The organism is Bacteroides ilei (genome assembly GCF_900128495.1).
In the GTDB taxonomy this organism is placed as follows: Bacteria; Bacteroidota; Bacteroidia; order Bacteroidales; family Bacteroidaceae; genus Phocaeicola; species Phocaeicola ilei.
On the sequence record NZ_LT635801.1, the window covers coordinates 3,038,717 to 3,096,387 of the forward strand.

The 57,671-nt window shown below is 45.4% G+C and carries 58 protein-coding genes and 1 riboswitch (2 of these 59 running past the window's edge); of the genes, 31 read left to right on the top strand and 27 right to left on the bottom strand.

Annotated features, from left to right (window positions below; genetic code table 11):
* The 9 genes from BQ7489_RS12875 to miaB all read right to left on the bottom strand — a co-directional run.
* Positions 1-1,053 carry the 5' portion of a TonB-dependent receptor gene (locus BQ7489_RS12875; protein WP_072531329.1) on the bottom strand. The gene continues 987 nt to the left of window position 1, outside the view, so the window shows 1,053 of its 2,040 coding nt (coding positions 1-1,053); it begins with the start codon at positions 1,051-1,053; its stop codon lies beyond the left edge, outside the window.
* 17 nt (positions 1,054-1,070) lie between these two features.
* Positions 1,071-1,276, bottom strand: a riboswitch (cobalamin riboswitch).
* Between the two features lie 21 nt (positions 1,277-1,297).
* On the bottom strand, positions 1,298-1,771 hold the full coding sequence (gene folK, locus BQ7489_RS12880) for a 2-amino-4-hydroxy-6-hydroxymethyldihydropteridine diphosphokinase (protein ID WP_072531330.1): 474 nt from the start codon (positions 1,769-1,771) through the stop codon (positions 1,298-1,300).
* Positions 1,772-1,781: 10 nt separating this feature from the next.
* A complete protein-coding gene (gene queA / locus BQ7489_RS12885; RefSeq protein WP_072531331.1) occupies positions 1,782-2,837 on the bottom strand; it encodes a tRNA preQ1(34) S-adenosylmethionine ribosyltransferase-isomerase QueA in 1,056 nt (351 codons plus the stop codon).
* A 15-nt stretch (positions 2,838-2,852) separates the two neighbouring features.
* On the bottom strand, positions 2,853-3,581 hold the full coding sequence (gene truB / locus BQ7489_RS12890) for a tRNA pseudouridine(55) synthase TruB (RefSeq protein ID WP_072531332.1): 729 nt from the start codon (positions 3,579-3,581) through the stop codon (positions 2,853-2,855).
* Positions 3,582-3,593: 12 nt separating this feature from the next.
* Entirely contained in the window at positions 3,594-4,394 is an 801-nt protein-coding gene (locus tag BQ7489_RS12895; RefSeq protein WP_072531333.1) for an undecaprenyl-diphosphate phosphatase, read from the bottom strand.
* Positions 4,391-4,651, bottom strand: coding sequence for a DUF3098 domain-containing protein (locus BQ7489_RS12900; protein WP_072531334.1), 261 nt, complete (start codon positions 4,649-4,651; stop codon positions 4,391-4,393). The genes BQ7489_RS12895 and BQ7489_RS12900 overlap by 4 nt, the downstream gene beginning before the upstream one ends.
* Before the next feature lie 33 nt (positions 4,652-4,684).
* Complete coding sequence (locus BQ7489_RS12905; RefSeq protein ID WP_072531335.1) at positions 4,685-5,554, bottom strand: cell division protein FtsX; 870 nt, start codon at positions 5,552-5,554, stop codon at positions 4,685-4,687.
* Positions 5,555-5,560: 6 nt separating this feature from the next.
* Positions 5,561-6,457 (bottom strand): class I SAM-dependent methyltransferase, encoded by an 897-nt coding sequence (locus BQ7489_RS12910; protein ID WP_072532190.1) that lies wholly within the window; start codon positions 6,455-6,457, stop codon positions 5,561-5,563.
* A 157-nt stretch (positions 6,458-6,614) separates the two neighbouring features.
* Positions 6,615-7,988, bottom strand: a complete 1,374-nt coding sequence (gene miaB, locus BQ7489_RS12915) for a tRNA (N6-isopentenyl adenosine(37)-C2)-methylthiotransferase MiaB (protein WP_072531336.1) — start codon at positions 7,986-7,988, stop codon at positions 6,615-6,617.
* A 119-nt stretch (positions 7,989-8,107) separates the two neighbouring features.
* Between miaB and BQ7489_RS12920 the strand changes: the two genes are divergently transcribed.
* Both BQ7489_RS12920 and BQ7489_RS12925 read left to right on the top strand, forming a co-directional pair.
* Positions 8,108-8,473, top strand: coding sequence for a hypothetical protein (locus BQ7489_RS12920; RefSeq protein ID WP_072531337.1), 366 nt, complete (start codon positions 8,108-8,110; stop codon positions 8,471-8,473).
* A gap of 63 nt (positions 8,474-8,536) precedes the next feature.
* Positions 8,537-10,033: a butyryl-CoA:acetate CoA transferase gene (locus BQ7489_RS12925; RefSeq protein WP_072531338.1), complete on the top strand. Its 1,497-nt coding sequence runs from the start codon at positions 8,537-8,539 to the stop codon at positions 10,031-10,033.
* Positions 10,034-10,282: 249 nt separating this feature from the next.
* On the opposite strand, the gene BQ7489_RS12930 is transcribed toward BQ7489_RS12925, so the two are convergent.
* Entirely contained in the window at positions 10,283-11,446 is a 1,164-nt protein-coding gene (locus BQ7489_RS12930; protein ID WP_072529683.1) for an IS4 family transposase, read from the bottom strand.
* Between the two features lie 208 nt (positions 11,447-11,654).
* Here BQ7489_RS12930 and BQ7489_RS12935 point away from each other — a divergent pair, with 208 nt between their 5' ends.
* Complete coding sequence (locus BQ7489_RS12935) at positions 11,655-14,882, top strand: S41 family peptidase (RefSeq protein ID WP_072531339.1); 3,228 nt, start codon at positions 11,655-11,657, stop codon at positions 14,880-14,882.
* A gap of 96 nt (positions 14,883-14,978) precedes the next feature.
* Here BQ7489_RS12935 and BQ7489_RS12940 read toward each other — a convergent pair whose 3' ends face one another.
* From BQ7489_RS12940 to BQ7489_RS12970, 7 genes are all read right to left on the bottom strand, one after another.
* Positions 14,979-16,055: a glycoside hydrolase family 53 protein gene (locus BQ7489_RS12940; protein WP_072531340.1), complete on the bottom strand. Its 1,077-nt coding sequence runs from the start codon at positions 16,053-16,055 to the stop codon at positions 14,979-14,981.
* Positions 16,056-16,077: 22 nt separating this feature from the next.
* The gene (locus BQ7489_RS12945; RefSeq protein ID WP_072531341.1) at positions 16,078-18,519 is read right to left on the bottom strand and encodes a glycoside hydrolase family 2 TIM barrel-domain containing protein; all 2,442 of its coding nucleotides are present in this window, start codon (positions 18,517-18,519) and stop codon (positions 16,078-16,080) included.
* A gap of 39 nt (positions 18,520-18,558) precedes the next feature.
* The gene (locus BQ7489_RS12950) at positions 18,559-19,614 is read right to left on the bottom strand and encodes a glycoside hydrolase family 53 protein (protein WP_072531342.1); all 1,056 of its coding nucleotides are present in this window, start codon (positions 19,612-19,614) and stop codon (positions 18,559-18,561) included.
* Between the two features lie 346 nt (positions 19,615-19,960).
* Positions 19,961-22,234, bottom strand: a complete 2,274-nt coding sequence (locus BQ7489_RS12955) for a hypothetical protein (RefSeq protein WP_162617809.1) — start codon at positions 22,232-22,234, stop codon at positions 19,961-19,963.
* 30 nt (positions 22,235-22,264) lie between these two features.
* On the bottom strand, positions 22,265-23,146 hold the full coding sequence (locus BQ7489_RS12960; protein WP_072531344.1) for an Ig-like domain-containing protein: 882 nt from the start codon (positions 23,144-23,146) through the stop codon (positions 22,265-22,267).
* Between the two features lie 24 nt (positions 23,147-23,170).
* Positions 23,171-25,321, bottom strand: coding sequence for a hypothetical protein (locus BQ7489_RS12965; RefSeq protein ID WP_162617810.1), 2,151 nt, complete (start codon positions 25,319-25,321; stop codon positions 23,171-23,173).
* A gap of 104 nt (positions 25,322-25,425) precedes the next feature.
* Complete coding sequence (locus BQ7489_RS12970; RefSeq protein WP_072531346.1) at positions 25,426-27,276, bottom strand: hypothetical protein; 1,851 nt, start codon at positions 27,274-27,276, stop codon at positions 25,426-25,428.
* 466 nt (positions 27,277-27,742) lie between these two features.
* On the opposite strand from BQ7489_RS12970, the gene leuS reads away from it, so the two are divergent.
* The 3 genes from leuS to BQ7489_RS17825 all read left to right on the top strand — a co-directional run bounded on the left by leuS (position 27,743) and on the right by BQ7489_RS17825 (position 32,162).
* Positions 27,743-30,577 (top strand): leucine--tRNA ligase, encoded by a 2,835-nt coding sequence (leuS, locus tag BQ7489_RS12975; RefSeq protein ID WP_072531347.1) that lies wholly within the window; start codon positions 27,743-27,745, stop codon positions 30,575-30,577.
* A gap of 7 nt (positions 30,578-30,584) precedes the next feature.
* Complete coding sequence (locus tag BQ7489_RS12980) at positions 30,585-31,481, top strand: YitT family protein (protein ID WP_072531348.1); 897 nt, start codon at positions 30,585-30,587, stop codon at positions 31,479-31,481.
* 462 nt (positions 31,482-31,943) lie between these two features.
* Positions 31,944-32,162, top strand: a complete 219-nt coding sequence (locus BQ7489_RS17825) for a hypothetical protein (protein WP_072531349.1) — start codon at positions 31,944-31,946, stop codon at positions 32,160-32,162.
* A 356-nt stretch (positions 32,163-32,518) separates the two neighbouring features.
* On the opposite strand, the gene BQ7489_RS12990 is transcribed toward BQ7489_RS17825, so the two are convergent.
* On the bottom strand, positions 32,519-33,247 hold the full coding sequence (locus BQ7489_RS12990) for a S24 family peptidase (protein ID WP_072531350.1): 729 nt from the start codon (positions 33,245-33,247) through the stop codon (positions 32,519-32,521).
* 99 nt (positions 33,248-33,346) lie between these two features.
* Here BQ7489_RS12990 and BQ7489_RS12995 point away from each other — a divergent pair, with 99 nt between their 5' ends.
* Positions 33,347-33,556 (top strand): hypothetical protein, encoded by a 210-nt coding sequence (locus BQ7489_RS12995; protein ID WP_072531351.1) that lies wholly within the window; start codon positions 33,347-33,349, stop codon positions 33,554-33,556.
* Positions 33,557-33,569: 13 nt separating this feature from the next.
* A complete protein-coding gene (locus BQ7489_RS13000; protein WP_072531352.1) occupies positions 33,570-33,950 on the top strand; it encodes a hypothetical protein in 381 nt (126 codons plus the stop codon).
* On the opposite strand, the gene BQ7489_RS13005 is transcribed toward BQ7489_RS13000, so the two are convergent.
* Positions 33,928-34,194: a hypothetical protein gene (locus BQ7489_RS13005; RefSeq protein WP_162617811.1), complete on the bottom strand. Its 267-nt coding sequence runs from the start codon at positions 34,192-34,194 to the stop codon at positions 33,928-33,930. The genes BQ7489_RS13000 and BQ7489_RS13005 overlap by 23 nt on opposite strands.
* A 114-nt stretch (positions 34,195-34,308) precedes the next feature.
* On the opposite strand from BQ7489_RS13005, the gene BQ7489_RS13010 reads away from it, so the two are divergent.
* The 12 genes from BQ7489_RS13010 to BQ7489_RS13065 all read left to right on the top strand — a co-directional run bounded on the left by BQ7489_RS13010 (position 34,309) and on the right by BQ7489_RS13065 (position 42,116).
* Positions 34,309-34,695 carry a hypothetical protein gene (locus BQ7489_RS13010; RefSeq protein WP_072531354.1) on the top strand — a complete coding sequence of 129 codons (387 nt, stop codon included), beginning with the start codon at positions 34,309-34,311 and terminating at the stop codon, positions 34,693-34,695.
* A 262-nt stretch (positions 34,696-34,957) separates the two neighbouring features.
* Entirely contained in the window at positions 34,958-36,763 is a 1,806-nt protein-coding gene (locus tag BQ7489_RS13015; RefSeq protein ID WP_239496956.1) for a hypothetical protein, read from the top strand.
* Positions 36,764-36,796: 33 nt separating this feature from the next.
* Positions 36,797-37,684 (top strand): AAA family ATPase, encoded by an 888-nt coding sequence (locus tag BQ7489_RS13020; RefSeq protein WP_072531356.1) that lies wholly within the window; start codon positions 36,797-36,799, stop codon positions 37,682-37,684.
* A 201-nt stretch (positions 37,685-37,885) separates the two neighbouring features.
* Positions 37,886-38,503, top strand: a complete 618-nt coding sequence (locus BQ7489_RS13030) for an ATP-binding protein (RefSeq protein ID WP_072531358.1) — start codon at positions 37,886-37,888, stop codon at positions 38,501-38,503.
* Positions 38,504-38,519: 16 nt separating this feature from the next.
* The gene (locus tag BQ7489_RS17670) at positions 38,520-38,687 is read left to right on the top strand and encodes a hypothetical protein (RefSeq protein ID WP_195360929.1); all 168 of its coding nucleotides are present in this window, start codon (positions 38,520-38,522) and stop codon (positions 38,685-38,687) included.
* Positions 38,684-39,115: a hypothetical protein gene (locus BQ7489_RS13035; protein WP_072531359.1), complete on the top strand. Its 432-nt coding sequence runs from the start codon at positions 38,684-38,686 to the stop codon at positions 39,113-39,115. Before BQ7489_RS17670 ends, BQ7489_RS13035 begins: the two co-directional genes overlap by 4 nt.
* Positions 39,116-39,122: 7 nt before the next feature.
* Positions 39,123-39,785: a DUF3164 family protein gene (locus tag BQ7489_RS13040; RefSeq protein WP_072531360.1), complete on the top strand. Its 663-nt coding sequence runs from the start codon at positions 39,123-39,125 to the stop codon at positions 39,783-39,785.
* Positions 39,782-40,009, top strand: coding sequence for a hypothetical protein (locus tag BQ7489_RS13045; protein WP_072531361.1), 228 nt, complete (start codon positions 39,782-39,784; stop codon positions 40,007-40,009). Before BQ7489_RS13040 ends, BQ7489_RS13045 begins: the two co-directional genes overlap by 4 nt.
* Positions 40,010-40,023: 14 nt before the next feature.
* Positions 40,024-40,272, top strand: a complete 249-nt coding sequence (locus BQ7489_RS13050) for a hypothetical protein (RefSeq protein ID WP_072532191.1) — start codon at positions 40,024-40,026, stop codon at positions 40,270-40,272.
* A gap of 40 nt (positions 40,273-40,312) precedes the next feature.
* Positions 40,313-41,287, top strand: a complete 975-nt coding sequence (locus BQ7489_RS13055) for a hypothetical protein (protein ID WP_072531362.1) — start codon at positions 40,313-40,315, stop codon at positions 41,285-41,287.
* 179 nt (positions 41,288-41,466) lie between these two features.
* Complete coding sequence (locus BQ7489_RS13060) at positions 41,467-41,796, top strand: hypothetical protein (RefSeq protein ID WP_072531363.1); 330 nt, start codon at positions 41,467-41,469, stop codon at positions 41,794-41,796.
* A gap of 98 nt (positions 41,797-41,894) precedes the next feature.
* Positions 41,895-42,116 carry a hypothetical protein gene (locus tag BQ7489_RS13065; RefSeq protein WP_072531364.1) on the top strand — a complete coding sequence of 74 codons (222 nt, stop codon included), beginning with the start codon at positions 41,895-41,897 and terminating at the stop codon, positions 42,114-42,116.
* Here the strand turns inward: BQ7489_RS13065 and BQ7489_RS13070 are convergent.
* The 8 genes from BQ7489_RS13070 to BQ7489_RS13105 all read right to left on the bottom strand — a co-directional run bounded on the left by BQ7489_RS13070 (position 42,100) and on the right by BQ7489_RS13105 (position 48,530).
* Entirely contained in the window at positions 42,100-42,648 is a 549-nt protein-coding gene (locus tag BQ7489_RS13070; RefSeq protein WP_072531365.1) for a hypothetical protein, read from the bottom strand. The two genes, BQ7489_RS13065 and BQ7489_RS13070, sit on opposite strands and share 17 nt — an antisense overlap.
* Complete coding sequence (locus BQ7489_RS13075) at positions 42,645-43,202, bottom strand: phage virion morphogenesis family protein (protein ID WP_072531366.1); 558 nt, start codon at positions 43,200-43,202, stop codon at positions 42,645-42,647. The genes BQ7489_RS13070 and BQ7489_RS13075 overlap by 4 nt, the downstream gene beginning before the upstream one ends.
* A gap of 94 nt (positions 43,203-43,296) precedes the next feature.
* The gene (locus BQ7489_RS13080; protein WP_083580608.1) at positions 43,297-44,583 is read right to left on the bottom strand and encodes a phage head morphogenesis protein; all 1,287 of its coding nucleotides are present in this window, start codon (positions 44,581-44,583) and stop codon (positions 43,297-43,299) included.
* A gap of 38 nt (positions 44,584-44,621) precedes the next feature.
* A complete protein-coding gene (locus BQ7489_RS13085) occupies positions 44,622-45,863 on the bottom strand; it encodes a phage portal protein family protein (RefSeq protein WP_113745264.1) in 1,242 nt (413 codons plus the stop codon).
* 3 nt (positions 45,864-45,866) lie between these two features.
* Positions 45,867-46,286, bottom strand: coding sequence for a phage protein Gp36 family protein (locus tag BQ7489_RS13090; RefSeq protein WP_072531367.1), 420 nt, complete (start codon positions 46,284-46,286; stop codon positions 45,867-45,869).
* 4 nt (positions 46,287-46,290) lie between these two features.
* Entirely contained in the window at positions 46,291-46,521 is a 231-nt protein-coding gene (locus BQ7489_RS13095) for a hypothetical protein (RefSeq protein ID WP_072531368.1), read from the bottom strand.
* A 1-nt stretch (position 46,522) separates the two neighbouring features.
* A complete protein-coding gene (locus tag BQ7489_RS13100; protein ID WP_072532193.1) occupies positions 46,523-48,061 on the bottom strand; it encodes a hypothetical protein in 1,539 nt (512 codons plus the stop codon).
* A 13-nt stretch (positions 48,062-48,074) separates the two neighbouring features.
* Positions 48,075-48,530 (bottom strand): helix-turn-helix domain-containing protein, encoded by a 456-nt coding sequence (locus BQ7489_RS13105; RefSeq protein WP_072531369.1) that lies wholly within the window; start codon positions 48,528-48,530, stop codon positions 48,075-48,077.
* Positions 48,531-48,704: 174 nt separating this feature from the next.
* Between BQ7489_RS13105 and BQ7489_RS13110 the strand changes: the two genes are divergently transcribed.
* The 11 genes from BQ7489_RS13110 to BQ7489_RS13160 all read left to right on the top strand — a co-directional run.
* Positions 48,705-49,652, top strand: a complete 948-nt coding sequence (locus BQ7489_RS13110; protein WP_083580610.1) for a hypothetical protein — start codon at positions 48,705-48,707, stop codon at positions 49,650-49,652.
* 24 nt (positions 49,653-49,676) lie between these two features.
* Complete coding sequence (locus BQ7489_RS13115) at positions 49,677-50,738, top strand: phage major capsid protein (RefSeq protein WP_072531371.1); 1,062 nt, start codon at positions 49,677-49,679, stop codon at positions 50,736-50,738.
* Positions 50,738-51,154 carry a structural protein P5 gene (locus BQ7489_RS13120; protein WP_072530133.1) on the top strand — a complete coding sequence of 139 codons (417 nt, stop codon included), beginning with the start codon at positions 50,738-50,740 and terminating at the stop codon, positions 51,152-51,154. Before BQ7489_RS13115 ends, BQ7489_RS13120 begins: the two co-directional genes overlap by 1 nt.
* 22 nt (positions 51,155-51,176) lie before the next feature.
* Complete coding sequence (locus tag BQ7489_RS13125; protein ID WP_072530132.1) at positions 51,177-51,560, top strand: hypothetical protein; 384 nt, start codon at positions 51,177-51,179, stop codon at positions 51,558-51,560.
* Positions 51,523-51,936 (top strand): hypothetical protein, encoded by a 414-nt coding sequence (locus BQ7489_RS13130; RefSeq protein WP_162617775.1) that lies wholly within the window; start codon positions 51,523-51,525, stop codon positions 51,934-51,936. The genes BQ7489_RS13125 and BQ7489_RS13130 overlap by 38 nt, the downstream gene beginning before the upstream one ends.
* A gap of 1 nt (position 51,937) precedes the next feature.
* On the top strand, positions 51,938-53,131 hold the full coding sequence (locus BQ7489_RS13135) for a DUF2586 family protein (RefSeq protein ID WP_072530130.1): 1,194 nt from the start codon (positions 51,938-51,940) through the stop codon (positions 53,129-53,131).
* A complete protein-coding gene (locus tag BQ7489_RS13140; protein WP_072530129.1) occupies positions 53,131-53,556 on the top strand; it encodes a hypothetical protein in 426 nt (141 codons plus the stop codon). The genes BQ7489_RS13135 and BQ7489_RS13140 overlap by 1 nt, the downstream gene beginning before the upstream one ends.
* A 20-nt stretch (positions 53,557-53,576) precedes the next feature.
* Positions 53,577-53,888 carry a hypothetical protein gene (locus BQ7489_RS13145; protein WP_072532028.1) on the top strand — a complete coding sequence of 104 codons (312 nt, stop codon included), beginning with the start codon at positions 53,577-53,579 and terminating at the stop codon, positions 53,886-53,888.
* 166 nt (positions 53,889-54,054) lie between these two features.
* Entirely contained in the window at positions 54,055-56,694 is a 2,640-nt protein-coding gene (locus BQ7489_RS13150) for a phage tail tape measure protein (protein ID WP_072531372.1), read from the top strand.
* A gap of 3 nt (positions 56,695-56,697) precedes the next feature.
* Positions 56,698-57,342, top strand: a complete 645-nt coding sequence (locus tag BQ7489_RS13155) for a DUF6046 domain-containing protein (RefSeq protein ID WP_072530127.1) — start codon at positions 56,698-56,700, stop codon at positions 57,340-57,342.
* 1 nt (position 57,343) lies between these two features.
* Positions 57,344-57,671, top strand: partial view of a hypothetical protein gene (locus BQ7489_RS13160; RefSeq protein WP_072531373.1) — the start only. 635 nt of this gene lie beyond the right edge of the window; only the first 328 of its 963 coding nucleotides appear in the window; the start codon lies at positions 57,344-57,346; its stop codon lies off the right edge, out of view.

Sequence of the window (57,671 nt, forward strand, 5' to 3'; positions counted from 1 at the left end):
CACCGATACATACGCTTCATGCTGATAATAATGGTTGTTAGTATACATCATCGAAGCATCCTTGTTGGGATCAGCCAGGTAGTGCAGGTAATCGTAGGCATATTTGGCGTTCAGCAGCAGTGAATACCAGGATGTGAAATCCTTCTTGAATGAACCTTGTATAAAGAAGTTGCTGTCCCATTGCCGGTCTTCGTGTGAGAAACGGTTACGGACTACGGCTCCCGGGTATCCCCGTTCCGAATTATAGAAATAGGCCTTGGTTCTCCAGTATCCTTGGCCGATTTTCCCATACAGTCCTCCTTCAATCCGGAGAGCCTTTACATCGCCGTTCTTACGTACGGCAGTGGTATCGTATCCATCCTGTGTGCGGTAGGTAAAACGGTATTTCCCGGTAGTATACATATATTCGGCACTCAAGGATGTATTGATGCTGCTGTTCAGCTTATGTTCCCATAAGACAGACGGATTTACCAGGCCGAATGAGCCGGTCTTGAAGGTGGCTTTCAGGTGGTTCTGTTCGTTCCCTTCGAATTCGGGTGTCTTCGACTGGAGATAGATGACTCCGGCCGATCCGAAATCCTTGGCGGGTTGGAGCATGGAACTCTTTTGTCCGTTATAGAGGGTGACCGCTTCCATATTGTCGAGCGAGAAACGTCCCAGGTCGACTGTCCCGTTCTGGGCATTGCCTAATTCTATACCGTCGTAGAATACACCTACATGGTTGGTGCCCATGCTTCGGATGTTCACAGTCTTCAATCCCCCTATTCCTCCATAATCCTTAATCTGTACGCCCGAAAAGTACCGTAACGCATCGGCCACGCTGTGTGAGCTGAGACGTTGGAGCTGTGCACCCGAAAGCTGTTGTGCGGGTACAATGTCTTTCTGGTAAGGACGTGCGGTAACAATTACCTCGTCAAGGTGTTGCAGGCTGTCCAGACGGGTCTGGGCACCGGCTGGCAGGCAGCCGATGAAACAACAGAGCAGGAGCCATGCAGGCGGCAGTTTCTGTCTGTGTATGATAAATCGGATAATCAGAGAAATAAGTTTAACCATCCTGTCCTCGCTTCCGGTTAATAAGTTATGTGTTGGCAGGTCTTCTGACTTACTCCCTTTCCGGATCCTTCCCGGCAGAACTGTCTGCCAGTGGTATGAGCCTTTTCCTGAAAGTTGTATAATGGAGATTCACAGCAGCGGGACTGTCTGAGACTTTCACTCAGTTCCCTTTTCATCCTTCAAGCCGAAAAAGCTGTCGGGAACCAACGATCTGCACAAAGATACAATAATTCCCTGATATCTTTTATTTGTCTGCCGGAATTTCCGGTTTCAGTTCCTTCAACGGTTTGTGTAAGATGGGATGAATTATGTCGGGAGCTATTTCTACTAAGGGGTCCATGACAAAACTTCTTTTTGTCATCAGAGGATGAGGCAATATCAGTTCCGGTGTGTCAAGTACTACATCATCGTATAGAAGCAAGTCGATGTCAATCATACGGTCACTGTAAACGGCGTTATGCGATTTCTTCAGACGTCCCAGCTCACGTTCTATCTGTTGGGTGACAGCCAATACTTCTTGAGGTGAAAGGCTGGTTTCCACGCAGGCTGCTGCGTTCAGGAATGAATTCGGGGAATGGAATCCCCAAGGCTCGGTAGCATAAAAAGAAGATAGGGAAGTCACCTCCCCTATCCTGTCTTGTATAAGTTTGACGGCCTCATCCAGATTGGCCTTCTTGTCGCCAAGGTTGGTTCCCAGACCCAAATAAACTTTTGCCATGGCTTCAGTCTTATTTGTCCAGAATCAGCATGGCATCACCATATGTACCGAAGCGATAATCCTCTTTCAAGGCTACATTGTATGCTTCCATAACCAGTTCATAGCCTCCGTATGAACATACCAGCATCAGCATGGTTGAGAGCGGCATGTGGAAATTGCTTACCATTGCATTGGCCAGGGAGAATTCATATGGAGGGAAGATGAACTTATTGGTCCATCCTTCAAATTCCTTCAGATGTCCGTCGGTTCCGACAGCCGTTTCGATAGCCCGCATCACGCTTGTACCTACGGCACAGACCTTGTTTCCGCTGTCTTTCGCATCGTTGACAATTTTACATGCTTCGGCTTCTACGAACATCTGTTCGGAATCCATCTTATGTTTGGTCAAGTCTTCCACATCGATATCACGGAAACATCCAAGTCCGCAGTGCATGGTAATATAGGCAAAGTTTATACCTTTGATTTCCATGCGTTTCATCAGTTCGCGGCTGAAGTGCAGTCCTGCTGCCGGGACCGTAACAGCTCCTTCGTTTTTGGCGAAGATAGTCTGGAAACGTTCCGTATCTTCCGGTTCTGCGGCACGGTGGATGAACGGTGGCAACGGCGGTTCGCCCAATGCATACAGTGCTTTTTTGAATTCGTCGTGCGGACCGTCATACAGGAAACGCAGGGTACGACCGCGTGACGTGGTATTGTCGATCACTTCGGCTACCATTGAATCGTCGTCACCGAAATAAAGTTTGTTCCCGATACGGATTTTGCGTGCCGGGTCAACCAGTACATCCCATAAGCGGAGTTCTTCATTCAGTTCACGTAACAGGAACACTTCAATACGTGCACCGGTCTTTTCCTTGTTGCCATACAAGCGTGCCGGAAAGACTTTGGTATCGTTGAAGATAAATACATCCTTGTCGTCAAAGTAGTTTAAGATATCCTTAAACATGACATGTTCGATCTGTCCGGTAGATTTGTGCACTACCATCAGTCGGGATTCATCTCTGTACTTGGCCGGATACAGGGCAATCTTTTCTTCCGGCAACTTGAATTTGAATTGTGACAGTTTCATTTTGGTATCCTTTCCTTAATCGTTTGTTGTTTCTATTTCCTGCTGGTCGAGCCATTGCTCGAAATCGTCTACTTTCATACAGTCTTTCAGAGAAATTTCTCCTACACGTGTACGGATGAGTCCTGTAAGGTGGGCTCCGCTGTCCAAGGCTTCACCTATATCCCGGGCCAGGGCACGGATATAGGTCCCTTTGCTGCATACTACCCGGATCTTGATTTCCGGCAATTCATCACTTTCCTTCCCGGGAATCTTACATTCCAGCAGTTCAATCTCGTCAATAACCAGGGTTTTAGGCTTCAGCTCCACATTGTCGCCGTTGCGTGCCAAATCGTAGGCCCGTTTCCCGTCAATCTTACATGCCGAAAAGGCCGGAGGGATCTGTTCGATGGTACCTACAAATTTCTTCAGGACTTCTTCTATCAGTTCCCGCGTAATATGTCCGGTAGGGTAAGTGGCATCAATTTCCTTTTCCAGGTCGTACGACGGAGTGGTTGCCCCCAGTTGCAGGGTAGCTATATATTCTTTGGTGTGATACTGGAATTCCTCGATCTTTTTAGTAGCCTTGCCGGTACAGATTATCATGACACCTGTAGCCAGCGGATCGAGGGTTCCGGCATGTCCTACTTTGATTTTCTTTACACCAAGCTTGCGGCTTATGTGATATCTTATCTTGTTCACAAGCGCGAACGATGTCCATCGTAACGGCTTGTCGAAATACAATACTTCTCCTTCTTTAAAGTTCATTCAGTCAATTTATTATACCAGACTGGTAATGACGGTAATGATACCTGCTATAGCACAGTAGATACCGAACCAGATCAGTTTCCCTTTCTTTACTATATTGATCATCCATTTGCAGGCTATACATCCTGAAATGAATGCAGCCATGAATCCTATTACAAGCGACAGAGTACTTATGTCGGCACTTGCAGACGAGGCGTCTTCCATAATCTTCATTCCGTCGAGCAAGGCTTCTCCCAGAATAGGCGGGATAACCATCAGGAACGAGAATTGTGCCAAGGATTCTTTTTTGTTTCCCAACAGGAGCCCGGTGGCGATGGTGCTGCCTGAACGTGACAGGCCGGGCATTACGGCACATGCCTGTGCTATTCCGATAATGAATGCGTCACGTATGCTGATCTTTTCTTTCTGGCGTGGCTTGGCATAATAGGAAAACGTGAGCAGGACTGCTGTCAGTATCAGCATACAGCCGACAATGAGCAAGCCTGATCCGAATATTTCCTCTACCGTGTCTTTGAAGAAGACTCCGACAATGCCGATCGGTATCATGGACACAATGATGTTCAATACATATTTCGTTTCATCGTTCATCTGCCATTTGAAAAGCCCTTTGAATATCCAGTCGATTTCTTTCCATAGGATAACCAAAGTGCTGAGTACGGTAGCTACATGTACGACGATAGTGAATGTGAGGTTTTCCTCCCCTTCAATTCCGAATAATGCGGATCCGATAGCCAGGTGTCCGCTGCTGCTTACAGGCAAATATTCTGTCAACCCCTGCAGGATTCCCAGGATTAACGCTTCAAACCAACTCATTCTGTCTTATTGTTTTCAGGGTTATCGGATGAAATATCTTTCGGTTTGCGTAGGATACCGTAAATCATGAAAATGAATCCCAGGAAGCACACTACTGGAGCAACCTTGATACGGCGTACACTGAATATATCCGGTTCGAAGGTGGTTTCGGTCGATCCCGGACCTGTCATAAGCAGAAAGCCGATGATAATGACCACCATACCTGCAGCCAGCAGGATGAAGTTTGTTTTATCAAAGGCAAAATTCTTTTTGTCCATATTGATTGATCTTGAATTTAAATGATTATTCTACTATTTGTAATAAAGTTCGCTTACTTTCATTTTCAGGTATTTGTTGATTGAAATCAAAGCACACAGGCTGGTGATGATGACTCCGAATACAAATACCGATCCCATTACCGTGAGCATTACCTGAGGGGTGACTACCGCCAGCAGGTCGGGCTCATAATTGACCAATGCATAAGCCATCCCGATCAGTGCGGCATCTGCTATGAGGGCCGCCAGAATACCTACCCATATATTCCGGAGGATAAACGGCCTCCGGATGAATCCCCAGCTTGCCCCAACCAGTTTCATGGTATGGATGAGGAAACGTTTGGAATATACTGCCAGACGGATGGTGTTGTTTATCAAGGCAAAGGAAATGAGTGTGAGCAGAGCTGCCAGGCCAAGTAATACCAGACTGATTTTCCGGATATTGCGGTTGACGGCATCAAGCAGGTCCTGGGGATAGTTTATTTCCATGACATGCTTGTTTGAGAGGATGTCCTCTTTTATCCATTCGATACTGTCGGAATTGGCATAGTCGGCATTCAGTTTCACTTCTATGGAAGCCGTGAACGGATTATATCCCAGAAATTCGGCAGGATCGGTGCCCATGGCTTCCGTCTGCTCCTTCAGGGCCTGTGTCTTTGAAATATAAGTGGTTTCCTTTACGTACGGCTCTGCGTCCAGTTGTTTCTGGTAATTAAGGATATCCGGTTCTTTCATGTCATCGCTGATAAGGATGGAAAAGGCGATGTTTTCACGTACATATACAGAAAGGTTGTTGGCTGTAAGTACAAAGAACACAACCAACCCAAGCAGTAACAGAACCAGCATGGTGCTGATGCTGGATGTAATGAACTGCATGTCAAAAAAGGAACCTGTTTTTTTCCTCATATCCTTTTATTTTTTACGGAATACATAAATCATGGAACTGCTACGTTCTTTCTTAGCCAGGGAAGCAAACCAAGCCTTCAGTCCGGTAAACATTCCCGAGAGGAACGTGCAGCGCCGTCCAAGGTATTTCTCCGATAGCATGGAAACATAAAATGCGTCGAACGGCATCGGATGCAGGCCGGAGAGCTTGAATCCGTGTTTGGCTCCGAATTGTTGCATGACGGAAGGGGTGAAATGCCATAAATGGCGGGGTACATCGTAAGCCCCCCAGAATTCTTTGTAGTGTCTGGCATCAAAGGAACTTGGATTAGGGACTGCAATGATGAGTACTCCCCTCTCCTTCAGGATGACAGAAAGCCGCTCCCAAGTTTCATTCAGGTTCTGCAGATGTTCCATTACATGCCAGAGAGTGATCACATCGAATGATTGTGGAGGGAAGGCATCCAATGCTTCCGGCCCCTTCACGTCAAGATTGAAATGTTCTTTGGCAAAAGTGCGGGCCTGTTGGCTTTTTTCGATAGCAGAAACCTCCCACCCTTTTCCCGCCATAAAATGAGGGAAATAACCGGTTCCGGTCCCGATGTCCAACAGCTTTCCTCGGCTGGTATCGCAGTTATGCCTGATAAGCTTTGCCTTTCGGGATAGCATGACCTGTCTTACTCCATGATAGACCTTGTTCATCAGTCCTTTATGGGTGTCGGAATGTGAAATGTAGTCGGGAGATTCGTAATACCGTCCGATCACATTTTCATCCGGAGCATTTTGGGTGAACATGAAGCCGCAATCCTTACACCGGAAGATCTCGAACGGTTCCCCCGTAGCATAATGGTCAGTACAGATCATGACTTTTTCAAAACGGCTTTTTCCGCATAGCGGGCATATATCGATTTTCAGTATATTCACTTCATTCCCTAATTTGGTGCAAAATAACAAATTTATCGTTTATCCGCTTATTCTTGTTAAGGTTCTTTAATAGTTTGGGCAGTATAATCTTGCTTGCGGACAGATAAAAAACAGCCTGCCGTATTCTGCGGCAGGCTCTTTCTATTTTAACTGATATTTATTCTGTTACTTCAACTCCTTTCAGGGTAGCCGAACTGCTTTCAGTTATTTTTACTTTGACAAAATCTCCGATACGGTGGGTTCCCCGGTCGAATACGACCACTTTGTTTTGTTCTGTACGACCGAAGAGCTGTTCCTTCGACCGTTTGGATACGCCTTCCACCAGAACCTCAAAGGTCTTACCTATATCCTTGGCATTGCTTTCGGCCGAAAGCTGGTTCTGGAGTTCGATCATTTCATTCAGTCGCCTGATCTTCACTTCTTCCGGAATGTCATCAGGTAAATGCTTGGATGCATAGGTTCCCGGGCGTTCCGAATACTTGAACATGAAGGCTGAATCATAGGCACATTCACGCATCAGTGAAAGTGACATCTGGTGGTCTTCTTCCGTTTCCGAATGATAGCCGGTGAACATATCCGTACTCAGACCACAGTCTGGGATGATGCGACGGATTGCAGCTACCCTTTCCAGGTACCATTCACGGGTATATTTACGGTTCATGAGTTTCAGTATACGGCTGCTTCCGCTCTGTACCGGAAGATGGATGTGCTTGCATACATTCGGGACGTCCGCAATTACATGCAGGGTTTCATCGCTCATGTCTTTCGGGTGTGAGGTGGTGAATCGTATACGCATTTCGGGTACGGCTTCTGCTACGGTACGTAGAAGCATCGGAAAGGTGACTACTTCCCCATCCTTTTCAAAGCGGTAGGAATTGACATTCTGTCCCAATAGGGTCACTTCCTTATAGCCTTTTTGTCGGAGGTCGTGCACTTCGTTCAGAATACTTTCCACATCACGGCTCCGTTCACGGCCGCGGGTATAGGGAACGATGCAGTAATGACAGAAGTTATTGCATCCCCGCATGATGGATACGAATCCTGAAATGTGGTTGCCGCATATCCGTGACGGTATTACGTCCCGATAAGTTTCGGTTGTGGAAAGCTCCACATTGATGGCTTTCTCTCCCGCTTCAACCGATGCTATCAGGTCGGGCAAGGTCAGGTATGCGTCCGGTCCTGCCACCAGATCCACGTGATGATTCTCGATCAGATCATTTTTCACCCGTTCGGCCATACATCCCAATACACCTACAATCAACGGTTTATGCTTTTTTCTCAGGGAATGGAAAAATTCCAGGCGGTTCAGGATTTTCTGTTCGGCATTGTCGCGTATGGAACAGGTATTCATGAATACGGCATCGGCTTCCTCCAGATTGTCGCAAGGGGAATAGCCTGCCATCTGCATGATGGATGCGATAACTTCACTGTCGGCTACGTTCATCTGGCAGCCGTAAGTTTCTATAAACAGCTTCTTTGATTCTGGTTCGGTTGCGGATTTAAAGTCCGTTCCCGGATGTTGGTTTGTCATATTGTTATGTTATTATTTAATAAATTTCGGATGCAAAGATACGGGTTTATCGGCTAAAATCTATGTTATGTTATATTTATTAGTATCTTTGAACAGAACCTTAACATTTTAATAACCTTATGAGTGATATAATTCCCATACTTGTTTTTGTTTTGATAGCCGGATTATCTGTATATCAGAGTTATATGAAAAACCAGCGGAAACGGGTCGGGAAGATGTCTCCTCGGAAGCCGGCGGAGCAACATGTTCCGGAAGGAGGAGAAGAGGTGGTTCTGGTCCGGGGGCAGAGGGTATCGGGTTCTGATAAGGAAAGTGTTGCACTTGGTCCTACAGTTCCTGGAGAGAAGAAAATGAGGAAGATGCCCGAACGGCCTTCCCGGGAAATACAGTCTGTGGATGATCATAAGAAGATAAGGCTGGACAGTCCGTCGGATGCACGTCGTGCCTTTATTTATTCGGAAATATTCAACCGGAAGTATGAATAGTGATACCGAAATTTCATTTTGATACTAATATCTGTAAAACTAAACATAAAAAACCTTTATACTATGAGTTACAACTTCATGACGGCAGCAGAAGCTGCCAGCCTCATCAAAGATGGCGATATAATTGCCCTGAGCGGTTTTACTCCGGCCGGCAGTCCTAAGGCTGTTACTGCAGCTTTGGCGGTACAGGCTGAGGAGAAACATGCGAAGGGCGAATCTTTTCAGGTAGGCATTATTACAGGAGCGTCTACGGGTGATTCTTGTGACGGTATTCTGGCGCGTGCGCATGCTATCAGGTTCCGTGCGCCTTATACTACGAACGTGGATTTCCGCAAGGCTGTCAATAATGGGGAGATCAATTATACGGATATCCATCTTTCTCAGGTTGCCCAACGTTTGCGTTCCGGTTTTTTGGGACATGTGAATACGGCGATTATAGAGGCTTGTGAACTGACCGCCGACGGACGTATTTTCCTGACGGCAGGGGTAGGTATTTCGCCTACAATCGTACGTCTGGCCGATAAGGTAATCATAGAGTTGAATGCGGCTCATAGTAAGAGGATGATCGGCATGCACGACTTGTATGAGATGGAACGGCCACCGTTCCGGCGTCCGATACCGATTGTACATCCAAGCGACCGTATCGGCCTTCCTTATATTCAGGTGGATCCTTCGAAAATTGTCGGAGTGGTTGAGGTCAATTTGCCGGATGAAGCCCGTGGCTTCAGTGAACCTGATCCCATTACTGATAAGATCGGCCGGAATGTGGCTGAATTCCTTGCGGCAGATATGAAGCGTGGCATTATACCTTCGACATTTCTGCCGTTGCAGTCGGGAGTAGGAAATATCGCGAATGCGGTGTTGAGTGCGTTAGGTAAAGACCAGAATATCCCTCCGTTCGAGATGTATACGGAAGTTATCCAGAATTCTGTAATCAAGCTGATCAAGGAAGGAAGAATCAAGTTCGGTAGTACATGTTCTCTGACTGTTACCAATGATTGCCTTCAGGACATTTATGATAATATGGATTTCTTCCGTCATAAACTAGTGCTTCGTCCTTCCGAAATATCCAATTGTCCGGAAGTGGTGCGCCGTCTTGGTGTCATTTCCATGAATACCGCTATTGAAGCTGATATTTATGGTAATGTGAACTCTACGCATATTTGTGGAACTAAGATGATGAATGGTATCGGAGGTTCGGGAGACTTTACCCGCAGTGCCTATATTTCTATTTTCTCTTGCCCGTCGACAGCTAAAGGCGGTTGTATCAGTTCCATTGTACCGATGGTTTCACATCTGGATCATAGTGAACATTCGGTTAATGTGATTATTACCGAGCAGGGTGTAGCCGATTTACGTGGAAAGAGTCCGATGGAGCGTGCCAAGACTGTAATCGAGAATTGTGCCCATCCTGACTATAAACAGCTGTTATGGGATTATCTGAAGATTTCAAACAAGGGACAGACATGGCACAGTCTGTCGGCGGCTTTGGGAATGCACCAAGTCTTTCTGAGGAAAGGGGATATGCGCCTGACAGATTGGAGTGAATTTGACCACTAATTGTTCAAATAGATTTAATTGTTGACCGACTTATCACCTGATGTGTTTCAGGTGATAAGTTTTTTTATGCCATTTGATGGAATTATATTGTTCATAATTATTGTGATAAAATTATTTAAATCTGTTCTAATTATTCCCTTAATTTATTGTATATAAGTAATATATATTTATTGAACAAGATGTTGAAATCTTATTCACATATTTCGGTTTATGGTTAATATCACTACTGTCCACTAAAAATGGACAAGGTTAAAAATTAAATAAATTCGATTCACTTGAATCATATCGGTCTTTGACATTTTTGAAATTCGATTTGTCAAACAAGTCACTGAGATGTGTTTTGTCAGTTAGAGAAATTCCGAGAATTTGGAGAACTTCATAGATGCTGCGTTCTAATTTCATATCGTGTTGGACTATTGCTACTAGGCAGTAAGTGATTATCGCACAATAGATTTGTATGCGTACAGCGTTTTCCGATGTTCCCCAAAACTTCTTAATTCTGAGGTGTTGTTTTATCCATTTGAAGAACAGTTCAACACTCCATCTGTTTCGATAAAGCGATGATATTAACTCCGCAGATGCATTAAGATTATTCGTCAGAAAGATGTATCGTGTACCGTCTTCAGGATTCTCAACGATGAGTTTTCTAAGTTCTTCGGGGTAATCCTTAGAACTTTTATAAACCGTAAAGCAGCCGATTACATCCGAAACTACACCTTCCGGCAATCTTCGTTTCCAGGTTTTAGGCTTGATCCGTACATTTGTTTTGGCTCGTACAACGAAGAAAGCGCCTATACGATTTATTGTATTAAGGTTGCTGAAATCGTTATACCCTCGGTCGAATATGTAATGCGCTCCTGATTCGTATGGAATCTCAGACATAGCCTTTGAATCGTGAATATTGGCAGATGTAATATGCACAAATGCAGGTACTTCCGCTTCAATATCGTAGAGCGTATGCAACTTTATTCCGCCTTTATGTTTGCGAAATTTAGCCCACTCAAACACTGACAGGCACAGATCAATCGTTGTAGAGTCAAATGCATAAACATGACCGTCAAGTTCGAATATTTTATTGATTCTACGCTTGCGAGCCTCGGCAATCATGAATGTTGCGTACTCTTCGAAGATGCGGTAGTTACGTTGCTCATTAGCCTTACTAAGATTGCTCCGAGTTACAGACTTCCCGATTCCTAGATGGTAAAGTTTTCCAGCATGAGCTTCCATAGCCACAATCAAATCTCTGAGACTCTCTCGATTAGATAGCTGACCGAACATCATCGTAAGTAGTTGATTCCAACAGGTATAGCTTTTGATATATTTATCGCCTTCATACTTTGTAACGATACGATTGAATTTACTTCGGTCAAGGAACTTAACTAATTGGGCAAAAATATATGGGTCTTTATGCATAACGGTCTGAAAATTACCACAAAAGTAAATTCAAATCCGTTCTCTCCAAAATCCCCTATAACAAATTGAATTTCAATAATTTCAAGGAACTTCTATGATTTTTTAGTGGACACTAATGGGTTAATATAGAAAAATCTATATTTCAGGGTATCCTGTTAAACTATAAATGAATAACTTTGCTTGTGATAAGAGATTAAGTTTTTGAGTTATGAAAAAGGAATTTTGTTTTATGGTACTTGCGGCAGGACTGACCGTTCCTGTGCATGCGGATGAAGCTCGTCTGCTTCGTTTCCCTTCTACCAATGGAACCGATGTGGTGTTCACTTATGCTGGTGACTTGTATCGTGCTCCATTGTCGGGCGGTGAGGCACAGCGTCTGACTTCTCATGTGGGGTATGAGATTTTTCCCCATTATTCTCCTGACGGTAAATCGATTGCTTTTACGGGACAGTATGACGGTAATACGGAAGTGTATCTGATGCCGGCTGACGGTGGAGAACCGCAGCGCCTGACTTATACGTCTACGAACAGCCGTGATGATTTGGGAGACCGTATGGGGCCGAATAACATTGTCATGACCTGGTCGCGCGACGGTAAGGAGGTTGTTTACCGTAACCGTATCGGAGATAGTTTTCAGGGTAAACTTTGGATGGTAGGCAAGGAGGGGGGTATGCCCGAAGCACTTCCATTGCCTGAAGGAGGGTTCTGTTCTTATTCTCCGGATGGGAAGAAGTTGGCTTATAACCGTGTTTTCCGTGAATTCCGTAGCTGGAAATATTATCGTGGAGGTATGGCTGACGATATCTGGATTTATGATACCGAAGCCAAGAAGGTGACTAACGTAACCAATAATGTGGCTCAGGATATTTTCCCGATGTGGATAGGGGACGAAATTTTCTTTGCGTCCGACCGTGACATGACGATGAATCTGTTTGTTTATAATACCAAAACCGGGCAGACAGAGAAGGTTACGGAGTATACCGATTACGATGTGAAATTCCCGAGTTCGGACGGAAAGACCATTGTATATGAACATGGAGGTTACCTTTACCGTTTGGACCCGAAAACCCGTAAATCTGAGCAGATTCATATTACTTTGAACGGAGAAAATGTATATGCCCGTACAGAACAGAAGCATGTTTCTGATAATTTGACAGCTGTAAGTCTGTCACCTAATGGAAAACGTCTGGCTGTAACTGCCCGGGGGGAAGTCTTTGACGTTCCGGTTTCAAAAGGAGTTACCCGCAATATCACCCGTACTCCAGGAGCACATGAAAGGAATGCCGACTGGTCGGGTGACGGTAAATACATTGCCTATATTTCTGACCGTACCGGTGAAACCGAAATATGGCTTGAACCAGCAGAAGGGGGAGAACCTGTGCAGCTGACTAAAGATAATGATACTTATATCCGTAGTTTCGGGTGGAGCCCTGATAGTAAAATGATTCTGTATACTGACCGTAAGAACCGTATTGTTATGGTTGATGTGGCTTCTAAGACCAAGAAAGTGTTGATGCAGAATCCTGAAGCCGAATTCCGGGATGTTGCTTTCTCTTCCGACAGCCAATGGATTACATATACAAAACCGGCTTCGAATGATATGTCGGTAGTATATATCTATAACTTGAAGTCGGGTAAGGAATATGCAGTGACGGAAAAATGGTACAACTCTTCCGAGCCTACATTCAGTTCTGATGGAAAATACTTGATATTCAGCTCAGATAGAGATTTCAATCCTATTTATGGACGCCTGGAATGGAATCATGTGTATACTCGTATGGGTGGTATCTATCTGGTTCCTCTGGCTCAATCCACTCCGTCTCCGTTCCTGGCTGAAGACGTCGCAGGGACAGATACAGAAGAAGAAACAGCGGTTGCGGCAGACAAGAAGAAGGGCAGCAAGGAAGAAAATGCCGGAATGAAGGTTGATACAGACAATATGTATGCCCGTATCATCAAACTTCCGTTAGATGCCGACAACTATTATAATTTTTATTCGGACGGAAAGACTATATGGTATCAAAGCAAAGGGGATGTTCATGCTTTTGACCTGGATAGTCAGAAGGACGAACTGGTTGTAGAAAATGCTATGCTGGCAGGAAATTCCGGTTCGGATAATGTGGTCTATTTCCAGAAGAATAAGTTGTATGTATCTAAGTTCTCTACCGGAAAAACCACTTTGAAAGATCCGGTCGACTTGTCGGACATGGTGGCCACCATTGACTACAATCAGGAATGGGCACAGATCTTTGATGAAGCTTGGAGAGCCTATCGTGACGGATTCTATCTGGAGAATATGCATGGAGTAGACTGGAAAGCAATTAAGGCCAAGTATCAGGTTCTGGTTCCATATGCCAAGACGCGTTTCGACCTGAATTATATTATCAGTGAGATGATCGGTGAATTGGCTTGCGGTCATGCTTATGTCAATCCGGGTGAATGTAAACGTGCGGAACGTATTCCGATGGGATTGTTGGGAGCGGAACTGAGCCGTGATAAAAGCGGATATTACCGTATTGACAGAATTATTCCGGGAGCACCTTATAGCAAGAGCTTACGTTCGCCGTTGGCTGAAGTTGGTCTGAATATCCATGAAGGAGACTATATCACCGCTATTGACGGCGTATCGACTGCTACAGTGGACAATATCTATAAACTGTTGATAGGTAAAGCTGATGTTCTTACAGAGCTTACAGTCAATACACAGGCAGCCGACGGAGGACGTAAAGTGGTGGTTACGCCTACCGATAATGAATATCCGCTATATCACTACAATTGGGTGCAGAAGAATTTGAAACGGGTAGAAGAAGCGACACAGGGTCGGGTAGGATATATCTATATTCCTGATATGGGTCCTGAAGGATTGAATGAATTTGCCCGTTACTTCTATCCTCAACTTGATAAGGAAGCGTTGATTATTGATGACCGTGCCAACGGTGGCGGAAACGTTTCTCCTATGATTATTGAGCGTTTGCTCCGTAAGCCATATCGTATGACCATGTATCGTACTTCGAGCAAGAACGGGACTATTCCCGACGCTACCCAGTATGGTCCGAAGGTTTTGTTGATTAATAAGTATTCAGCATCTGACGGTGACTTGTTCCCATGGAGTTTCAAGGCCAATAAACTTGGAACAGTGATCGGTACCCGTACGTGGGGTGGTATTATCGGTATCAGCGGTTCTTTGCCCTACATGGACGGTACAGATATCCGTGTTCCGTTCTTTACCAATTATGATGCAAATACCGGTCAGTGGATTGTTGAAAACCATGGTGTAGATCCGGATATCCTGATTGACAATGATCCGGTCAAGGAACAGATGGGAGAGGACCAACAGCTTGAAAAGGCTATAGAGGTAGCTTTGGAACAGTTAAAAGACCGTAAGCCGTTGCCTAAGACACCGGCTCCCCGTACGTTCAAGGATTTGGGTTTATAAATATGTCTTATAGATAGACAATATGAGAAATCCCCGGATGGATATTATGTATTCCAACCGGGGATTTTTATGTATGGACAGGGATTATGTGAAATCTTATTTTGTGAAAGCATCCATGATAGGGGTAGGTTTTCCGTCCTTGAATGCTCCCATATCATATCCGCCGTTCCATCCGGACGATTCCGGTTCCCAGTAAAAGACACCGGCACAGTCTTTGATCTGGCGCGCACCGTCCATAAATTCCTTCAGAACCTGAGGTGATTCGGCTGAAGGTTGTTTGACGCCGACTTCGGCAATCATAACCTTTACACCGTATTTCTTTGCCCATTCTTCAGTATGTGTCAATGCCAGACGGTTCATTTCCTGCCATGTCTTGTCCGGATTGGTCTGCGGATAATGTGATAATCCTATCATATCCATTTTTCCTCCATTTTCTTTGAATTGGTCAAACCACCATGTCTGGTCATCCCAGGCATTATCGATATGGATGATAACGATAGAGTGGGGGAATACAGCCTTTACAGCATCGTATCCGGCATTTACATACCCTACCAGATTCTTGAAGTTTTTAGGGTATTTTATATGTTCACTGGTCGAATTCTGTCCTTTTACATCTTTTTCCTTGACATCGTAAGCTGCACCGCTCAGATTTACGTTTTCATCCCACAATAGTCCCGGACGGATTTCGTTTCCGACTTGTACCCATTGTGGGGTAATTCCTTTTGCTTTCAGTGCTTTCAGTATGTCTTGGGTATGGGTAGCCAAAGCTGTCTTGATTTCTTCAAAAGATTTGTCTTTCCAGGCTTTAGGTTTGAATTGCTGGCCGGGATCTGCCCACGAATCACTATAATGAAAATCAATCATGATAGGCATTCCCAATTTGTGGGCCCGTTCTGCTTTTTCCAATACATCTTCTTTTCCGTTCCAACCGTCTTTAGGGTCGACCCATACGCGTAGGCGGATGGCATTTACTCCCAATTCCTTCATCAACGCCGTACATTCGCGTTCTTCTCCTTGATAGTTGTAGAATTTTTCTCCTCTGGCTTCCATTTCCGTTATCCAGCTGATATCAGCCCCTACAGCGAAGGAAGGAGTTTCTGGAGTATCCTGTGCATAGCTTTTAAACATAGCCAGTACTCCTAATGCCAGTGTCATCAGATAATGTCTTTTCATGCTTTGTAATGATTAAGGTTCGTTATTTAACTGATAATGTAATTTTTCCTGTCTTTACGCCATCGGCCGAAGCTTGCAGTTCGGCTGTTCCTCCTTTTTCACCGGCTTGTATAATAACGGTAAGCATACCACTGAAAGCATGCATGCGGGGCAGGTGGAATAGATCGAGGCAAGTGGCGTCTCCGTTGGCTGCCGCACGGTAACTTACAGCTCCTTTGACTTTGAACTTGACCAGACGGCTGTCGGTAGGACAGAGATTTCCGTCTTTGTCGACCACACGTACAGTGATGTATGCCAAATCTTTTCCGTTGGCGGTAAGTATATTGCGGTTAGCTGTAAGTTCCAGATGATGAGGCTTTCCGGCAGTACGGATTATTTTTTCTTCTGCCGGTTTCCCTTGTTCATCGTAAGCCACTACTTTCATTTCCCCTGGTTCATATATGGCGTTATACCACATCAGCCGATAACGGTTTTCTACGCTTTGATTGTTTTTGGTCTGTTTTCCATAACTTTTCCCGTTAATGAACAGTTCGGCAGACGGATAGTTGGTATAGGCAAAAACGGGTACTTTTTTCCCTTCATTCCCTTCCCAGTTCCAGTGAGGCAGGACATGCAGGGTCTTTGCTTTTTTATTCCAGATACTCCGGTAGAGGTAATAGCGGTCTTTCGGAAGAGAAGCCAGGTCAATGATACCGAACATGGAGCTGTGATTGGGCCATGCATCTGTATCGTACGGACTGGGTTCACCCAAGTAATCAAATCCGGTCCAGACAAATTGCCCTAATGTCCAGTTATGATCGTCGGCACGTGCGAAGTCGATGTCTGGAATGTTAGACCAACTGCAGTATTCCAGATCGTAAGAAGAGCATTGGTGGTCTTCATATTTGGCATCTGACTTTTTCTCTACAGGTAGTTTATATACACCTCTTGAACTGACAGTAGATGTGGTTTCTGAGCCCAGAATCAAGTTCTGGGGCAGACGTTCGTAAGCTTCGTCGTAGCGGTGAGCACGGTAGTTGAATCCCGGAATATCCAACATGGCAGCAAACCCGTTGTCAAGTACGCAGCTTACTTGATCCATACCACAGGTTACCGGTCGGGTAGGGTCTTCCCGGTGACAGATATCCTGCAGGAATTTGGCAACCTTGTATCCTTCAGGACTGCATTGGGTTGGAACTTCATTTCCGATGCTCCACATTATCACGCTGGGATTGTTACGATAATGCCGGAGCATGTTGACCATATCTTTTTCTGCCCATTCATTGAAATAACGGTGGTAACCGTTCTTGCATTTGGCTATATCCCATTCATCGAAAGGTTCCAGCATCATCATGAATCCCATCTCATCGCAAAGTTCCACCAGTTCGGGAGCAGGCATATTGTGGGCAGTACGGATAGCGTCACATCCCATGTCTTTCAACAATTCCAACTGATGACGTAAGGCTGATACGTTGATAGCTGCTCCTAAGGGACCCAGATCGTGGTGGTTACATACTCCCTGGAACTTACGGTGCTTTCCGTTCAGGTAGAAACCTTTGTCGGCCACAAACTCGATGGAGCGGATACCGAAACGGGTAGTGTAGGTATCTACCAGTTTCTTTCCCGCATAAATCTTTGAAACGGCTTTATATAGTACAGGTGATTCGGGTGACCATAGTTCCGGTTTTTCGACAATGAAATTTTGTGTGAAAGGTTGACCGTGATTGATATAGCCTTTGTTTACTTTACAGGAAACGACTTTCCCTTCTGGAGAAAGGATTTCAGTTCGGACCTCCAGCTCCGTCTTTCCGGCATTTTCAATGGTTGTTTTCAGACAGACGGATGCATAATCATTGGATACATGTGGAGTTGTCAGTTGGGTTCCCCACACCGGGACATGGATACTGTCGGTACTGATTACATGCACATTGCGGTATAGTCCTGCCCCTGGATACCAGCGTGACGATTGCGGTTTGTTCTCGAGCCGGACAGCCAATACATTGTTCTGTCCATCGGGATTGACCAGATCAGTAATATCGCAATGAAAGGAGTTATATCCGAATGGCCAGAAACATGCTTCCTTGCCATTAACATATACACGGGCTTCACTCATAGCGCCATCGAATACAAGTGTTGTCTGTTTGCCAGGTTCGGTATTGAACATCGTGCGATACCATCCGACGCCTACGTAGGGAAGTCCTCCTGTCCGTCCGGTTTTGACGGAAGCAGTCTTTTCCAGATTTTGTGTAACGGCTACGTTCTGCAAGTCGTTATTACGGTCGAATGGTCCGTAGATAGCCCAATCGTGCGGTACGGTGACATTCTGCCATTGTCGGTCGTCATAATTCACCGATTCGGCTCCGGAGATTTCACCTTTGCTGAATTTCCATCCTTTTTCCAGCATCTGTTCAGTGCGCTGTGCATAAAGTGAGCTGATTGTTCCCAGCAGGAAACAGACTACGTTTAAAAGTTTTCTGTACTTCATATGTCTCTTGTTTTTGTTTTTCAGGTTTTGGCCGGAAATTTATTTGAAAGCGTTGAAAGCTTGTGTCGGATAACCTTCGTTGTTGAACATTCCTTTAGTATATCCTTTCCATCCACCATAACATTCGGGTTCCCAGTAGAATATACCGGAGCATCCAGCGGTTGCTTCTGCTTGTGATACGAGATAGGTCATAAAGCTTTCAGCATCTTTGTCGTCCCAGGAGATTCCCGTTTCACAGATAATGCAGTCAGTACCGTATCTGGCTTTCAGTTTCCGAATATTCGCTATGCAACTGTCGGTCATTTGTTTCCAGTCTTCTCCATTGTAGGTATCCGGATAGAGTGACATACCGATCAGATCCCATTTACCTCCATTGTTTTTCAGAATATCGAAAAGCCATTCAAAATTGTCATAGATGTTTCCCCGGTCATTGTGTACAATAATTTTTGTATCGGGATAAATTTTTTTTGCCGCGTTATAGCCTGCTGTCACAAGTTGTGCGAATTGCGTCGGATGCTTGTCGGCTTGTCCGTCGGGATAAAGCATTCCGTTGCGGGTTTCATTTCCTACCTGCACCCATTCTACTTCAATATCTTCTGCTTTCAATGCCGACAGGATGTCTTGGGTATGTTCGGACACTGCTTCTTTGAGCTCTGTAAAGGAATAACTGTTCCATGCCGCAGGCTTGGTTTGATTGCCCGGATCGGCCCATGTATCGCTATAATGGAAGTCAATCATTATCCGGAATCCCAGTTGGTGTGCCCGTTTCGCTTTTGTCAGTACATCGGCTTTGTTGCACCATCCGTCCTGCGGATTGACCCATACGCGTAGTCGTATGGAATTTATACCCAGGTCACGTAATAGTGTCATACATTCTGTCGGAGTCCCTTCAGGAGAATAGAATTGTTTACCAGCCTGTTCCATTTCTGTCAACCAGCTAACGTCTGCACCTTTTGGGAAACCCTGCATGTCGTAGGTAGGAGTTGTTGTCTGGTCGGGAGACATATCGTTTTCATTGCTGTCATTGTTGCATCCTGTGAAGATGAATCCTCCTATCCATGCAATAGCAACCAGCAGTAATCGTGTGAATTTCATAATTGTTTTTTATTTTTTGTATGTTTATTTAAGGGATTTATGGGATAAAGATACTTAATAACATTGATTTATCTGGTTAAAAGTCATAAAATAATCGATGGAACAATATAAAAAAATTGGATCTTTAACGGGAATTTTGTCCGATCATTTATGGATTGTCCGATTGGTTATTATTGTGGTAGGAATCAAATACAATAATATTATTCTGGTAACCTGTCGGTGTGTATTTTAGTATGGAATTTAAAGAAGCAGTCCCGATTGGAGTAGTGTTTCCAACCGGGACTGTAACATGATCAATGTTCAATTGAAAGTAAATTTATTGTGATTTTTCATAAGTGTCGTAATCTTACCGATAGATATATTCTACAGGTGATTTTTTGAAACGGATAATACGGGTATTATTGGCAGCTGCACCATTGTGTTCAAGGCTTGCATTGTTTCCGCGTACCAACCATCCTTTGATTCCCGGATTATGACAGGCCAGCAGCAGCCAATTGCTGTTTATGCCGTTGCTGTTCCATTGACAACCTACTCCATAGAAAGTTAAAGGTTCGTCTCCATGTCCGGCTATGCTTCTGACAGAAAAGCTCCAGAGTTCTCCCAAGTCTTGTCCTTCAAGTTGTATGCCGGAGCGTTTTTCCAGGATGATTTCGCTACGGTTCTGCCTGTCTGTATCATCATTCTGTGGATAGAACCCTGTCCATTCTACAGGAATCGTAAAAGACGAGAATATATCGTTATAGTCATCGAACGAAGGCATTTCATAGCCATCGGGTGCCAATGCTGTGGTTTCTGTCGTATTGATGTGGTTGGATTCACTGTTACGCCAGTTGTTGAGTGTAATGGTTCCGTTGCGGTATACAGCTTTCAGTGCGATACCGTCATTTCCTTCGTAGGCAGCGTTCCATAAGTACAGGTATTCTTCCGACGAGCAAGTCTTGAGATATTCCTGTACCGTTTTTCCGGCCAGACGTGCCGGATCATTGGAACAGAGAACTTGTTCATTGAAGTCGGCTGAATTTCCTATAGCATTGTAACGGCACCACCATGTCCCGTTGAGATAAGTTACGGGGAGGCCGTAGTTACGCCGTTCCACTATGTAGGCTTCTGTTTCCTGCCTTCCGGAGATGGAGCGTACAACCAGACGGGCAGCTTGCTTGCGTCCATCGGCTTTCGGGTCATTGGGCTTCCATCCACCTATCACACGGTAGACGTTTGCGTTGTCTTCTGTCTGTTCTACTTTTATCCAAGGATCTTCATTGTCGAATTCAGCGACCAGTTCCATACCTTCGGGCATGATAAAACGTCCCAGTTCGTTGTCGATGTAGCGTCCGAAATCACATGTATAGTTTTGGCGGTCAAAATTAAGTCCCCCTTCCAGTTGGATCGGATTCTGTTCCAAAACTAAGGTTATGCAGTCTTCTGTATAGGATGCATTTAATCCTTTGCGTTGGAAAAATACCTTGACATTTTCCTGTGGATATCCCGGAGGAAGAAGTCGCTTGTGAAACAGAAAACGGTTTTGGTTGCCGTCTGCTGTTTTCTGAGTGACCGTTTCGACGGTAATATCCGGACTTTGGGTAGAAACGAATTCCAGTTCGTCGTCACAATTCAATGCCAATGTGAAGTCCATGGCTCTGCTAGGCAATGAAACCATGTCACCCGATTGTGATACTGTAACTCCTTCGGGCAGAATGGAACTATTCTTATCGACTGTAATATGACTGTCCAGATCGGGACGTAAATTAACATTTCCTCCGTCTTCCCATTCGGCTACTTCCAGCTTGATATCAGCCGACAAGGCATCCTTGCGTACTGTGAGTGTATAGACTGTATTGCGTTTCAATGTCGAGGGAAGTTCGACTTCTTTTATATACGTTTTTCCACCCATTTCCATTTCTGCCACAACTTTCAGTTGCGGGTTTTCCTGTTCGCAGACATAAGCTATTCCCAGCGAGTCCTGCAACAAAGGTTTCTGGAAATTGATCTGTATATCTTGGACGGGTACATTTTCAGGAGAAGCAGCTTTATCCTGTGGCAGCAGATAAGAAGCTTGCGCCATATTTTTCAGTGTCAGGCTCTTCATGGAAATGATGCCGCCGGCTCTCATCAGAAGATCGAAACGGGCTGTTCCATGTTTCAGCTTCATCGGCAGGACAGACTGGCCTTGATATTCTTTCAGGTTCAGTTTCCCTGAAAAGAAATGAGGGGCATGACCGTTTTCATACTGTATGGTTGTTTTCAGCCATTCTTTTTCTGTGATACCTTCTTCCTTCATTTGCTGCAGGTCTATTTTTTCTGCCGTATTGGCTAGCATATAAAGTGTGCCCGACATGTTTTTCAGTTTCAGGGAATAAGTATCCGAAAAATGATCCAAATCTGTATAGATTTGTGTCATCAGACCATTTTCAAACAGACATGCCTGGATGTCTTTGATCTCATTTTCATTTTCTAACGATGATATTTTGCCTTCTGTCTGAAAAGCTGCAATGCTGGTCTGTATAGTGGAGGTATTTTCCAATCCATTCTTTATGTTTTCGTGTTCATCGGAACACGAAAACATAAGAAAGATTGACAATACGATACTATAAAGGGGAAAGCAGTTCTTTTTATATGTCATAGTGACTGTTTGGTTAAAAATATATTATAATTATGGAATGATTTCGGTGTCATTCCCTTGTTCCCAATCCTCAAAACCGACTTTTACAACGATGTCTATATCGTTTTTACGTACTGTGACGGTATAGACTGTATTACGTTTCAGATTTCCTTCCAGTGTTTTTGACAGAGTCTTGTGCTGTCCGTCTATTACAGCCTCAATAGAGACTTCCAATCCGCTATTTTCTTGTTCATAGACATATAATACAGCCGGGGTGGAAGTTGTGAGTGGCGTATTGAAGGTAACCTCCATATCTTTACGGATAACGTTATCCGGAGATTTTATCCCTTCATCTTGTGGAAGCAGGTAAGCCGATTGGGCAACGTTGTTCAATGTGAGCCTTTCAATAGAGGCACTTCCTGTTACGTCAATGTTCAGGTCGAAGCGTGCTACTCCACGTTTCAGTGTCAAGGTTTGTGAAGGCTGGCCTTGTCCGTCCAGGTTTATGGATCCGGTAAATACATTGGCAGCTGTGCCGTTGTCCATTTCCAATATGGTTTTCTTCCATTCTTCTTCGCTGACATTTTCAGCCTGCATCTGCTGCATATCCAGCAATTCTCCTGTATTTGCTATCATGTAGACAGTTCCGTTATAGCTGTCTACCTGTAGGTTGTAGCCTTCAACTGTAGGTTGCAGGTCTTCAAATACTTTGGTCAGGATACCTTTCTCAAATACACATGCTTTCATGTCTGTTATTGTATTTTCTCCTTCAAGTGTTGTTCCAGCCCCTTCGTAGCCACTTTGTCTTGTAGTGATTAACAATGGACGGATTGTCTCGTTCTGGTTGCCGTTTTCCAAGTCCTCGTTTGAACATGCAGTAAAAGCCAATCCTAATAATACAACACTTGCCAATCCTAATCTTTTCATTTTCATCACTTGTCTTTTTAGTAGTTTTGGTTATTCATAAATATATTCTACTGGAGTTTTTATACAGCGTATCGTACGGGTTTTTGAAGCATTGTTTCCTGCATACTTGAACCAGTTGCCTCTGCCGTCGCTTTGTGGATATCCTTCCATTAACCACGTGTTACTGGTATGACCATAAGTGGCAAACAGGACCATCATTTTCGAGATGCTTTTATCACCCCATTGGTGGCCCAGGCCGAAAATCGCCCAGTGTGTATTTTCATAAACAAAGTCATAAAGTCCGATTGTGCCATATGGAACTCCGTCTACGATCAGGGTACGTTCGGCAACCGAATAATTCAGACGTTGTCCGAGGTTATTATTGAACACTCCCCAGGGATCATATTTCAGATTACTGTTGTTATTCCATGCAAAGAAACGGAAATCGTCATAGTCGGGTATCTGATAGCCGTCGGGAGCCATTGCTGTCGGGTCCATTGTCCCGAAGTTTCCGGATGTATTCTGATAACCGTTGTAATAGAACAATGTATCCGCTTCGTGGGTCAGTTTCAGACCTTCCGGATTTCCCGCCTGATACTGGTCGCCCATTATTTTCAGCAAGTCTTTATCAGAGCAGGTCTTCAAATATTCAAAAACCGTTGTACTTCCGTTTACCGGATCATCTTTTACCAGAATTTGGTCGGTAAAGTCTTTGACATTTCCGCTCAGGTTATACTTGCACCACCAGGTCCCGTTCACGTTGACTACCGGGAGTCCCCAGTTCTGTCTTTTTATCGTGTAGGTTTCCCTATGATTTCCATTGGTATCGGTAATGTGGAGCCGTACTTCCTGGATTCTTCCGTCGGCGTCCGGATCATTCGGTTTCCATCCGGCAATGATCCGGTAGCAACCGGCAGTTTCCGTTGTCTCTGTCTTTATCCAAGGCGCTGTACCTACAATTTCGGTTTCTAGTATTTTCCCTTCGGGTAGGGTCAGAATTCCCAGCTCTCCGTCCACGTAGCCGTTGAAGTCGCATACTGCATTCCCGTCGAAACGGATTTTTCCCGTCAGTTCGATGGGGTTTGGTCTGAAGACCAATACGATGCGTCCGGTACAGATACTTCCTTTATATACATCCAGATAAATATATTCTTGTTTACTTCCGGGCATTTTGTGTGGACTATGGATGTCGACTCTGGCAAATTGTTGCATACCTCGGGTTATAGTCTGTTTGGTCACATGAACTCCATCTACGGTTCCGTTTATTTCCAGGCGGGTAGTGTTTTCTTCCGCCGATAAGGCTAGCTGCAGATCGCTTTCCTGATAAGGGATGAAGACTGTGTCTCCCCGTTCGTTGATTTCTACACCTTCTGCCAGTTGGGACGCATTTTTGTCGATCAGGCTTTTTAATTCCTGTTCGGATGTTGAAGCGCTACCGTTTTCCCAGTCATCGGTTAGAACTTCGATGCGGGTATCTGCTCCGTTGCCATATACCTTCAGGGTATATATCGTGTTACGTTTGATTGCAGGGAGGGATGTCTTGAGACGATGCCATGCTCCGCTAATGGTAACGGTCAGTTCCACTTCGTGAGGGCCGTTTCCTTGTTCACATACATAGAACAAGGTTTCTTTACGGTTCTGGAAAGGGGAATCATTGAAATCTTGGGCCAGGTCTACGGTTTCTATACCTGCCGGTGAATGTAGTCTTGATTGTTCGTTCACATAACCTGCAGGTAGTACATTCTTTATTCTTAGACTGTTGACTTCCACTCCTGCAAAAGATGCATCCAGATCGATACGCGAGACGCTGCGTTTCAGGATTGCTGTAGCCGAAACCGTTGTTCTGTCCAGCTCCAGATGTCCGGTCATTACCATTCCGGAAGCAGTCAGTTCATCGGTGTCGGCTTGCATTTCCAGAAATTCTTCCAGGGTTGTTTTTCCTACCTGCAAAGAATACTTCTGTATGATATCTGCTGCATTAGCCAGAAAATACACTGTACCACGCATCTGCAATGGTTGCAGGCGACATATGCCTTCGTTGTTGGGATTCAGGCGGTCGAATATTTCTTCCAGTATTCCTTCTTCAAAACGGAATCCCTGTACTTCATTTACAGCAGATTCGGCATTTGAGGCTTGTCCGTCGGACATGCCGGCTGTCATCAGACGTACACTGACGGTCCCTTCAGGTATAGGTTGCTGCATATCATCATTTGAATTACAGCTGCAAAGGACTGATATCATAAGAATGCATGTCCATGCTATATTTTTTATTTTATCTGTCATTGTCGTTCTCATTACTTTCAAGGCTATTTATATCTGTGCGGATTGTTTCTACTGTTCAGGTAATCGGGTGAATCAATCGGGAACTGACTTATATTCTGTACATAAAAATTATTCATAAGCTCTTCGGCCCATGGTCCGTAAGTAAAGGAGCTGCTATGGCCATATCCCATTACGTGTCCCAGTTCATGAAACATGATGCTGCATGAATAGGTATTCCAGTAATGTTCGAACCAGGCTTGCTGGTAAGCTCCGAATGTAGTTCCACCTCCCAATCCGATGATTCCATGTCCGGGGTAGACCAGTCCTACCTGCAACGTACGCTTCTGTCTCATTTGTTGTAGAACCTTTTCTACTTTGATGGGTTGCTTGTTGTCATCGTATAGTTTGTCGGCGTTTTCTGTCAGAATCCGCTCATGCTCCGGCATGTCAATCATGTAGGTGAAGTTGAGGAACATGGCAACTGATTCCCGACAGTGTACCGGACGGATTCCCATCCAGTTTCCTACCGGCCCTCCGTCTTCCAGATCCGGATTTCCACCGTAAAGTCCCCAATAGATATCCCATCCATGCTCGATTTTTGTCAGCTTAGCCCAAAACGGATCGGTTGATTCAATCTTGAAAACGGTTCCATCCAGATCGGATACGTTCATTTTCGGGACCTCGACTTGTCTGCCGGTCTCTGTACGGCATATTGATTTGCGTTGTGTCAAAGTCAATGGCTCGTAGAAGTCGGCAAAGCCTGGTATTGAATCGAAATAGGCCAGATCGAAATATTCATTACTGATTGCCGGAACGCAGGCTTTTATCAATACGTCTTGCAGATTGCGCGGCGAATAGAAACGTACATGCAACCGTCCGTCGTCGGTAATGGTGACCTGCAACGGCTGGGCCGTATTGAATTTCCGTACGGCAGGATTGGTATAGACATCTTTCGTTTCATCATCCTGTAGAATCAGATCGTGTTGCCCATATGCATAAGCCGACCGTGTAATGAACATCATGGCCGACTTGTCATCCGGGTGAGTTACTTTTGTCTCTATCCGGTGGATATGGTTGGCTTCCAGTTCATGCTGGCTGAATGTATAGGTCTGTTCGGTTTCTCCTCCCCGGTAATTCCGTGTCAGCATGTCGATTTTACCTTCAAGTACCGTACCTTCCGCCAAAGGCATGAAGTTGTAGGACGTTATATCGTTCAGGACAATATCCTGCATCATACCGTTACTTTCGCCCGACATGGATCCACTTCCCGATATGGTTGTATAAAAGCGTGCCTGTTGGAATGTCACTTTATTTTCTATCGCTGCCGTGCGTATATAAGGATTATTATATGCAAAACTGAAGTCAACCCGGCCGAATATGCGTCGCTGTTTTATATCCTGACGGATGGTTGCGATTTCCTGTTGTCCGTTTTCTCCTTGCGATACAGTTACGGCAAACGGAGTCTGGGAATAGAAATATTCGGCGTCCAGCGGTTTCTGCAGATCATCCGGAAATTCCAGCCAGGTGTCATTGATATTCTCCAGCTTATGGATGGTAGCCTTGTCCCGGTTTTCGTCTCCTTTGATACCTAATACCAGTAAACGGTAATTGCCTTCATGCAGACCTTCTATATGGATTTCGGCTGCCGACGGATCATAACTGCTTTTCGTGTCTTGTATTCGGTTGCCGTTTTCGTCCACAATGTAATATTCCAGCCGATCGAAACGTGACTCTTCCAATGTAGATTGGCGCGAAATCATGTCATCGTATTCCTGGTTGTATAATTTGAAGACAATTTCGGGGGTGTTTACATCAGTTGTATGTTCCCATTCATCCTGACTGCAGGATATCAGAAACAAACTGCATAAAAGTGTAATAAAAAGATGTTTTCTCATTCGTCGCTTGTCTATGTCAAAATTTAAATTCATTCTTAAATTATTGATATCTGGCATATATGGTTTCAGCAAAGAGCACGTTTTCCAGATGAATAACATTTGAAACCCTGAATTTGTTTTGTCAGGATATCTTTTTTTTTGCCTGCAGATTAAAAAACGGTCTTTTTTATTCTTTGTTTTTGTGATTTGATCCAATCAGGTGACGATATCGGAAAAATTGATTCCTGCCGTGTGATTTATGAGGCAGGAGCTGTTTAGTCTTTATCTTCATGCTTTTGTGTTATTATGCTTTATGATGCAAATTAAATACATTTTCTGTAAATTTTGGGGAACTGTTTTGGTAAATTGCCTAAATCGCTTATTTACAGCTTTTCTGTTATATCCCGCACACATTTTCATTTTAAATTTTTATCTTTGCACGTTCTTTGAAAAATAATAATTATCAAAATATAAATTATTCTCACTTATGGAATATAATTTCAGAGAGATTGAAAAGAAATGGCAGCAGAAGTGGGTCGAGAACAAGACTTACAAGGTTGTTGAGGACGAATCCAAAAAGAAGTACTATGTGTTGAACATGTTCCCTTATCCGTCGGGAGCCGGACTGCATGTAGGACATCCGCTGGGATACATTGCCAGCGATATCTATGCACGTTACAAACGCTTGCAAGGCTTTAATGTTCTGAACCCTATGGGTTACGATGCATACGGCCTGCCGGCCGAACAATATGCTATCCAGACCGGACAGCATCCGGCTATCACTACGGTCAACAATATTAACCGTTACCGTGAACAGTTGGATAAGATCGGCTTCAGCTTCGACTGGGACCGGGAAGTACGTACTTGCGACCCGGGTTATTATCATTGGACCCAGTGGGCTTTTCAGAAAATGTTCAATAGCTTCTATTGCAACAGCTGTGGCAAAGCACAGCCTATCAGCAAGCTGGTAGAACATTTTGAGCAGAAAGGTACTGAAGGGCTGGATGTGGCCTGTAGCGAGGAATTGAGCTTTACAGCCGAGGAATGGAAAGCCAAGAGTGAGAAAGAACAGCAGGAGATTCTGATGAACTACCGTATCGCTTATTTGGGCGAAACGATGGTGAACTGGTGTCCGAAGTTGGGAACCGTACTGGCAAACGATGAAGTGGTGGACGGCGTTTCCGAACGGGGAGGTTATCCGGTTGTCCAGAAGAAGATGCGCCAGTGGTGTCTGCGTGTATCGGCTTATGCACAGCGTTTGCTCGATGGGTTGGAAACAATTGACTGGACCGATTCTCTGAAGGAGACACAACGTAACTGGATCGGCCGTTCTGAAGGTACGGAAGTCCGCTTCAAGGTAAAGGACAGTGATATGGAATTTACTATTTTCACTACCCGTGCAGATACCATGTTCGGTGTGACTTTCATGGTGCTGGCTCCTGAAAGTGAATTGGTTCCACAGCTTACTACTGCCGGGCAGAAGGCGGAAGTGGATGCTTATCTGGACCGTACCAAAAAACGTACGGAGCGTGAACGTATTGCCGACCGTCGCGTGACCGGTGTGTTTACCGGTTCATATGCCGTGAATCCGTTTACTGGCGATGCCGTTCCGGTTTGGGTGAGCGATTACGTATTGGCCGGTTATGGTACAGGTGCAATCATGGCTGTTCCGGCCCATGACAGCCGTGACTATGCCTTTGCCAAGCACTTCAACCTACCTATTATCCCATTGGTGGAAGGTTGCGATGTAAGTGAGGAAAGTTTTGATGCCAAAGAAGGTATCGTATGCAATTCTCCGAAAGCGGGCGTTACTCCGTACTGCGATTTGAATCTGAACGGGCTGACTATCAAGGAAGCTATTGCTGCAACCAAGAAATATGTAAAAGAACATAATCTGGGACGTGTGAAGGTGAACTTCCGTCTGCGTGACGCTATCTTCTCACGCCAGCGTTACTGGGGTGAACCTTTCCCCGTATATTACAAGGATGGAATGCCTTATATGATTGATGAAAGCAAACTGCCTCTGCAACTGCCTGAAGTGGACAAGTTCCTGCCTACCGAAAGTGGTGAACCTCCATTGGGACACGCTACCAAATGGGCGTGGGATGTAACGAAAGGTGAAGTCGTGGAAAACAGCTTGATTGATAATGTCAATGTATTCCCGCTGGAATTGAATACCATGCCTGGGTTTGCCGGTTCAAGTGCCTATTACCTGCGTTACATGGATCCGCATAACGATAAGGCTCTTGTTTCGGAGAAGGCCGACAGATATTGGCAGAATGTCGATTTGTATGTAGGAGGAACGGAACATGCTACCGGGCATTTGATTTATTCCCGTTTCTGGGACAAATTCCTGTTTGATCTGGGTGTAAGCATTAAGGACGAACCGTTCCAGAAGCTGGTGAACCAGGGAATGATTCAGGGACGGAGTAATTTCGTTTACCGTATCAAGGATACCAATACTTTCGTTTCATTGGGCTTGAAAGACCAGTATGACGTGACTCCGTTGCATGTAGACGTGAACATTGTTTCGAACGATATATTGGATGTGGAAGCATTCAAGAACTGGCGTCCGGAATATAACAATGCCGAATTTATTCTGGAAGACGGCAAGTATGTATGCGGTTGGGCAGTCGAAAAGATGAGCAAGTCCATGTATAACGTGGTAAATCCGGATATGATCGTTGAGAAATACGGTGCCGATACCTTGCGTATGTATGAAATGTTCCTGGGTCCTGTAGAACAGTCCAAGCCTTGGGATACAAACGGTATTGACGGTGTACACCGTTTCTTGAGGAAGATGTGGAACCTGTATTATGACCGTCAGGGTAATTTCAATCCGGTGGAAGGTGAGGCTACCAAGGAGGAACTGAAATCCATTCACAAGCTTATCAAGAAGGTTACGGGAGATATCGAGACATTCTCTTATAATACTTCTATCAGTGCGTTTATGATTTGTGTGAACGAGCTGACTTCCTTGAAATGCCGCAACAAGTCTGTATTGAGTGATCTGGTGGTACTGATCGCACCGTTCGCTCCACATCTGGCAGAAGAGTTGTGGGAGGCTTTGGGACATGCTACTACCGTGTGTGACGCCCAATGGCCGGTATATAATGAAGAATACTTGAAAGAGGACAGTGTAAAATATACGGTTTCCTTTAATGGAAAAGCCCGTTTCACGATGGAATTTCCTGCCGATGCAGACAATGATACAATCCAGGCTGCCGTGATGGCTGACGAGCAGTCGCAGAAGTGGATTGAGGGAAAGACTCCGAAGAAAGTGATCATCGTGCCGAAAAAGATTATTAACATTGTCATCTGATCCGGCGATGGAAGCATTGTTGAAGAAGAAGTTAGGCCGGGAGTCGCGAGACTACCTGGCCATCACTTTCGGTCTGGTCTGTTATGCCATCGGATGGGCTGCCTTTATGTTGCCGTATCAGATAACTACGGGGGGAGTTACCGGTATTTCGGCGATTATCTATTATGTGACCGGACTTGAAATTCAGGTTTCGTATTTTATTATCAATGCCATTTTCATGGGTTTTGCCTTGAAGATTCTGGGACCGAAATTCAGTGTGAAGACCATTTTTGCCATTTTCATGCTGACTTTCCTGCTCTGGCTGTTCCAGATGCTTCTGAAGGATGAAAACGGAAACCTGCCTCAACTGTTGGGGCCAGGACAGGATTTTATGGCGTGTGTCATCGGAGCCGGTCTTCTGGGTTTCGGTATCGGAATCGTATTCTGCCATAACGGGAGTACAGGCGGTACAGATATCATTGCCTGGATTATCAACAAATACAAGGATGTGACGTTGGGGCGTATGATGATGTATTGCGATATTATCATCATTTCCTCCTGTTACTTCATTTTCCATGACTGGCGTCGTGTACTTTTCGGTTTTGTTGTGTTGTTTATTATGAGTATTGTGATTGATTATGTCATAAACAGTACCCGTCAGTCGGTGCAGTTCCTGATTTTTTCAAAAAAATATGAGGAAATAGCCGAAGGTATTTCAAAGGATATCAACCGTGGCGTGACTTTGCTCGACGGACAAGGATGGTATAGCAAACAGGATATCAAGGTAGTAGTGGTGCTGGCCAAGAAAAGCCAGTCGCTGGATATCTTCCGTCTGGTCAAGGATATCGATCCGAACGCATTCGTTTCTCAAAGCAATGTAGTGGGCGTATATGGTGAAGGTTTTGACAAATTGAAGGTAAAATAATACATCGCTTTGCTTTTTTATTAAAAATGCACATTAAATTAAAATTAATGTTGTATATTTGTCATAAACTATAAACTTGATGTAGGGGGCATAAAACGAAGCGATTAAACTACGAATAAGGATAAACTGATGTATAATACAGTAAATTAGATAGTTATACAGATAATATGGTTTTGGGCAAATAAAACGAAGCGTACTTTTCCCTTTACTTTAGGTTTACTTTTCAGGCGTTGAATATGGGCAATTATTTGCTCAGTTTTACATTTTAGATTGCACGTCTTATACTTTCACCAGAAATGATACAAAGCCCGTCAGATCGCCTTAAAATAGGTTGAGTCCGGCGGGCTTATTTGTGGGCGTATATTGTATTGATAAAATATGGTTTTTGGAATGTTTAACGTGTAAAATACTTCCAAATAGCTGTTATTTGGTACTTTTGCATAAAAGATACTTCCAAAGTATATGGATAAACAGGATATAAAAATAGTGCATGTACATCTAATTTTTGAGAGGAAAGACTTCTATTTCGGAAGCCTTTCCGCGGTGTTTGATACTCTGGAGGAAGACCGCGTAGGAATCAAAAAAAGTACGCTTTTACATGCAGGTTTAACGGATGGGAGTATCAAGATCACAAAAAGGGCACGAATTGTGGTGTCGCATCTTATTAGAGGCAGTCGTTAAAACACTGTTATATTGCTTTTTAAGGGCCGTTGTAACGTCTTTTTCCCGTGGCGTTACTTCGGCCCTATTTTTATGTCCTAATTACAAAAAGACTTACGTTTAAGGCTTACTTTATATTGTGTTAAAAGACTTACAAAAGACTTACAAAAACAATGCTTTTTAATGGTGTACGGATATACAAAAAGTAATAAAAACGGGGTTTTTGACAAAAAAAGCCGTTTAAGTGGGTAGAAAAAACCACTTAAACTAGCTTTGTAATCATATTAGATTTGTTTATAAATATCTGATATACAATTGTTTATATTTAAAATATGTGATTTTACATGTAAAAATTGCGTGCGCGCGTACTATGTAGGTTATTCGAGGCTTACGGATCCAACCACAATCGCAATACCGGTTATCTCATCTACCGGAATATCAAAAGGTGGGTAATCTTTGTTGTCTGATATAGCACGAAGGTGCTTCATATCGTCACCAGGCATTAATCTCTTTACCAGAATACCTTGTTCCCTGGTGGCGATAACGTGGCACTTATTCCACTGGATAAATTGTGTATTTCTGAGGATAGAACAGGCTATTACGTCGCCCGAATTAAAGTGAGGATACATTGAAAGTCCAGAAATTTCAATCATAAAGTCGACCTTGCAATACTTGAATTTGGGTATTACGTAGTATTCCTTCACGTCGCTTTCCTCTATTGAGAAATTGGCGTTACCAAACCCGGCAGCAGCTGTTTGAGTTACCAGAGGTATAGGACTTAACCCGGATCGTGCTGCCTCCGCAAATGGAATTGCTTCACGGCTTTTTATGTTTTGATCTATAAAAAAATCAGAAGTTTTTTGTGTGTTATTGCTTTCGTTTTTTAGCATTTCACCCATACCCGTAATAAGCCATTCAATATTTACGTCTTTATAATAGGCAAGAAATCTTGCCAAATTCTCTTCGCTTATACCATTTTTTTGGCCTAATACACCCCTTGTTACACCAGTGTTTTTATAAAATTCATACTGTGTAATCCCTTTTCTTTCCAAGTAAAGCAAGATTTTTTGCTTAATTGGAGATTTTTCTTGCTTATTTTCTTGCATAGACGAGAAATCTTGTATATATTTGCAGTGTGTTAACAATGATAACGGGCGGTAAATATAATGAAAACGCCTGAGAAGTCATAATTAAAACGGTGAAATATGAAAGCAATAAAAGTATTTATCGACGAAAAAGAACAGCACAAGATGCTGAACCTGATTGAAAAGTTTAACGGGCATGATGATATAGTGGCGACCGGCACCGGACAAACTGACTTCGTGATTGCCACATGTGGCGAATGTGGAATGGCTTATGTAACGGCGGTTCTTGCCGGGAAACTGGAGGGATATACAGTTGAAACTATAAAATAAGGGAGGTTAAGGTATGAAATGGAAGCTTACTTTGGAAAACGGAGATAAACTGTTTTTCTACTCTTTAGAAGAGCTTGGGAGGTATGTGACGGCCGAAGATTTGTCTGTGGATAAAATTGAAAAGGTACCGGAAGGATATGCTTTCAAAGAAAGCGACAGAGCTGTTACTGAATATACGAATGTGAATGTCAGCATTTTCTCTATAGATAGCAAAATGAACGGTAAAGGATGGAAATCTGAATATATGGTAAGGAGTATAAGGTATCCAGACGGAAAAACATGCTACCGGGATATAGTGGATCCGATAGCTATGCTTAATGATAAAGAAGATGTGATTGGACGACTAAGTAAGTTCGTCAGTAAGCTGTGGTTTAAAAACCACCCGAGCACATAAAGTCATACAATTCTTCATTCGGGAAGAAGCGAAATCCATAGAAGTTTTCAGATTCAAGAACCAGTAGTCCTTTAGACTGTAACAGATTAAAGGTTTCACGAATTTCATCTACGGTCAAACCTGTACGTTCCTTTAAGTCTGACTTTGGTGCGAAACACAGGTGGCCTATATGATCTTCCTTCGGATGATTGATATAGATGTACGACAATACACCATTCTTTTGCGAATTAGATAAATTGCTCATGATATTTATTTTTTGGTTTAACACGCTACAAATGTAGCAAACTTCCGTGGTTCGTGAGAATAGCGGAAGATATTTTAAAACAGAATAATAACGGAATTAAAAAAGCAATAGAATATGAAACGACAAATTGTAATAGACAGTGAGGCTAGAAAGAAATTACAGGAAGTATTCGGCGTATCCCGCGTTACGGTGTGGAAAGCATTGAACTATGAGAGTGAGAACGATCTGGCAAGGAAAATACGCTTTACCGCGGTAAAGGAAATGGGTGGCGTAGAAATAAACGGTCCGCTTCCCGGATTTGAAACAATCCATAATACAGCAAATAGAATAACTACGCAAACATTTGGTCCTCGAGTAAAGATTATTCTATACTGGGACACAAATAGGACTGCTGTGTTGGTGGATGGCGAGGTTCGCCGGATTGAGGACGGCCTTTCACTTTCTGAGTTTATGAGTGTTCAGGGAGAAGTGTATAAACTGGCACTATCCCTTAATAGTTAAGGAGGTCAATATGGAGTACTACGGGAAAATATTATGTATTTCAAAAGAGGACCTGATACGGGACGACAGGACAGCGGTTGGCGGTTATCAGATAGATAGCGTAATGGGGCCTATAATGAGTAAAAGCTGTTTTGACCAACTGGTTTTTCGCAAAAAAATCAGGGTTGTTCGCAAGGGTATAGGCCGCGGCGTTACTGCTCTTGTAGCAGTTGAAAGCCTTCCGGAGAAATATAAAAAGATGGTTGAACAAAAATACGGCGATATGAAATCTGAAATATTACGAAACTGGTTTGCTGCTCACTGGAGTATCGACGAAAACGCTCGGGTTTTCTTTGCCGGGTATAGGTTGGCCTCCGGGAAAGAACTAGAGCTTGAACAGCAACAGGAATATGTGTTGAACGCTTCTGCTATTCGTGCCGTACTCCGGTTGATGGACGACGTGAAGATGAAACGGGCGGTTATGCAAGGAAATAGGGTTTGCTGGGAGGAAATGGCCGGCGCAATAAATTTCTACCAGGCTGAGTTTGGTCACACGTTGCCAACATCTGTGAACCGCTTTAAAAAGAAGGTGAACGAGTTTAAGGAAAAGAGTTACGCCAGCCTGATAAGCAAAAAGTTCGGCAACCAAAATACACGCCTGGTCAATATCAAGGTTGAAAAATTGCTGGTCAGTATCGCTGCACGTCCTAACAGACCTTGGAACACCAGCGTTCATGAAATGTACAACCAGTTTGTACGGGGAGAGTTGGAAATGTACGATCCAGAAACGGGCGAGATTTACAACCCGAAAGATTATACAGACAAAAAAGGCAACCCAATAGAGTTAAGCCCTTCGACAGTTCAGTATTATTTGACACTGCCTAAAAATCAGGCTTTGATTGATAAACAGCACATGAGTTGGGCGACCTTCATGCATGAACAACGGCCACACGTGCACCGGGAGAATCCCGGATTTGCGTTCAGCCTGATTTCTTTCGACGACCGCGACCTTCCGCGCAAACTAAAAGATACAAAACAACGGCCGAAAGCCTATTACGCATACGATGTCGCCAGCCAGTGTGTGGTTGGGTACGCATATAGCCGTAAAAAGGACATTGATTTGGTGGTGGATATGTTTCGCAGTATGTTCCGCCTGATAGACCAAAACGGCTGGGGAACTCCGGCACAGGTGGAAGTCGAGAATCATTTGATGAGCCAATGGAAAGACGGTTTTTTGAAAGCCGGTGAAGTATTTCCCTTTGTTCACTTCTGCGCCCCGCAAAATTCACAAGAAAAGCACGCAGAACAATTTAACGGAGCCAAGAAACGGAGCCTAGAACACGAACACCAATTGGGAATCGGACGTTTTTACGCTAAGAATAAGAAATACCGAACGGAGGCGAAAAAGGTGTTCGATGAACTGAACGATACCTACGAGGATAAGCAATATTATACCTGGGACGAACTGATTGCCGAGGATCAGGAGATTATCCGACTTTTCAACGAATCGCTTCACCCGAACCAAAAGAAATATCCGGGTATGAGCCGCTGGCAGGTGCTTTGCGAGACCATGAATCCAAACTTGGAGCCTTACGATAAGTCATTCGTTGCCAAATATATCGGTGAGCACGTTGAAACTAGTATCCGTCGGAACAGTTATTGCCGGGTGAATTATACCGACTACTGGCTGAGTTCGCCGGAAGTGATTGAAAGGCTGGCTCCTAATAATTACAAGGTGGATGCCTACTACATACCGGAAGAAGACGGAAGCATCAAAGATTTGTTTATCTACCAAAACGGCAAACTGATAGATAAACTGGTGGATATGGGCAGATTCAACACCGCAGCCGCCGAACAGACCGAAGAAGACCGACGGATTATGACCGAACAGTTGAAATTCGGAAAGGCGTTCGACCGGATGATGGAGCGGGACGCAGCGAAACCGGTTGGCATCCTAAAGAAAGAGACCGTCCGGAAGATTAAGGAAGTTCAGCCCAAAGAAGTTCAGATACCACAAAACAACGATGATTCGGACTTTCTTAACTATGATCCTAAGAACTACGTAAAACGGGCAATAGCCAGCATTTAAACGAATTTATAACAACATTAAAATAGCAATATAATGGAACTGACTAACGAAATAAAGCAGAATATAATCTCTGCCATAAAAGAAAACAGGGAAAACTACCCTAGTGACAACAAACACGCTGCGGCGTTGGGTATATCATCGAGTGTGTATAACAATTTAAAAAAAGGAAAGATTGACCGAATGGTGAGCGACGCTTCATGGATTTGTATAGCGCGGAGGTTGAACGTTTCACTGCGTAATGAAATAGAATGGAAGATTGCCGAAACGCCGACTTTTTTGTTCATAACCGAGCAGCTGCGAGTGTGTCAGGAAAGCGGTGTTTCCGCCCTGCTTTGCGACCTTGCAAATATTGGGAAAACATTTACTGCAAGGGCTTACGTAAAGACACATAAGAACGCAATTTATGTAGACTGTTCACAGGTAAAAACGAAATCACGCTTGATTCGTTTTATTGCAAAGGAATTCGGCGTAAACAACAATGGCAGATATTGTGACGTTTATGATGATCTTGCCTTTTACCTGAAAACACTTGAGCGACCTTTGATAATACTTGATGAAGCCGGTGATCTTGATTATACCGCGTTTCTTGAACTAAAAGCTTTATGGAATGCAACGGAGCGCGGTTGTGCCTGGTATATGATGGGAGCCGACGGGCTACGGGCTAAAATAATCCGTTCAATTGAAAATGAGAAAGTGGGCTACACCGAAATGTTTAGCCGTTATGGTGATAAATTTAGTAAGGTAACCCCGGATGACGGTAAAGAGCGCGAGGTGTTCCTGAAGGCACAAGCAGCAATGGTTGTAAAGGTAAATGCCCCAGGGCGCAACGATGTAGCCCAAATTGTAAATCGTACAGGCGGTAGTCTCAGACGTGTTTATACAGAAATTGAGAAAATCAGAAGGGAGGGTGAATATGAGTAAGGTAATTTACCAGCTTGGTATGGAACCGCAATATGCGGCCCACGTAATACTTCTATGGGAGGAAGGAAAATATCCTTGCGATATTCGAGTAAGACGTGCTAAAACGGAGGGACTGATAGTAATAGAGATAGAGGATATGTATTTAGCGGATAAAATAGTCAGTGTTACCAGGTGTCAGGTAGCAGTAAAGGAGGTAAAAGTATGAAAAGAGCCTACTCACCAACAGAAATACAATCAATGAATATCCCTAGTTTCCCGTTTGATGGAGAATGGGAAGCCGCTTTTGGGCGACCTGACCGTACCGGCACATGGATCATCTGGGGAGAAAGTGGAAATGGTAAAAGCACCTTTGTTATGAAGCTGGCTAAATATCTCTGTAGATGGTGCACCGTCGCTTACGACAGCCTTGAAGAAAGTACTGGGTTATCTTTTCAGAACACACTGAACCGCGAGCGCATGGAAGAGGTTAACCGTAAATTCAAAATTCTAGATCGTGAGCCAATGGACGAGCTTAGCATAAGGCTTTCAAAACGTCGTAGCCCGGATGTGGTGATAATAGACAGCTTTCAGTATTCAGGTTTGACTTATGCAACTTATAAAGCCTTAAAAGAAAAGCACAGAAATAAGCTACTGATTTTTGTCAGTCATTGTGAAGGTGAAAAACCAGAAGGTCGTGCGGCAAAAAAAGTGGCTTATGACGCTGATGTGAAAATCTTTGTTCGCGGTTTTAGAGCTACTTGTAAAGGTCGATTTATCACTAAGCCAGGCAATCATTATACAATATGGGAAGAAGGCGCGGCACAATACTTTAACGAATAATTTAAAATCTATAGATATGGACGAGACAATAGAGGCAATCTTAAATTACGCAATCAAAAAATCCGAGGGATTTTCACACAGTGACCAATCTTTTATTTTCACAGAATTGTCGGAACGGCTTTCAGCCTTATCGCATGACGCATTAATGGTCGAATACGGACTAAAGGAGGAGGATTTTGAATGAAAGCACGTAACTACGCACGATTTTATGTCCTTCTTAACCGTTTGCCTACGGTAGATAAAGATGAGCTGAAAGCATCGCTTGTAAGTCAGTACACCGGTGGGCGGACGGAATCGCTCCGGGAAATGACTGAAAAGGAGTACGACGCAATGTGTGATGAACTGCAGCGTCAGGACTCAAACCTGAAAGCCCGTGAGCTTTACCGGGAAGAACTGAGACGCAAACGATCCGCAGTTTTAAAACAATTGCAGAAAATCGGTGTCGATACAACCGACTGGAACCGGGTAGATGCCTACTGCATGAACACACGAATTGCGGGTAAGGAATTTCGGAAACTGACCGTGGACGAACTGGAAACTGTAAATATCAAGCTCCGGATTATCCGAAGAAAAGAGGAAGAAAACAACAATAGTAATCAACTTTTAAATTGACAGAATCATGGAAGAAGTGAAACAGACAGTAGAAATGACAGCTGAGGAAAAACAGCAGTTTGAAGAATTTAAGGCTGCACAGGCGGCTAAAAACGCAAAGGAACAGGCTAAGCGTGATCGTGAGGCTTATCGTGACCTGGTGGATGAAACAATTGAACGCGCCATTCCGTCGCTGGAGTGCCTAAGTCAAGGTATCAAGGAAACAAAACAGTCCATACTGGATGATTTTCGCAATGTAATAGAAATGAAGGCCGACGTGCTTAAGTTGAAGAAGGACGGGCAACGATCCGATACCTTTACCAATTCGGCAGGTGATAAACGTATAACGGTCGGCGTGTATGTAACAGACGGCTACAGGGACACAGTGGAAGACGGTATTGCAATCGTGAAAGAATACATTGAAGGGCTGGCAAGCGATGCTAAGACACAATCCTTGGTTAAAATGGTGCTCAGGCTGTTGGCGCGTGACGCTAAAGGCACTCTGAAAGCAAGCCGAGTTGTACAGCTTCGCAAAATAGCGGAAGAATCCGGAAACGAACGATTTATGGAAGGCGTACAGATAATTGAGGAGAGCTACCAGCCGGCAATCAGCAAACAGTTTATTCGGGCTGAGGTTAAGAACGAGAACGGAGCGTGGGTTTGTATTCCTTTAGGCATGACGGAAGCATGAGTAAGAAACAACCTATATTATTTGTCCAGCCGCCCATGTTTCCGAAGGAACAGCCTGTCGAGCGAATGGAACTGGGTGGCTTCAAATGTACCTATTGTCACGGCAATGGGTGGTTTTGGGGATTAGACGAGTACGGGGAGCATATAAAGCAGGAATGCCCTGTCTGCAAAGGGAAAAAGCAACTGAAAGCAGTCGTAACAATTGAATGGAAAGAAGAACAATGAAAACTCAAAAACGTATGAACAGTATCTTAGACAGATTTAAAAGAAAACAAGCAAAACAACTGGCTGTATCGCAGCCGGCCAGTGTGGAACCAAGTCCTAAACGCGAAAGGACAATCCCGCCGCATATCGTAGCCTGCAAGGTGTGTGAAGGCAAAGGCATGAAAGACGGCGTTGCCTGTCCTCAGTGCAAGGGTTCCGGGCGCGTAATCGTATCATGCGAAGTAACAACTTATATTTCGGCTTATGTGCCGGAAAATGTTTAGTAGAACGAAAACTTTAAATTTAACAATAAACAGTAGTAAAATGAAAAGAGTAAAAGGAACAGCTGGCGTATCGTTATTTGAGTGCATCAATGCCGACCTGAATAAGTGGAACGTCCGTTGGGATGTCCAGGAGAATCCGGAAACAGATGAAGGCCAGACAAACGGTATTAACTATATGGAAGAAACATTCCTGTTTAAGCCGGATCTGAGCGACGTACAGCAGATAATATCATTTTGGTGTGGAAGTACGGAGGCAACCGCAAAGTTTGTTTTGGATGGCAAAACAATAGAAATGTCTGAGCAGGGACTGTTGTTCCTGCGTAGCCAGGCGCAGGCATCAGAAGGTGATAATGTTTCAATAGTTACGTCAGAGGGCGTTATTGAGGTGACATCGCAGGAGGCTCAGTTTATTGTAAATGATATGACGCGATACCTGTCAGCGTATAACAATAACACTTTAACGCTTTTGAATGAAATTGATGCGGCAGACAGTATTGACGTGCTAACCGTGATGGACTACTCTACCGGGTATCCAACCCCGACAAGTATGACATTGCAACAGGTCAAGGACGCCGTTTCAAAACAAGGGTCAACCCCGGAACAGCAGGCGGTATTATTTGCCCGTATGACAATAAATTCTGTCGACTTGTCTAACAACGATGCACTGGCGGTTAAGGATCTTCACCCGTCCTGGGAGTCGTTTATAGGCAAAGAGCTGAAGGCGAAAAGCCGTGTTACTTATGGCGAAAGTTTGTTCCGTGTTCGCCAGGATATTAATCCGGTACTGGAAAACCAGCCGCCAAGTATTGAAACTGCAGCTTTGTATGAAGAAATAAATGAAGAAAACGCTGGTACGATTGATGACCCAATACCATATAATAACAATATGGAGTTGTTTACCGGAAAGTATTATTCGCAGAATGGAGTGATTTATAAATGCACCCGCGACACCGGACAGGCGGTTTATCAAGATTTGGCTGATTTGGTTGGGATTTATGTGGAGAAAATAGAATAGATTGAAAAAAGACGTTTTTAAAGGGGTTGAAACCTATATAATGAGAAAGCGGGGCTGTAAGCTACCGCTTTCTCATTATATAGGTTTATTTTTCAGAATGTTATGAAACAATTCTGACTTTTTGGGATTACCGATAATTGAACATATTTTTGTGAGACAAATTTTAAACAATAAATTCTATGATGAAATATTTTAAAGCTGTGGATGTAATTTTCCCGAAAAAGTATGTTGCAAACGTGAACGTCCTTTTTGATGGTGGACTTCACTCTTTTTCTATAGCCGAATTAGATTGGGAAGGTGGAAAATGTTTTGGTATGAGATGGAATGTTGCGCGTAATGAATGGGATAGAGAAGATAAGCAAAAAGGTCGTTCAATTTGCTTGGGCGTACCCACATCTCATGGAAAGCCTGTTTGGTTTATATTACCTGCTGTATCAGTAAATTATATAAATCAGATAATTGAAGATGAAAAGAAACGGTTAAAAGAAGAAGGGCTGCAGGATGAATGATTATCAAAAGGCGAGAAGTGTAAAACTATCCCGCCTTTTATTTTGCTCGTTGGTGTCAATTCGATAAATTTGTAATCAAATCTAAATATCTGGGGTAAATGAGTTTAAAGGGATGTTCATACGCACGCCGTGTTGTTGAGGTAAATGCAATTTACGACGAATACGCCAAAACCGGATTGTCTAACCGGGAGATTTGGCGCAGATACATTTACCCTATTTATGGTATCACTGAAAAGACCTTCTACAACTATATCAATGCCGCGGCAAACCCCAAGGTGGCGCAAAAAGTAAACGAATTACAGCTTAGACTTTTCGACTGATAAACTCAGGCGGAACCGGATGCTTAATTAGCTTCTTCACCGCCGAATCGTCATACAAAAGGGTTTGAAACACTTCCGTATCGTCCAGTATTTCCTCGTGATCGTGACAAGGTATAGATGCCGACCGCTTGAATGAACCCCAATATTCGCCAGTAAACCCGTGCAGGCAGCGGTTTATCTTGTCGAGCAAATCCAGGTGGAACTCCTCGCCATCGTAACCTTCCGGCTGTGCTATTGTCAGGATGTGCAGTCCGACAGTCAGGTCCGCGTCCTGTAGTCCTCCTTGCTGGTGCCGCCATGCCAGGCGTCCGAACTCAATAAATACAGCGGGCATCGGGAAGTGCGCTTCCTCTTCAATAAACTCCACTTGCCGGTTCCACAATCCAAAATGTTTTATCGCAAAATCGGGCGTTTCTCCGGCTTCTATCATTTGTTTGATACGTTCTTCCGATTCCAGCTCGATGTCGCCACTGTCGGCCATTAAAAGGCGCGACAGGCGTTTCTTTAGTTCCTGGTATAAAATCTTTCTCATTTGTCTATAATTGGATGGTTCTTTAAATATTCCTCAAAGTTCTGTTCGGTTATTTTCCGGATGATCCGGTCGGTATTGCGCCCGGACCCGATAAAGCGGCGTTCCGGCATCTTGATGGCAGAGCCGACTTTCTTCAAGGCCATCGCCAGGTAAAACTGTTCCTTTTCAGACAGTTCCCGGTTGCGCTTGTTACCGCGGCGTTCGCCATTCTTCTTGTACTGGTATTTACCGCGTGTCTCTTTTAGTTTTCCGAAGAAATACCCCTTCATCTTCCTTGTAACCTTAATTTCCCCGCCTTCATTATGAATCTGCGCGTAGGGCCGGTTGGACGAATAAACCAGCTCACCACGGCGTTTCCGGCTTCGGATGCTTCGACGTAACCCTCCAGTGCGTTGCATGAGTGAACCCACACCGTCATCAAATTTCCTTTCGGGCCATTCCTTTTCATCGAAAAAGGCTTTCCGCTCGAAATTCCGGTCAAATTCCTCGTCAAACTCGACTTTGATGTCTTCAATTGACCGGTCAATGACTTCTTTCTTAAAATCTCCGTCCATAGGATTGGGTTTTAAATTATTAGTTGTATATTTGCAGTGAAAAGCGAGTGAATTGTGTGGGCTAAGCTGGTCAAGAACCTAAGGGGCCGCCGATTTATTCGCTTTTTATTTTGTCTGTTACCGAATACAGAAAACGGTCGTACTTTTTCTTGCCGTCCCTATTTTCAAATTCAGCTTCTGCCACATTTAGATATACCGTTTTACCGTTAATTTTCCCTTTCAAATAAAAGAACCGTTTCACCTTATCTTTTCGTGCGTGACTTAATCTGTCAGATGTACTGACATAAACAGACTGTTTCAATACGTCGTCTAGATGTGCTAAATCGTCCGGTTTTAATACAGACGACCGCCCGAAGGTGTCACTGTATAAGTGCTTATTCCCTTCTTTGGTGAATCCGATACTTTTCTTTACCCCGTCAATCTCTAAAACAACCTTTTTCTTTAGTAACGGTTGCATTTCCTGAAGGTAGTGTTTGCGCTCAATGGCAGCCTGGGATTTGGCAATATCTCCGGCACATTCTTGAATTATCGGACAAGCAGCGCAAAGTTCGTTACTGGGTATCCTCGCCAGTTTAAGCCCGTTCTTTTTGCAGGTGGCGCACTTCTTGATCGTGTACGAGTTATAAGCCGGATAAGCCGCCCGCTGTTTGCCCGGATTGAAGCGGAACATTTCGGCGTATTTACCCTCGGTTGCCTTATCCCCGGCTTTCATAGCTTCTTTGCTGTCAGTTGCCTGGTATTTGGCGGCGCGTACCTTTTGGACGGTACAACGACAGTTAAAACCATTCGGAGGATAATATTTGTCCCAGAACGGGTCAGAAGCCGGCAGCGTAATACCGTTCATTTCCTGATGTGCGGGGCGTACCTTCTTATCCCCCGCTGTACGGTATTGGAGTAAATAACGACCCTCGCCGTCGTCCTGCTGTTCTTCCCACTTGGCAGCCATTTCCGCACTTTGCACGGCGAAATTGTATTCAGTTTTCAAATAGTGTTTGTTGTAAGCCTCATTAATCTTTTGAACGTCATTTGAAAACTGTTCAAACGGCTTTAAATCGCCGTTTTCGTCCAGCAGCAGGTTTGCGGCTTCTTTCATTTCGTGAAAAGTCTTGAATCCGGAGAATACTCCGGCACTTTCCCGAAGGCTGGAGACCATCTCTTCCGACGGCGATTCCTGTATAATACCACGCTCAATGCCTTTTGAAAGGTAAGCCGCGGTTTCCTCGATCAATCGGCGGACCGGCTTTTCTTTCAACATGCCTGCTCCGAATATCCGCTTCCCGTGCAACCACTTGATCGCCTTTTCGAAGGCGGATTCAACACCCGACACGTCAGGGTAATCGTCAACGTCGGATAATTGCAGGTTTTCCTCCAGATATAGCAAACCTATTCTTTTGTGCAGCCCGGCATAATCATCCGGGCTCAGTCGAAAAAAGGTTGTGCCAGTTGTGCGGAAGTGTCCGGAACAGTCTTTTTACCGATAATGGGAACGCCGTATTTGTCGATGAAATATTTCGGGTCAACCTCGTAGCGGTCAGCAATCATTTTTTCGTATTCCAACTGCTGTTCCGGTGTGTAGTCCACGCTGTCGTCCCATTCAAAGTGCAGCCCTTTTACCGGAAAACCGTGCTTTACCATGCGTGGCAGGAGCTGGTCGTTTACAATGTCTTTTACGAGGTCGGCATCCTTTTCGACCACATTCTCGAACACTTCCAAATGGACTTCCGACTGTGAGAGGCTGCTACCGTTGTCGATGGTCATTGTCTGGTTCAGGATACCTTTTGACAGTTCCGAGTTGGCCCGATCAATACGTTTGTCATAGACGTTGAAGGCATCGCCCCGTGTAGTCTCCTTGATGTCAATATCGGTTCCGTCCGGGAACAGGCCCCATGCGGCCGCACCCATAGAGGCCAGCATGTTCTCTATCTGACTCCTGTCTTTCGGGTCTCGTGCCGTTGTTTTGGCGATACGGATTGGCATACCGAATATTTCCCCGAACTGGTCCCAATAGGCAAGCATATTCTTTTTCGGTATGGTTTGCGTTGCCGCTTTCAGGTATAAGCCCAAATCCTTCGGCTTACCGGCTTCCACCACCCAGTCGGCCATAGGTCCTTCCCGGTAAGGCATACCCAACCTCCATTCGTCGCTCTGTTCCCTGATGATTACGCCGTATTCCGGTATTACGTGCTTACGGTTCACCAGTTCCACGTTGGTATAACGCATTTCCCCGTCAATGCTCATTACGTCCCCCAACTGGATAAGTGAATGTCCCCAATACCGGGAATCCAGTATATAACCGACCAGATCCTTGAACCAAACCGCCTCGAAAAGCCGGGTTGCGTTATCGTTCTGTTTTCCTTTGGCATCTACCAGTTTGAATCCTTTCTTCTGGACGAACCCCTTTCGCTGCTCAACACAGCCGACCAGGTGCAAGTCCACTTCCACATCGCGGTAGATGTCATACAGCCGTCCGCGTCGTGGGTTTTCGATGTCGATAGCCTGTTGCCACGCCTGACGCCATGAGCGCATATCCTTTTGCGTCAAGGCTTCGGCCTGGAGCTTCAGTTCTACCGTCAGCGACTGAAGCCGACGACGGTCTTTTGCCGATGCCAGGTTGAACCCTCCAATCTTCATGCCTGGATTATATTTGTTTCTTTTTGCCATAATCTACCATATATAAGTATTTTGTCTTCCGGAACCCCATTTGACAGGGTTGTTCACGTCTTCCTCGCCATCTTCTCCGGTTACGGTGGGAAGGTCAGGAATTATCTTACCCGCCTGCACACCTTCCAGCCATTTGATGGCAAGTTCGTAACGTTCTTTCCTTATTTCGTGCCCCATCTTGTTTGGCAGCCACGCAGAAAGATGGTACAAGGATACGTCGCAGGTACGGAGCACGATAATATTATTCCGCTCGCTCCCGGAGGCGGCGAAAATCTTCTTCACATCGTACCGGCTTCTTAGATAGCCGGACACTTCCTCAATGGCCATCCGTTCGGCGGTTTCCCGTTTTTCCTCCGAACATTGCTGTAATACGTTTAGCGCCGTATTACTGGCCACGATATAATCTTCTTCGGTCAAAAACATAGGCTTACCCGGTTATAAGGATTGCTTTCTTCTCCAGATCCTGAATGGTTGTACCCTTACGGAATTTCCTTTGGGTAATCATCTTTTTCAGTTCCTGTTTGGAATATACCTTAGGAATACCTGCCACCATAAGGACAAGATACCGGCGTTTGCTAACTCTGGAAAGTTCTTCTGCCAAGCGAATGGCACGTTTTATTCTGTAACCCAGAATGAGATCTTTAATAAACTGTTTCATCTTACCATATATTTTTAGGAGACCGGCGTGTGCCGATGCTCGGTTTAAACTTCTGTATTCTTGAATGCTTCTGTAATACATTGATTGCACCTTCATCTGCGTCGGGACCATCATCGTGTGTGCTGCTGCCCTTTTCGATTGAAAGTGTCTGTTCGATACCCGCCAGCATGTCCGGATCATTCTGTAAATCCTCGTTGTAAAAGACAAAACCGCGTTCCCAAAGCGGCGATACCGCTTCGATACGCTGGAACTTGTCCGGCTTTTTGCGCTTGTCGGCCTGTATGGGTAACTGGTATCCGCGAAGGTTTCCTTCTTCCTCGAAATCGTCAAGCAAGGTGTCTTGCAGGAAATTCGCCTCTATCATGTATTTGCAGATAACCCCTTCCGGCAGGCTTTCGTGTAAGTCATAGAACCAGCGTACCATTTCCGCAACGGAACATTGCCGGACAAAAGCGCGGATATGGTGCAGTTCTGTTCCGGCTTTGCCCCAAACCTTGATGGCTTTGTAGTCGTTCTTTGTAGAGCCTTTGAATGAGGGGTCGCAATAGGCGACAATTTCATCGTACTTGTCGAGCGGCAATATCTTTTTCCACCGAATCCAGTCTTTACGAAATACGGAACCTTCCTTAATCGGGTTGTTCATGTATTCCTTCTCAAAGGCCCGGTAGCCCATGAACTCGCGCTTTTCCTGAATACGTTCAGGAGTCCAGTATTCCGGCCATGCCGATTTGCCGTTCTTGTCCAGGACGTTAACCTGGCTTACTTCTACGCCTTTTGATGCGGCTATGTTTGCCAATACGCTGCATTTGCTGATAAGGTTACCCACCATGATAAAACGCCCGCCTTCGGCCCCGAACGCTCCGAAAAGGGCCTCTTTCACCCATTCGGTCAGTTTACGGACACGGCTGTCGTTCTCACATAGTTCGTCGTCGTCGAGGTCGTCGATAACGATATAGTCCGGTCGTCGGTTCCGGTAACGGAGACCACGCGGCGACTGGCCACGACCTCGAGCAAAGAAGGCTACGCCGTCGGAGGTTACAAACTCGCCATCCTGCCAGTTCCCGGCATTGTATTTGGTTCCGAAGTCGTGTGTATATCGTTTGTTGTATTGTAGTTCTGCCTGAATGTCGCCAAGCAAGGTGCAGGCGGCATCCTCTGACTTGCCCACCAATACCATAACGTTTATTTCACGTCGCTTCTGTGCCATGAGCCACATCGGGATCATGACGTCCATGTGGGTAGATTTAGCCTGTCCACGTGCCCATTTGAAAACAGCCTTCAATGTCCGGCGTTTCAGTATCTTTTTCGCCGCCTCAATATGGTGCTTTGCGGAAGGGATAACTTTGCCAGTTTCGCTGTCGGTACAATAATGCGGAAAGTAATATTCTACGAAATAGGCGTAGTCTTTCCGGGCGCGGCTGATGCGTTCCATCTGCTCGGCCTTTGTTTCGGCCGTGTTGACGGTGGAAAAGTTCTGGATGGTCTCGCAAAGCTGCTTCCACCTTTTCAATGCTTCTTTCTGACTTATCTGTGTCGCCATATACATTTATATATTATAGCCCCGGATTTTCGGCCGAAACCTGTTCCGCGATAAATATATCCTGGTAGCGGTTGGTCATTTTCAGGAAATCCACCGTCAGTTCTTTATCTATCTGGGTACGTGCTACCAACCAGTTGTTATAGGAAGTAAGCACCTCGATAATAGTCGTGGCGTTGGTGCGCTTGTCTATCTTCTCGATGCTGGCTGCCAGCTTTGCCATTTCGTCGGCTGTCATATCCCCACTCTCCAGCCTTTCGTCAGCCTTCCTCATAATTTTCGCCACAAGCTCCTTACGGGTGATAGACTTGGCTGTGCGTAGCGCGTCCCAGCCACCATCATTAACCCACTTGTTTATTGTTACGCGGGAAACTCCGACTTTTTCGGCAACCAGTTTTTGTGTATCTCCATTCAAGTAATAGAGCCTTGCCAGTTCCTTCGTTTTTTCAAGTTCTTTCTTTGATGTTGCCATAAAATTGATATTAGCTTTTCAGCAAAATTGTAAAGGAAATCGTGCTTCGGCAATTAAGAATGTAGTCGTTACATAGAAGTGTGTAACCATTACATAGAAGTGTGTAACCATTGCGCTCTTATTTTGACAGGTGTATTTACAATAATATGTTTGCGACAATCAACGAACAAACGAATGGCAAAAAGAATAGTAATAAGCGATGAGTCGGTAAACTGCTACGGAACGTGGATCAGCACGGCGGGAATGGATATTTCCCAATATGAGAGGAATCCGGTACTGCTCTGGATGCACTGGCGTGGTGTGATAATCGGCTGCATCAAAGATGTGAAGAAAGAGGAAGGGCGGGTGACGGGAGAGCCCTGGTTTGACGAAGTGCGCGAGGAGTCCAAACAGGCGAAGGCGCAGTGGGAAAAGGGCACACTGCGTATGGCTTCTGCTAATGTGGATGTACTGGAATACAGCGACGCTCCGGAGCTTATCAAGCCCGGACAGTATCGTGCGACCGTCACCCGCAGCAAGCTGACTGAGGTCAGTATGGTGGACATCGGTGGTAATGACAATGCTCTGCCGCTTATATTGAACGCTGACGGAAAAGAATTGAAACTGGTAGCCGGAGAGGACTCGGAAAACCTTCCGCTGCTTATTAATAACACTCAAAAATCAGACGAAAAGATGGATTTTAAAGCAATCGCCCTGAAACTTGGGCTGCCGGAAACGGCAACGGAAAAAGAAATCCTTTCCACAATCGAAGTGCTGTTGGGTTATAAAACTGCCAACGAACAGTTGAGAAAGGAAAAGGAAGAAATTAGGCTGGCCGGTATTACCACCGCGGTAGAAAATGCCATTAACGAACGTCGTATCACGGCCGAGAAAAAGAACCATTTTGTCGAGCTCGGCAAAAAGGTCGGCCTTGAAACTTTGAAGATAACCTTCGAAGCCATGACACCGGCGCAGAAACCAACTGACGTGATCCGACTTTCCGGTGGAAATTCCGCTTCTGCCGAGTGGAAGAAATTATCAGACGTTCCGGCCGACAAAATTATTGAACTGAGAACAAACGACAAAGCCACTTATATGAAGCTGTATAAGGCTGAATATGGTGTGGACTGTCCTAATTATTAATCAATCAAACAAATCAAAAAACAAATGGAATCAAAAGGAATCAAAGCTATTACAGCCCTGCTGTTTAATGCGGTGATGGGCGTTATGGTTGCCGCCGTGATGGGCGTTCCGGCTATGGCCGGAGCCGCTACCGCTGTCAGCGTATCATTAGTGGCCGGTCCTTTCTTGCCTTCCGGAGCACTTTGCGAAGGGGTGCTGACCGAGGTATGGACTGGCGAATTAATCAAAACACTTCGTGCCGGTGATGTGGCAACCTTTCTTGACGGACTGCCGGACTATTCGCAGTATGCTGAGAATGACGTAATCCACATGATTGATGTCGGCGGTGATCCGGAAGTGCTGGTCAATAACACGACCTACCCTTTGGCAGTACAGGATATTACTGATACCGACGCGGTGTTCTCCCTGGATAAGTTCCAAACCAAGCCGACACCGGTAACGGACGATGAACTGTACGCTTCTTCCTACGACAAGATGTCGAGCTTGAAGGAACGCCACGCAGACGCGATCAAGGAAAAGAAGTATGCCAAGGCCATCCATGCGTTGGCACCTGACTCCAATGCGGAAAAGACTCCGGTACTTAAAACCACGGGGGAAGTTGTCGGCGGCGGCACAACGGGCAGACGTCGCCTCCAGATGTCGGATATTATCGCCCTGAAAGATAAATTTGACAAAATGAAAGTTCCTGTACAGGGCCGTCGCCTGGTATTATGCTCGGATCACGTGAATGACCTGCTGCTGACCGACCAGAAGTTCAAGGACCAGTATTATAACTATACGACCGGAAAGATTGCCAACCTGTACGGCTTTGAGGTGTACGAGTATTCAGACAATCCGGTGTACAAGGTGGCCGGAACAAAGGTCGCTTTCGGTACGGCTGCATCGGCCAATGAGTACCAGGCATCCGTGGCGTTCTACACCAAGCGTGTATTCAAGGCGTCCGGAAGTACAAAGATGTACTATTCCGAGGCCAAGACAGACCCGCTGAACCAGCGTAGCCTTGTGAATTTCCGTCACTATTTCATCGTGCTCCCGAAGAAGAAAGAGGCGATGGGCGCTATCATGTCGGAATATAAAGCATCCTGATGATGGCACCGCGAGGAATCAGAAACTGTAATCCCGGTAACATCCGAAATTCGGATGCTACCGATTGGAAAGGGGAAGTCCCGGCCGGAGCAAAGAAGGATAATTCCTTCGAAGAGTTCAAGGATATGGCGCATGGCTACCGTGCCCTGATCAAACTGTTGCAGAACTACCGCCGGAAATATGGCTTGCAGAGCATTGCCGATTTTATTAGCCGGTGGGCTCCACGAACCGAAAACAATACCTCGGGTTATATCACCCGCGTATGTCGGGAAATGCAGGTTCCGACAACTTATGTTCCGGACGTGGAGGATAAGGGTACAATGTGTGCGCTGGCCGCTGCTATAAGTGTGGTTGAAAACGGTATCCCGGCTGTCATGGCCGACGTGGAAGCCGGCTGGGAATTGTTGAACGAATAATAAGAACACTTGTAAAATCAGAATGGAACCTTTAGAGATTATTTCCTTAGTAGCTGCAATCATTACCGCACCGTTAAGCTCGTGGCTTACGGCTAAACTTCTGCGCAAGAAGTACGACGCTGAAGTCGATGGCCTTCGGGCGCAGGTAGAAGCCTCCAAGGCGGATACGCGCGGCGACGAACTGGCAAATGTCAAAGAAGCGATGTCCATTCTGATGGAACAGGTCGTTGAACCTCTAAAGAAGGAAATCAATGCGATACGTAAAGAACTGGCACGGCTTCGCCGGGCTGTCGAAAAGGCGAACCGCTGCCCTTTTGCCGATCATGCTGATGCTTGCCCTGTGCTGTATGAATTGCGCAGGGCCGAAGATGTCGAAGGGCACGCACGTGAGCCAACCGGTGCCTGAACCGGTGATGAGGGAGCGCCTTGTGCCTGTCTATCTTTCGCCTGACTCCGCACTGCTGACCGCCCTGTTTGAATGCGACAGCACAGGCCGCGTCCTTATGCAGGAGGTGGAGGAACTGAAAGGAAAGACAATGGAAACCGACCTGTCCTTCAAGGACGGGAAACTGGACTACAAGGCGAAAGCCGTCCCCGATACGGTTTATGTGCCCGGCAAGGATTCAATCATCTATGTGCCGCAGGAGGTAAAGGTCGAGGTGGAAGTGAACCGTCTTACCTGGTGGCAGGAAACGTGGATGCGGATCGGGAAAATATCAATTTCAATCCTGGCGCTGCTGCTTGGTTTGAAAGGTGTTCGAAAACTATTAAAACGCGATTAATATGAGTTTACCAAATGTGAATATAACGTTAGGCAACGGCAATATCGGTACTGTTACCTTGTCTGACGATGGTATTTCGGGGCTGATCCTGTCCGGCAAGGCTGTTAATGATACGTTGGCCCTTGATAAGGTTTATGTCCTTGCCGGTACTGCTGACCTGAAAAAGTACGGCATCACAAAAGAGAACAACCCACTCCTGTACAAGGATATCATGGCATTCTATACGGCTGCCGGAGATGGCGCAGAACTTCACTTGTTGGTGGTGGATGAAGCCAAGAAACTGACGGATATCTGTTCGATGGGGGACGGTTCTCCCTTGAAGAAACTGATTGATTCAGCCGCAGGACGTATCCGGCTTGTCGGGATCAACGTAAATCCCGGGACTGACTACAATGCTACAGTAGAAAAATGTATCGACCAGGATGTCGTGGAAGCGGTAAAGGCAGCACAGAATGTTGCAAGCAATTACCTGGATAAGATTGCCCCGTTTGTGGTTCTGCTTCCTGCCCTTGCCTGGAACGGTTCAACGGACAGTCTGTACCAGCCGCGAGAAGGCAGCGAGAACTGCGTATCGGTGGTGCTTGCCTCTGACGGCAAAGTGGGAGAAGGCAAATATTATTCGGCTGCGATTGGTCAGGTATTAGGCCGTCTGGCGACTTGCCCGGTCAATATCTCACTTGCCCGTGTTCGTGATGGGAGCATTGCTGCGGAAGGCTGGCTGACGGACGGCAAAAAGCCGGAAGAGGATTACAGCCTCTGGAATGCCCTGCACGATGCCGGCTATATCTTCTACCGCACGTTTATCGGAAAGAACGGGTATTACCTGAATTATGACGCGACTGCGGTAGCGACAACGGATGATTACAACCGCCTTTCCTTGACCCGTGTCATCCAGAAGGCATTGGTGATATGTTATAAGACATATATCGATGAAATCATGGACAGTATCGCAGTTGACCCGGAAACCGGGCAGTTGCCGACGCCGATCTGCAAATATTACGAACAGTTGCTTATCCGTAATGTCAATGTGAATATGGAAGGTGAAATTTCCGGTTTCAACGCCTATGTGGATCCGAAACAGGATTTGATATCAACCAATGTCCTGAAAATACAGGCAAAGATTGTTCCTACGGCCCTGCTGAAGGAAATCAATGTGGACTTATCGTTTAATAATCCTTATAACAAAAGTGAATAATGGCAACATTCAATTCTAAAGAATATGATTGGACAACCGTGACAGTCGTCCTTTTGGGCAAGCCGGTTGAAGGTATCCGTGGCATCGAATACAAGTCCAAACGTGCAAAGGAACTCCTGTTTGCCTCCGGAAAGAAGGCGCGCGGCATACAGATGGGCAAGAAGGAATATGAGGGCACGATTACCGTGCTCCAGTCCGAACTGATTGCCATGCAGACGGCCGCAAAGGCCAAGGGGTATGATGATGTTACCGATTTGGAGTTTGACATCATTGTTTCCTATATCTCGGAGACCGGTGTGGTTCAGACGGACAAAGTCGTTAACGCATCCATCACGGAAGCGCCGAACAGCATCAAAGAGGGTGACCTTTATTCGGAACACGCGCTGCCTTTTATCGCCTGCGACGTGGAATACAATGTGGTATAACTATAATAATGTATGGAACTATGAACGAAAAAGACAATAACAAGACAATCACCCCCGAACAGATTGAATCCTGGAAAAAGAAATGGGGCGACGTATTTTGTGTCACCGTCAGCGACAAGGTGGCTTATTTGAAACGCCCGAGCCGACAGGCTCTCAGCGCGGCTGCCGTTGTCGGGAAGAATGACCCGATGAAATACAACGAAATCCTACTCGGCAACTGCTGGCTGGCGGGGGATGAAGAAATCAAGACGGATGATGCCCTGTTCCTGGGCGTATCCACGAAGCTGGGCGAACTGGTTGAAGTAAAGGAGGCGGAGCTAAAAAAGTTATAAAAGGAACTGCCGTGGCGGAGAAACCCGGCTGGCTGTTCCTTTCGGATGCCTTGATCCGCCACTGGCTACACCTCGATCCTTCGACGCTCAGCGATGAGGAATGGGCCCTTCAGATCAGGATGGCCGAATGGGTAAAAATTGACTTCATTAACAGCATAGGCAAATTATGGCAAACAAAATAGAATACATCTTTTCCCTGCGTGACCAGATCAGTGCAAGACTGGGAAGCATTACGGCGACCTCGGACAGAACCGTGGCCGCCCTTTCAGGCGTACAGGATAAGGTGCGGTCTGCGGACAGCGTTTGCCGTGACACGGGAAGGACACTCGGTTCGCTGAAAATGAAGATTGATGCCCTGCAAGCCGAAAGGGAATGGATTCCGGCTGACAATATTCCGGCTATCCGGGAATATAACCGCGAGATTGCCCGGCTCACGGATGAAATCGAGGAACTGGAGACAGCAGCCGGTGGCGGCAAATTCAAGAAATGGGCGTCGGAGGCATTCGATGCCATTCCCGGTGCAGGACTTTTGAAAAACCCGCTTGTCACCGGTATCACTGCTGTTGGTGCAGCGGGCATGGCCGGCATGAGCTTCGATGAGAACATGGCCCAGGTGAACATCACCGCCCAGTTGGACGAAGCGGGGCTGGATGACCTGAAAAAGCGTTTGAAACAGATAGCGGCAGAAAACAAAACGGACGTACAGGTCACCCCGGTAGGCTTCGAGGCTATCAACTCGCAGGTGAACGATGTTGACCTATCCCTTTCCATATTGGACGCCGCCCTCAAAGGCAGCAAGGCGGGATTTACCGACCTCGATACTGTATCGGCGGCGTTAGCCCAGACGCTTTCCATCGTGGGTAAAGAGAATACGACGGCACAGGAAGTATTGGATACCTTCTTTGCGGCAAAACGTGTTGGTGCCGGAGAGTTTGCCGACTTTGCGCGTTATATGCCGAACCTTATAGCCGGAGCCGATAACCTCGGCATTGCCTATAAGGAGGTAGCCGGGACCTTTGCCTACATGACTGGTAAGGGACAAAGCGCCGAACGTGCCGCCACGCTGATGGAAAATGCCTTCTCCGTATTGGGACGTGTCGATGTCCGTGACAAACTGGCAAAGGCCGGAGTGGATGTATTCGATGATACCGGCAAGATCCGTAGCGTTGTGGATATATTCACCGACTTGGAAGGCGTTTTGGGCAGGATGAATGACGAACAGAAATCATCTTTCCTTGAAAAGGCCGGTCTGGTGGATAAAGAGGCGAAAAGCGCTTTCGCCGTCCTTACCTCTGATATTGGCAAGCTGAAGGAATCCATGAACGATGTCGCCAATTCCGCGGGTGAAACCGATACGGCTTTAGGGTATTCGGCAAACAGTATGCAAAAGGCGACCGAAGTGTGGAACCAGTTCAAGAATATCGGTACCGAGGTTGGAGAACTGACCCTTCCTGTCATTAGCGCAGGGCTGACCGTGGCCGGAGCGGTTCTTGCCGGGGTGTCTTCGGTACTGGAGGTCGTTATCGGTTTTTTCAGCGGGTGGTATTCGCTAATCCAGGAAGGGAATCCGATTGTTGTCGGGTTTACCACCACATTGGGCATACTGACCGCAGCGATGGCGTTGAACTATGCCTGGACCCAAAAGGCGGTTGTCATTGGTGGCATCAAAAAAGTGATGGATATTGCGCAGACAGCCGTCACCGGTGGTTTGACTGCCGCACAATGGGCACTCAACGCGGCGTTTGCGGCTTCCCCTATCGGATGGGTAGCTGTTGCCATCGGTGCGGTGATAACAGCCGTTACCTATTGCTGGCAGAAGTTTGAAGGGTTTCGTGTGGTTATTCTCGGTACTTGGGAAGTTATAAAGGAATTTGGACGGACGCTGCTTGACAGTATCGTAAAACCGTTCAAACAGGTATTATCCGGTATTGGCGGTGTCTGTTCGGCAATCGTCAGTATGTTAAAAGGCAACTTCAAGGAGGCTGCTGGACTTGCTAAAGAGGGATTTAAAGATATAGGGGAAGGCGTTTTGGGCGCCAATCCCGTATCAGCGGTATATAACACCCTGCAAAAGGGCAACTATTCCGCGGCCTGGGAAAAAGGCAAGCAAGCGGGCAAGGGCAGTTGGGCGGCTTCACAGGAAACAAACGATGCGGATGCCGCCAGCCAGCTAACCCCCGAAATGCCAGACGTTGTTAAAATTATGCCGGAAAAGATTAAAAAAACAGATTTTGACTCCTTGATGGCAAAGTTGGATACAACCGGAAAAAAGAAAAAAAGTAAAACACTCCGCTTGGATGACAATATTAAAAATCTGAATGCATCTGCGGAATATACCGCTATTACCCGCAAACTTGAACCGGCGAATGTCACAGCTGTCCCAGTATCAGGGTCTATGGGAAAACCCATACCTATGACCATTTCTTCTGCCTCTACGAAAGTGGATGACAGTACCCAGACGTATGACGCAGGGGAAACAAACTACTTGGCTGACATCATGCAGAACGTCCGGAAGATTGCCGCGGCGGTTGCCGTTCCGGTCATGCTGGCTTCCGCTCCGAACGTGCAGGCGATGGACATACCGACACCTGGACGTTCCGACGCCTACAATGTGGAGAATATCCGAGAAACCAATAACCAGTTTACGACCGATAACAGCCGGACGTATAACGATAGCGGGCGTAGCGTCCAAGTAGCCAAAGTGTGTGATGAAATTGTGATACACGTGGCTAATACCGACCAGAAAGGAATTGACACGATACGCCGGGAGATCATGAACGTATTAGAGGAATTGGGAGAGGGATAAGTTATGGCATCAAAATATACAGTCAAAGAGGTGGCGCAGACGTTCAAACGGGTAAGCCAGTTCAGTTTGGGCGACATGCTGCTTAACGTAATCGGGTATAAAGGTTTTCCGTACCCCGGCGGGTTCATTCCTGACGCCCCAGCAAAATATAAAGGAGACGGGTATGAATACCCCGGCGAAACGGCTTCGGAGAAAACGAACTCCGACTTCGGTTCTACGCTCCGGAAGAAGGACGCGCAAGGCCGGTGGTATTTCATGCCGGTGGTTCTGGAACATAAGGGGGCGGAATACGAGATACCGAATGCCGTCATCTCTATCCGGGGCAAGAAGACGATTGTTGAAACGGCGATGGTCGGCCGTAAAGGTACGGTGAAGGAACTTATCTCAGTGGACGATTACGACATACGCATTGCCGGTGTCTGCATGGATGTGGATTTTCCGGACAGCCAGTTGGGCGACCTTGCGGAGCTGTATAACATCAACGAGTCGGTCACGCTCAAATGCGCCCTTACGGACATCTTCCTGGATGAAGAGGACAAGGTTGTAATCAAAAGCATCGATTTTGCCGAGATGAAAGGATGTGAGACGGCGCAGGTGTTTACAATGGAGCTGGTTACGGATAGGAGTTTTGAATTAATTCTGGAGTGATATGTTTGTTTTATGCTGTGATATAAAAATAGGGGCCGTTTCTTTCAAGTCGGTTCACGACGTGAAGATCAAACGAAGCCTGTACGATTTGGCCGCCACCGCTACCGTCAAAGTTCCGGTAACAGCCGTGCTGAAACATGCCGGGGAACCGCCTACGCATATCGAGACGGCCCAGGCTATCAAGGTAGGCGACAAGGTGGAAATCAAGTTGGGCTATGACGGTACCCTGAACACCGAGTTTGTCGGTTACGTAAAGCGCCTGAACTATAAAGTTCCCCTGGAAATCGAATGTGAGGATGAATATTATAAGCTGCGTTTCTTGAACTGTG

Bases quoted from the DNA above. Each gene is read 5' to 3' on its own strand.
- BQ7489_RS12935 (WP_072531339.1), top strand. From the start codon at position 11,655: ATGAAAAAGGAATTTTGTTTTATGGTACTTGCGGCAGGACTGACCGTT.
- BQ7489_RS13030 (WP_072531358.1), top strand. From the start codon at position 37,886: ATGAAAAGAGCCTACTCACCAACAGAAATACAATCAATGAATATCCCT.
- BQ7489_RS13145 (WP_072532028.1), top strand. From the start codon at position 53,577: ATGAACGAAAAAGACAATAACAAGACAATCACCCCCGAACAGATTGAA.
- BQ7489_RS13090 (WP_072531367.1), bottom strand. From the start codon at position 46,286: ATGTTTTTGACCGAAGAAGATTATATCGTGGCCAGTAATACGGCGCTA.
- BQ7489_RS12970 (WP_072531346.1), bottom strand. From the start codon at position 27,276: ATGAGAAAACATCTTTTTATTACACTTTTATGCAGTTTGTTTCTGATA.
- BQ7489_RS17825 (WP_072531349.1), top strand. From the start codon at position 31,944: ATGGATAAACAGGATATAAAAATAGTGCATGTACATCTAATTTTTGAG.
- BQ7489_RS13095 (WP_072531368.1), bottom strand. From the start codon at position 46,521: ATGAAACAGTTTATTAAAGATCTCATTCTGGGTTACAGAATAAAACGT.
- BQ7489_RS13045 (WP_072531361.1), top strand. From the start codon at position 39,782: ATGAGTAAGAAACAACCTATATTATTTGTCCAGCCGCCCATGTTTCCG.
- BQ7489_RS13125 (WP_072530132.1), top strand. From the start codon at position 51,177: ATGGAACCTTTAGAGATTATTTCCTTAGTAGCTGCAATCATTACCGCA.
- BQ7489_RS12925 (WP_072531338.1), top strand. From the start codon at position 8,537: ATGAGTTACAACTTCATGACGGCAGCAGAAGCTGCCAGCCTCATCAAA.
- BQ7489_RS17670 (WP_195360929.1), top strand. From the start codon at position 38,520: ATGGACGAGACAATAGAGGCAATCTTAAATTACGCAATCAAAAAATCC.
- BQ7489_RS13000 (WP_072531352.1), top strand. From the start codon at position 33,570: ATGAAATGGAAGCTTACTTTGGAAAACGGAGATAAACTGTTTTTCTAC.
- BQ7489_RS12940 (WP_072531340.1), bottom strand. From the start codon at position 16,055: ATGAAAAGACATTATCTGATGACACTGGCATTAGGAGTACTGGCTATG.
- BQ7489_RS12960 (WP_072531344.1), bottom strand. From the start codon at position 23,146: ATGAAAATGAAAAGATTAGGATTGGCAAGTGTTGTATTATTAGGATTG.
- BQ7489_RS13115 (WP_072531371.1), top strand. From the start codon at position 49,677: ATGGAATCAAAAGGAATCAAAGCTATTACAGCCCTGCTGTTTAATGCG.
- BQ7489_RS13105 (WP_072531369.1), bottom strand. From the start codon at position 48,530: ATGGCAACATCAAAGAAAGAACTTGAAAAAACGAAGGAACTGGCAAGG.
- BQ7489_RS13155 (WP_072530127.1), top strand. From the start codon at position 56,698: ATGGCATCAAAATATACAGTCAAAGAGGTGGCGCAGACGTTCAAACGG.
- BQ7489_RS12920 (WP_072531337.1), top strand. From the start codon at position 8,108: ATGAGTGATATAATTCCCATACTTGTTTTTGTTTTGATAGCCGGATTA.
- BQ7489_RS13060 (WP_072531363.1), top strand. From the start codon at position 41,467: ATGATGAAATATTTTAAAGCTGTGGATGTAATTTTCCCGAAAAAGTAT.
- BQ7489_RS12900 (WP_072531334.1), bottom strand. From the start codon at position 4,651: ATGGACAAAAAGAATTTTGCCTTTGATAAAACAAACTTCATCCTGCTG.
- BQ7489_RS12945 (WP_072531341.1), bottom strand. From the start codon at position 18,519: ATGAAGTACAGAAAACTTTTAAACGTAGTCTGTTTCCTGCTGGGAACA.
- queA (WP_072531331.1), bottom strand. From the start codon at position 2,837: ATGAAACTGTCACAATTCAAATTCAAGTTGCCGGAAGAAAAGATTGCC.
- BQ7489_RS13135 (WP_072530130.1), top strand. From the start codon at position 51,938: ATGAGTTTACCAAATGTGAATATAACGTTAGGCAACGGCAATATCGGT.
- BQ7489_RS13140 (WP_072530129.1), top strand. From the start codon at position 53,131: ATGGCAACATTCAATTCTAAAGAATATGATTGGACAACCGTGACAGTC.
- BQ7489_RS13015 (WP_239496956.1), top strand. From the start codon at position 34,958: ATGAAATCTGAAATATTACGAAACTGGTTTGCTGCTCACTGGAGTATC.
- folK (WP_072531330.1), bottom strand. From the start codon at position 1,771: ATGGCAAAAGTTTATTTGGGTCTGGGAACCAACCTTGGCGACAAGAAG.
- BQ7489_RS13055 (WP_072531362.1), top strand. From the start codon at position 40,313: ATGAAAAGAGTAAAAGGAACAGCTGGCGTATCGTTATTTGAGTGCATC.
- BQ7489_RS13150 (WP_072531372.1), top strand. From the start codon at position 54,055: ATGGCAAACAAAATAGAATACATCTTTTCCCTGCGTGACCAGATCAGT.
- leuS (WP_072531347.1), top strand. From the start codon at position 27,743: ATGGAATATAATTTCAGAGAGATTGAAAAGAAATGGCAGCAGAAGTGG.
- BQ7489_RS12955 (WP_162617809.1), bottom strand. From the start codon at position 22,234: ATGACATATAAAAAGAACTGCTTTCCCCTTTATAGTATCGTATTGTCA.
- BQ7489_RS13035 (WP_072531359.1), top strand. From the start codon at position 38,684: ATGAAAGCACGTAACTACGCACGATTTTATGTCCTTCTTAACCGTTTG.
- BQ7489_RS13050 (WP_072532191.1), top strand. From the start codon at position 40,024: ATGAACAGTATCTTAGACAGATTTAAAAGAAAACAAGCAAAACAACTG.
- BQ7489_RS12980 (WP_072531348.1), top strand. From the start codon at position 30,585: ATGGAAGCATTGTTGAAGAAGAAGTTAGGCCGGGAGTCGCGAGACTAC.
- BQ7489_RS13100 (WP_072532193.1), bottom strand. From the start codon at position 48,061: ATGGCGACACAGATAAGTCAGAAAGAAGCATTGAAAAGGTGGAAGCAG.
- BQ7489_RS13070 (WP_072531365.1), bottom strand. From the start codon at position 42,648: ATGAGAAAGATTTTATACCAGGAACTAAAGAAACGCCTGTCGCGCCTT.
- BQ7489_RS13040 (WP_072531360.1), top strand. From the start codon at position 39,123: ATGGAAGAAGTGAAACAGACAGTAGAAATGACAGCTGAGGAAAAACAG.
- BQ7489_RS12905 (WP_072531335.1), bottom strand. From the start codon at position 5,554: ATGAGGAAAAAAACAGGTTCCTTTTTTGACATGCAGTTCATTACATCC.
- BQ7489_RS12930 (WP_072529683.1), bottom strand. From the start codon at position 11,446: ATGCATAAAGACCCATATATTTTTGCCCAATTAGTTAAGTTCCTTGAC.
- BQ7489_RS12965 (WP_162617810.1), bottom strand. From the start codon at position 25,321: ATGCAGCAACCTATACCTGAAGGGACCGTCAGTGTACGTCTGATGACA.
- BQ7489_RS12990 (WP_072531350.1), bottom strand. From the start codon at position 33,247: ATGCAAGAAAATAAGCAAGAAAAATCTCCAATTAAGCAAAAAATCTTG.
- miaB (WP_072531336.1), bottom strand. From the start codon at position 7,988: ATGACAAACCAACATCCGGGAACGGACTTTAAATCCGCAACCGAACCA.
- BQ7489_RS13005 (WP_162617811.1), bottom strand. From the start codon at position 34,194: ATGAGCAATTTATCTAATTCGCAAAAGAATGGTGTATTGTCGTACATC.
- BQ7489_RS12895 (WP_072531333.1), bottom strand. From the start codon at position 4,394: ATGAGTTGGTTTGAAGCGTTAATCCTGGGAATCCTGCAGGGGTTGACA.
- truB (WP_072531332.1), bottom strand. From the start codon at position 3,581: ATGAACTTTAAAGAAGGAGAAGTATTGTATTTCGACAAGCCGTTACGA.
- BQ7489_RS12950 (WP_072531342.1), bottom strand. From the start codon at position 19,614: ATGAAATTCACACGATTACTGCTGGTTGCTATTGCATGGATAGGAGGA.
- BQ7489_RS13085 (WP_113745264.1), bottom strand. From the start codon at position 45,863: ATGGCAAAAAGAAACAAATATAATCCAGGCATGAAGATTGGAGGGTTC.
- BQ7489_RS13075 (WP_072531366.1), bottom strand. From the start codon at position 43,202: ATGGACGGAGATTTTAAGAAAGAAGTCATTGACCGGTCAATTGAAGAC.
- BQ7489_RS13110 (WP_083580610.1), top strand. From the start codon at position 48,705: ATGGCAAAAAGAATAGTAATAAGCGATGAGTCGGTAAACTGCTACGGA.
- BQ7489_RS13120 (WP_072530133.1), top strand. From the start codon at position 50,738: ATGATGGCACCGCGAGGAATCAGAAACTGTAATCCCGGTAACATCCGA.
- BQ7489_RS13020 (WP_072531356.1), top strand. From the start codon at position 36,797: ATGGAACTGACTAACGAAATAAAGCAGAATATAATCTCTGCCATAAAA.
- BQ7489_RS13010 (WP_072531354.1), top strand. From the start codon at position 34,309: ATGAAACGACAAATTGTAATAGACAGTGAGGCTAGAAAGAAATTACAG.
- BQ7489_RS13065 (WP_072531364.1), top strand. From the start codon at position 41,895: ATGAGTTTAAAGGGATGTTCATACGCACGCCGTGTTGTTGAGGTAAAT.
- BQ7489_RS13130 (WP_162617775.1), top strand. From the start codon at position 51,523: ATGTCGAAGGGCACGCACGTGAGCCAACCGGTGCCTGAACCGGTGATG.
- BQ7489_RS12995 (WP_072531351.1), top strand. From the start codon at position 33,347: ATGAAAGCAATAAAAGTATTTATCGACGAAAAAGAACAGCACAAGATG.